Genomic DNA, 55,236 nt, shown 5'->3' with positions numbered 1-55,236 from the left:
CCGGGCAGCACCGGCACGTCCTCGAGCACGTCGACGAGCTCGGCGCGCAGCGCCTGCTCCATCGGCCGCCACCACAGGGGCCCCGCCTCCGCGACGCCGCCGGAGACGACGACGACCTCGGGGTCGAGCACCGTGACGACGGCGGCGATGCCCCGTCCGACGGCGGCAGCGGACTCACGCACGGCCTGCCGCGCGGTGCGGTCGCCCGCCGTCGCGAGGGCGACGACGCCGCGGGCGTCGAGCACCGAGCCGTCGCCGCTCAGCCACGCGTAGTGGCGGCGCATGCCGGCGCCCGACCCGAGCGCCTCGAGGTGGCCAGGACGGCCGCACGGGCAGCGCAGGTGGTCGGCGCCGCCGATGGGCAGGTGGCCAAGCTCGCCGGCGACGTGGTGCGCCCCGCGCAGCACGGTGCCGTCGAGCACCACGCCCGCGCCGATCCCGGTGCCCACCGCCACGACGAGCGCGCTGCGGGCACCGGCCGCGGCACCGCGCCACGACTCGCCGAGCGCGTGCGCGTCGACGTCGTTCTGCACGTGCACGGGCACGGGCCGCTCGAGCAGGTCCGTGGTGAGCGCGCGCACCTCCGCCCCGAGGTGCGTCCCCGCCCACCCGGTGAAGGTGTCGGTCGAGGACACGATGGTCCCGGCCTGCACGTCGACGACGCCGGCGGTGCCCACCCCGATCGCCCGCACCGACGTGCCGGGGTCCGCCGCACCCGGCCGGTCCGGCCAGCCGCCGCGCAGCACGTCCCGCAGCAGGCCACGGACCGCGCGCACGACGACGTCCGGCCCGTCCTTCGCGGGGGTCGGCACCGTGCTCACGGGGCCGACCTGCCCGCCCCGGTCGACGAGCGCGCCCGCGATCTTCGTCCCGCCGAGGTCGACGGCCAGCGCGAGCTCCATCAGCGCCCGAGCCCGGCGGCCGCGACGACGTCGGACACGCGCTGGGCGACGGCCCCCTCGAGGGCACGGATCGGCGCGGACATCGTGGTCGACGCCAGCAGGCCCTGCGCCGCCATGGCGGCCTTGAACGCCCCCACGCCCGCGGCGTCGCCGCTGCGGCCGACGGGTGCGAACACGATCTCGAAGAGCGCGTTGAGCCGCTCCTGCTCGGCGCGGGCCGCCGCCCAGTCGCCGCGCTGCGCGGCGTCCCAGAGGCGGACGTAGCCCGCGGCGTCGACGTTGGCGAGACCGGGCACGGCGCCGTCGGCGCCCGCGAGCAGCATCGCGTCGACCACGACCTCGTGCCCCGTCAGCAGGCGCAGCGGCGACCCCACGGCCGCGTTCTGCGCGATGAGGCGGCGGAAGCCGACGTCGTCACCCGACGAGTCCTTCACGCCCGCGAGCACGCCCTCGAGCGCGAGCTCGACGAGCAGGTCGGCCGGGAGCTTGGTGTGCGTCCGGACGGGCACGTCGTAGGCCCACAGCGGCACGTCGAGTCCCGCGGCGATGCGCCGGAAGTGGTCGGCCGTCTCCTGACGGTCCTGGATCGCGTAGATCGCCGGCGTCACGACGACCGCGTCGACGCCCGCGTCGACGAGCGGCCGGGCCGCGTCGAGCACGCGCGCCGCGGTGAGCTCGATCGCACCGGCGATCACGGGCACCCGCCCGGCCGCGGCGGACACGACGGTGCGCGCGACGGCGGCGCGCTCGGCGTTCGTGAGGTACGCCGTCTCGCCGGTCGACCCGAGCGCGAAGAGCCCGTGCACGCCGGCACCCACGAGGTGCTCGACGACCGCCTCGAGGCCGGCGTGGTCGACCGTCCCGTCGGGGTGCAGGGGCGTCACCACGGGAGGGACGACGCCGGCGAAGGTGGGGTGGGACGAGGTCACGACTGCTCCTGACGGGGTGGATCGGGGTGTGGTTCGAGACGCGGCCGTGCCGGCGACGGAATCGGGACGGGCGGCCATCAGCGCGGCGCCAGCAGGGAGGGGGCCGCGGCGAGCAGCGTGCGCGTGTACGGGTCCTGGGCATCGGCGAAGACCCGGTCCGTCGGTCCGGTCTCGACGACCTTCCCGCGGCTCATCACGGCGATGGTGTCGGAGACGTAGCGGACGGTCTGGATGTCGTGCGAGATGAAGACCATCCCGAGGCCCAGCTGGTCCTTGAGGTCCGTGAGCAGGTTGAGGATCTGCGCGCGGACGGACACGTCGAGGGCCGACGTCGGCTCGTCCGCCACGACGACCTGCGGCTCGAGCGCGAGCGCACGGGCGATGGCGACGCGCTGCCGCTGGCCGCCCGACAGCTGGCTCGGCAGCGCGTCGAGCGCCGACGCCGGCAGGCCGACGAGCCCGACGAGGTCGCGCACCCGCGCCTCGCGCTGGGCGCGCGTGCCGACGCCGTGGACCTCGAGCGGGTCCGTGAGCGCGTCGCGCACGACCATGCGCGCGTTGAGCGCCGTCGCCGGGTCCTGGAACACCACGGAGACGATGCGGCCGAGGCGCCGGCGCACCGGACGCGAGAAGCGGCGCACAGGCTCGCCCGCGAACCGCACCTCGCCCGACGTCGGCCGCTCGAGCCCGACGAGGACCTTGGCGGTCGTCGACTTGCCGGACCCCGACTCGCCGACGATCCCCAGCGTCTGCCCCCGCCGGACGGCGAGGGAGACGCCGTCGACGGCGTGCACGAGGTGCGGACGGAACAGCGTGGACGAGCGCGCCCGGTACGTGACGTGGACGTCGCGGAGCTCGACCACGGCGTCCTCGGGCAGGCCGTGCGCCGGCCGGGTGGTGGAGGTGGTCATCGCAGGACTCCGATCGGCTCGACCGGCGCGTCGTCCGGGTGCGCGGCGTAGAAGTGCTCGGTCCCCGGCACCTGCCGGCGCACCGGCGTGACCCCGGCGTGCCGGGCCGGGTCGGACGAGCGCGGCGCGAAGCGGTCGCCCGCCGGGAAGTCGCGCGGCGACGGGACGGTCCCCGGCACCTGGTGCAGACGACCCGAGCCCTGCTCGATCGACAGGACGGCGCCGAGCAGGCCGCGCGTGTACTCGTGCACGGGCTGGGTGAGGAGCTCGCTCGTCCGGCCCTGCTCGACCACCTGGCCCGCGTACATCACGGTCACGCGGTGGGCGAGCTCCGCGACCAGGGCGAGGTCGTGCGACACGAACAGCATCGCGAAGCCGAGCTCGGCGCGGAGCCGGTCGAGCAGCTCGACGACCTGCGCCTGGACGGTGACGTCGAGCGCCGTCGTCGGCTCGTCGGCGATCACAAGTCGCGGGTCGCGGGTCAGGGCCATCGCGATGAGCACGCGCTGGCGCTGGCCGCCCGAGAGCTCGTGCGGGTACGACGCGAGCGTGCGGCGGGGGTCGAGCCCGACGAGCTCGAGCAGCTCGTGCGCGGTGCGCGTCCCGCCACGGCGGGTCAGCTGGGCCATCTGCGACCGGACGAGCATCGCCGGGTTCAGCGAGCTGAGAGCGTCCTGGTAGATCATCGCGATGTCGTGACCGCGCAGCGCCGTGCGCTCCGCGGCGGGCATGGTGAGCAGGTCCTTGCCGTCGAAGAGGATGCGGCCACGGACGTCGGCCCGCGGGTCGAGCAGCCCCATGATCGCGAGCGACGTGATCGACTTGCCGCAGCCCGACTCGCCGACCAGGCCCATGGTCTCGCCGGGCCGCACGGTGAGGCTCACGCGGTCGACGACGTCGACGTCGCCGTGCCGCGGGAACGAGATCGACAGGTCCTGGACGTCGAGCAGCGGCGGCGCGTCGCCCGCGTACTCGTGCCGGTCGTCGCGCTCGAGCTCGCGCTCGCGCAGCGCTGCGAGGCGCGCGGCGAGCGGCACGCTCGGTGCGGCGGGCACGGCGTCGGGCACGGTGTCCGGGATCGCGCCGGGCGCACCCTCCACGGCCGTGTCGACGTCGGCGTCGAGGCCGGCCTCGGCGGCGACCTCGGCGTCGGGCGCGACGGGGGTCGCCCCGGCCGCGAGCGACCCGGCGACGGCACGCGCGCGGGGCGCGACCATCGCGTCCGTCATGCCCTCGGACAGCACGTTGAGCGCGAGCACCGTGAGCGTGATCATGAGACCGGGGAAGAACGTCGGCCACCAGTAGCCGGCCATCACGAGGTTCCGGCCTGCGGCGATGATATTGCCCCAGGACGGCTCGGGGTCGGGGATGCCGGCCTGGATGAAGGACAGCGACGCCTCGAACACGATCGCGTCGGCGACGAGGATGGTCGCGAAGACGAGCACCGGCCCCAGGCAGTTGCGGGCGACGTGCCGCACGACGATGCGCGGCGTCGAGGCACCCATGACCCGGGTCGCCGCGACGTAGTCCTCGCCGTACTGGTCGAGCACGTTGGCCCGGACGACGCGCGTCAGCTGCGGCACGTAGAGGAACGCGATCGTCAGGACGAGCACCGGCAGCGACTGCCCGAAGACCGTGACGAAGACGGCGGCGAGCGCGATGCCCGGGAAGGACATGACGACGTCGAGCACGCGCATGAGCGTCTCGGCGATCCAGCGCGGCGCCGTCGCGGCGACCGAGCCGAGCACGGCGGCGACGGCGAGCGCGATGCCGGTCGCCGCGAGGCCGATGACGAGCGAGTACCGGGCGCCGTAGGCGATCCGGGCGAAGATGTCGCGGCCCTGGCGGTCGGTGCCGAACCAGTGCTCGGCGTCGGGCGGCTGGACGGCCGGCCCCGAGGCCAGCGGGTCGAACTGCGCGACGAGCGGCGCGAGCAGCGCCATGAGCGCGACGAGCAGCACGAACCCGAGCGCGATGCGCGAGCCCACGGGCAGGGAGCGCAGGCGCAGACCCGGCCGGGAGAGGCGTTCTGTCAGCTGGCGTCGCATGTCACACCGACCTGATCCGGGGGTTGATGAGCACGTAGAGCAGGTCGACCACGATGTTGATGGTCACGAAGGCCAGGGCGACCGTGAGGGTCACCCCCTGCACCAGGTTGGGCTCGTTGTTGGTGACGCCGTTGAGGATGAGCGTGCCCATCCCCGGCAGGGCGAAGATGATCTCGATGACGACGGCGCCGCCGAGCAGGTAGCCGACGCGCAGGCCGAGCACGGTCACGGGCGTGATGAGCGCGTTGCGCAGCACGTTGCGCGCGACGACGACGGTCCGCGGGATGCCCGCGCCGAGGGCCGTGCGCACGTAGTCGCGGTCGAGCTCCTCGACCACGGCCGTGCGGACCACGCGGGACAGCTGCCCGATGACGGGGACGGCGAGCGCGACGGCGGGCAGCGCCATGCGACCGAGCCAGCCGCCCGGGTCCTCGGTCATCGCCGGCAGGGGGCCCGAGGACGGCAGCACGCCGAGGCCCAGGGTGACGCCCTGGATGAGCAGCACGGCGAGCCAGAACGACGGCGTCGACAGCGCGGTGACCGACAGCAGCCGCACGACCTGGTCGGGCCAGCGGTCGCGGAAGACCGCGGCGAGCACGCCGAGCACCAGGGCGCCCACGACGGCGATCGCGAGGCCGAGGAACGTCAGCTGGAGCGTGATCGGGAAGGCGCGCGCGACCTCGTCGACGACGGGCTGCTGCCGCGCCGAGAACGTGCCGAGGTCGCCCTGCACGAGCCCGCCCAGGAAGGACAGGTAGCGCGCGAGGAGGGGCCCTTCGAGGCCGTTGGCCTCGCGGTAGGCCTGGCGCGCCTCGACCGATGCGCTCTCGCCGAGCGCGATGAGCGCCGGGTCGACGTCGGAGAAGGACATGACGAAGAACACCAGGAAGGTGATCCCGAGGATCATGACCGGGAGCTGGAGGACCCTGCGGCCGATCAGGCGGAGCGCTGAGGACACCGCGCACCTGCTCTCTGAGTCGTGACGGGCGACGTCGCCCGTCCGTGGTACCGCCGGCGGGACCCAGGGGGTGGGGGGTCCCGCCGGCGGCGGTCTGTCACTCGGCGGCGACGCCGACGTCCAGGAAGGACAGGCCCGTCATGGCCACGGGTGCGAACCCGACCAGGCGCTCGTCGTCCCACGCCGTGGGGAGCTGGCGGTGCAGAATCGGGTAGAGGGGCACCTCCTCGCTCATGAGGTCGAACGCCTCGTTCCAGCGCGCCTGCTGCTCGTCGCCCTCGAGGCGGACGGCCTCGTCCAGCAGCGACGTGAGCTGCGTGAACTCCTCGGTGTCGCTCCAGCGGTAGCGGCTCTCCGACCACACGTTCGTGCCGAACCACCAGCGCATGAGCAGGTCGGGGTCGTTGCCGAACACCGACGGGTCACCCGGGGCCACCATGACGTCGAGCTCGCCGGCGTCGACCTTGGTGTACTGCCCGGCGGACTGGCCGATGTCGAGCGTCGTGCTGATGCCGACGGCGTCGAGCGACTCCTTGATGAGCGGGGCGACCTCCTTGACCCAGCCCGTGTCCGTCGTCATGAGCGTGATGGACAGGTCCTCGACGCCGGCCTCGGCGAGGAGCTCTTCGGCCCGCTCGGGGTCGTAGGCGTAGACGGTCGACGCCTCGTTGTAGTTGGGGTGCGTCTCGGGCAGGAACGACGTCGCCGGTGCGGCGTTGCCGAGGAGGCCCGTCTGGATGATCTTCTCGGTGTCGAGCGCGTAGAAGAACGCCTGGCGCACGCGCGGGTCGTCGAACGGCGCCTTGTCCGTGTTGAACATCGCGAAGAGCAGGCCGAACGACTGCGCCGACTCGACCGCGACCTGGCTCTCCAGGGTGGGGACGTCGATGTAGGGGACGTCCTCCATCGCGTGGATGGTGCCCGAGCTCATCGCGGTCACGCGCGCGGCGGCGTCGGACAGCAGGTTCCACTTCATGCCGGCCGCGAGCGCCGGGCGCGGGCCGGTGTAGCCGTCGAAGCGCTCGAACTCGAGCGAGTCGTCCGGCACCGCCGAGGTGATCCGGTACGGGCCGGTGCCGGTCGGCAGCGCGCCGAAGCCCTCGGGGTCCGCCTCGACGATCGCCTTCGGGACGATCTTGACGACCGAGAGGCGCTCGTTGACCAGCGAGAACGGGTAGTCGGTCGTGATCCGGACCGTGTCCTCGTCGACGGCCTCGACGCCCGCGATGAACTCGACGAAGCCCGCGAAGAAGCCGCCCGTGGTGGGGTCCATCACGCGCTCGAAGCTGAAGACGACGTCCTCGCTCGTGACCGGCGAGCCGTCGTGGAACACGGCACCCTCGCGAAGGTCCGCCTCGTACGTGACCTCGTCGACCTGGGTCGGCAGGTCGGCGGCGAGCGCCGCGTAGACCTCGCGCGTGACCGGGTCGAGCTCGACCAGGGCCTCCATGGTGTGCCAGTTGGCCGCCTGCGTCACGGCACCCGACGCGAGCATCGGGTCGAAGCTGCCGCCCAGCGCGTACGAGATGCCGGCCTCGATGATCGCGTCGGGGTCCACCTCGCGCGTGTCCTCGGTGGCCTCGGCGTCGGTGTCGGTCTCGTCGGTGCCCCCGTCGCCCGCGGGGGTGCAGGCGCTGAGGATCAGGGCGAACGCGGTCGCGCCGGCTGCGAGGGCGCCGAGGCGCCGTCCGCCGCGGCGGGAGATGCTCGTCATTGGGTCTCCACTTCATCGGACATCAGATGTCTGATGTAATATAGGCACACGACCGGTCGGGCACAATGCGACGCAGGTCACAGCTTGATGACGGGAGTCGACATGGCAGTCACCGCGTCCACGCGGTCCGGGCGCATGCGCCGGGCGACGACGGCCGACCAGATCCGCGAGCTCATCCTGGCTCAGGGTCTGCGGCCGGGAGACCCGCTGCCGACGGAGTCCGAGCTGTGCGAGGAGCTCGACGTGTCGCGCTCCTCCGTCCGCGAGGCCGTGCGCACGCTTTCGACGCTCGACATCGTCGAGGTGCGCCACGGGCACGGCACCTTCGTCGGTCGCATGTCGCTCGACCCGATGGTCCAGGCCCTCGTGTTCCGCGGCGTGCTCTCCCCCGGCGACAACCTCAAGGCACTCCGCGAGGTCGTCGAGGTGCGCATGGCCCTCGACCTCGCGATGGCGGAGAAGGTCGTCGGCGCGGTCGCGGGCACGGAGCACCCCGAGCTCGACGCCCTCGTCGCCGAGATGCTCGACCGCGCGGCGCGGGGCGAGGCCTTCCTCGAGGCCGACCGCGCCTTCCACACCGCGCTCCTGGCGACCATCGACAACCAGCTCGCCGGCCAGCTCGTCGGCGCGTTCTGGGACATCCACACCGCGGTGCTGCCGCGGCTCGGGCTCGCGCTCCCCGAGGACCTGCGTCAGACGTCCAAGGCCCACGGCGACATGCTCACCGCAGCCGTGACGGGCGACGTCGTCGGTTACCGCTGCGCCGTGATCGAGCACTACGAGCCGCTCCAGCGCGCGCTCGGCAAGGCGCGCTGAGGCGCGCGTGCCCGACGACATCCGACCCGCCGGCCCCGCGACACCCGACCACCTCAGCCCCGGCGCGCGCGCCTTCCTCGCGACGCGCGAGCCCTCCCTCGACTACCCCGCACCCGACGACGTCGCCGCCTGGCAGCGCCTCGCGGACCGCAGGGACGCGGAGATCCGGGAGCGCGCCCCGCAGCCCGGCGTGCCCGACGGCGTCGAGGTCCGCACGGTCGCGGGCGTCGCCACCTACGTCGCCGAGGCCGGCGTGCCGGAGGACGGATCGGCGCCGGTGAACCTCCACCTCCACGGCGGCGCACTCGTCTTCGGCGGCGGGGACCTCGTCGGCGCGACGGCGGCCGAGGTCGCCGGGGAGACCGGCCTCACCGCGTGGTGCCCCGACTACCGGATGCCGCCGAGCCACCCGTTCCCCGCAGGTCTCGACGACGCGCTCGCCGTCTACCGCGCGCTGCTCGAGACCCGCGCGCCGGGACGCGTCGTCGTCAGCGGGCTCTCGGCGGGCGGCAACCTCGCGGCGGCGCTGCTGGTCCGCGCGCGGGAGGAGGGCATGCCCATGCCGGCGGCGCTCGTGCTGGAGACCCCCGAGGTCGACCTCACGGAGTCGGGCGACACCTTCCGCACGCTCGACGGCGTCGACAACGTGCTCGAGAGCCTGCGGCCGATCAACGAGCTCTACGCGCAGGGCACCGACCTGGCGCACCCGCTCGTCTCGCCCCTCTTCGCCGATCTCACCGGCTTCCCGCCCACCCTGCTCCAGTCGGGGACGCGGGACCTGTTCCTGTCGAGCACCGTGCGGATGCACCGCCGGCTGCTCGCCGCGGGGGTGCCGGCCGAGCTCCACGTGTTCGAGGCCATGCCGCACGCCGGGTTCGGCGGCGGCACGCCCGAGGACGCCGAGGTGGCGGCGACGATCCGGGCGTTCGTCCGGCGGCACCTCGCCGCCTGACCCCCGAGGAGCCAGGCGGCGGTCGGTCACTCAGAGGCGCGCGGTCACCCGGACCGTGCTGCCCGCGGGCGCGTACGGCACCTCGTTGCCCTCGATCGCGACGCCGTCGACCTCGAGCGACGCGCGCGCGCCGTCGGCGCCCGAGTTCGTCACCGTGATCTCGTACGTCGCGCCGCGGGCGACCCGCGTGACGGTGAACTCCGGCACGTCGGGCCCGATCTGCGGGTCGACGACGAGGCCGTCGTAGTCGGTCCGCACGCCCAGCAGGTACTGGCTGACCGTGACGAAGTTCCACGCGGCCGTGCCCGTGAGCCACGAGTTCTTCGCCTCGCCGTGCCGCACGGCCTCCTTGCCCGCGATCATCTGCGCGTACACGTACGGCTCGAGCCGGTGCACCTCGCTGATGTCCTCGCGGTAGGCGGGCGTGATGCGCCGGTACAGGTCGAACGCACGCTCGCCGCGGCCCAGCACGGTCTCGCCGATGATGACCCACGGGTTGTTGTGGCAGAAGATGCCACCGTTCTCCTTGTACCCAGGCGGGTAGGTCGAGACCTCACCCATCTCGACGCGGTAGGTCGTGTACGCCGGGTGCTGCAGCACCATCCCGTGGTCGGTCGCCAGCATCTCGTTGACGGCGTCGAGCGCCTGGACCGCGGGCGACGACGCGTCCCGCGCCCCGTCGGGGGTCACGCCGATGCCTGCCATGACGGCGAAGCCCTGCGGCTCGATCCAGATCTTGCCCTCGGTGTCCTCGTCCGTGCCGATCTTGTTGCCGTAGTAGTCGTACGCGCGCAGGAACCAGCGGCCGTCCCAGCCGTGCTCGAGCACCGCCTCGCGCATCTCGGCGACGGCCTCGCGCGCCTTCGCGGCGACGTCGGGCAGGCCACGACGCTCCGCGAGCTCGGCGTACTCCGCGCCGTAGAGCACGAACTGGGCCGCGATGAAGACCGACTCCGCGACGCCGCCGGCCTGGTTCTCCGTCGTCTGGAAGGACTCACCCGGCGTCGTCGAGAAGCAGTTGAGGTTGAGGCAGTCGTTCCAGTCGGCGCGGCCGATGAGGGGCAGGCCGTGCGGCCCGCGGTGCTCGACCGTGAACTGGAACGAGCGCGTGAGGTGCTCGAAGAGCGGCACCTCGGAGCCCGGCTCGTTGTCGAAGGGCACGGGCTCGTCGAGGATCGCGACGTCGCCCGTCTCCTTGACGTAGGCCGCGACGCCCGCGACGAGCCACAGCGGGTCGTCGTTGAAGCCCGAGCCGATGTCGTCGTTCCCGCGCTTCGTCAGCGGCTGGTACTGGTGGTAGGCGGAGCCGTCCGGCAGCTGCGTCGCCGCGATGTCGAGGATCCGCTCGCGCGCCCGCTCGGGGATCAGGTGCACGAAGCCGAGCAGGTCCTGGTTCGAGTCACGGAAGCCCATGCCGCGCCCGATGCCCGTCTCGAAGAACGACGCCGAGCGGGACATGTTGAACGTGACCATGCACTGGTACTGGTTCCAGATGTTGACCATCCGGTCGAGCTTCTCGTCGGACGAGCGCACCGAGTAGGTCGACAGCAGGCCGGTCCAGTACTGCTGCAGCCGCTCGAACGCCGCGTCGGTCTGCTCGGTCGTCGCGAACCGCTCGAGCAGCGCGTGCGCAGGCTGCTTGTTCACGACCTGGTGGGCGGCGTCCGCCCACTTCTCCTCGTCCGCGTTCTCGACGTAGCCGAGCACGAAGGTGTGCGTCCGCGACTCACCCGGCTCGAGCTCGAGCACGAGGCTGTGGGAGCCGATCGGGTACCAGCCGCTCGCGACGGAGCCCGCGGACTCGCCGGCGCGCGGGACGGCCGCCTCGCCGAGCCCGTTCCAGGCGCCGACGAACGTGTCGCGGTCCGTGTCGAAGCCCGCCGCGCGCGCGTTGACGCCGTAGACGGCGTAGTGGTCGCGGCGCTCGCGGTACTCGGTGCGGTGGTAGATGGCGCTGCCGGTGGGCGCGTCCGGCTCGACCTCGACCTCGCCGATCGAGAGGTTGCGCTGGTAGTTCGTCTGGTCGTCCTGGGCGTTCCACAGGCAGAACTCGACGTACGAGAACAGGGTCACCCGCTTGACGACGTCGGACGTGTTCGTCACCGTGACGCGCTGGACCTCGGCGTTCTCGTCCACCGGGACGAAGAACAGCGTGTCCACGCGCAGCCCGTTCCGGGCGCCGCTGATCGAGGTGTAGCCGAGGCCGTGGCGCGTCTCGAAGTGGTCGAGGTCCGCCTTGACCGGGAGCCACGACGGCGACCACACGTCGCCGCCGTCGTTCACGTAGAACCAGCGGCCGCCCGCCTCGGACGGGGTCGTGTTGTAGCGGTAGCGCGTGAGGCGGCGCATCTTGGCGTCGCGGTAGAACGAGTACCCGCCTGCCTGGTGCGAGATGAGCGAGAAGAACTCCTGGGAGCCCAGGTAGTTGATCCAGGGGTACGGGGTGTGCGGCGTGGTGATGACGTACTCGCGGGTCTCGTCGTCGAAGTGCCCGTAACGCATGCCGATGTCGCCTCTCGTCGTACGGGCGGGAGCGCTCCCACCTCAGCAGCAGCATCTTAGGCGCAGGCCAGGCGCTCGCGGAAGGAGTACGCGCGGGATCGATGGCCTCGAAGCGGCTCGCTCGACTGAAAGCGCGGCCACCGGCCCGGTTGTGCGCCGGCGGTCACCGGGACGGTGGTCCTGTTCCCACCCCGGAACGCCGTGACTAGCCTGCTGACAAGGGCCGCTCCGACGAGGGGGAACCGTCATGGACCAGGCATCGACGCCGAGGATCCGCACCGTGGCCCTGGTCGGCCACAGCGGTGTGGGCAAGACGACGCTCGCGGAGGCGCTGCTCCACCGCGCCGGCGTGATCCCGCGCCAGGGGCGGGTCGAGGACGGGACCACCGTCTGCGACACCGAGCCCGAGGAGCACCGGCGGCACATCTCCCTGTCCCCGGCGGTGGCCCCCTTTCCCTGGACCGCGTCCGACGGCGAGACGTACAAGGTCAACCTCCTCGACTGCCCCGGGTACGCCGACTTCGCGGGCGGGGTCGACGCCGCGCTCGCCGTCGCGGACCTCGCCGTGGTGGTGGTGAGCGCCGTCGACGGGGTGGAGGTCGGGACCGAGACGGTCTGGCAGCAGTGCGCCGAGGCGGGGATCCCCCGCCTCGTCTTCGTCACGAAGGAGGACAAGCCGCGCGCGGACTTCCACCGGGTGCTCGACCAGCTGCGCGCGACGTTCGGGGCCGGGCTCGTGCCGCTCGAGCTCCCGCTCGGCGAGGAGGACCGCCTGCGCGGCGTGGCCGACGTCCTCTCGGACGAGGGCCTCGCGTACGACGCCGACGGTCGGCACCACACGGAGGCCCTGCCCGACGACGTCGCGGAGGAGGAGCACCGGCTGCACGACGAGGTGGCCGAGGAGATCGTCTCGGGCGACGACGAGCAGCTCGAGCGCTACCTGTCCGGCGAGGTGCCGACGGCGGCCGAGCTCGAGCGGGCCCTCGTGCACGAGGTCCGCGACGGTCTGGCGTTCCCGGTCCTGCTCGGCTCGGCCGTGACCGGCGTCGGCGTCGACCGGCTCGCGGACTACCTCTGCGAGCTCGGGCCGTCCCCGGCGGACCGGCCGGTGCCCGTCGTCGTCGGCGCGTCCGGCGCCAGCGGGGGGACTCGGGTCGACGTCGTCGCAGACCCGGGCGCCGACCCGCTGATGCACGTGTTCCGCACGGTCGCCGACCCGTTCGTGGGCCAGGTGTCCGTGTTCAAGGTGATCACCGGCACGGTGCGTGCCGAGGAGCGGCTGGTCAACGGGACGACCGGCGCCGAGGAGCGCCTGCACGGGCTGTTCTTCCTGCGCGGCAAGGAGCACGAGCCGACGGCGTCCGTCGTCGCCGGGGACATCGGCGCGGTGGCGAAGCTCGCCGGCAGCCCGACCGGCTCGACGCTCTCGCGCCGCGGCACCCCCGCGCGGGTCGCAGGCCCGCCGCCGCGGTCCACGCCGTACGCGCTCGCGCTGCGGCCCGTGACCCAGGCCGACGACGACAAGCTCTCGTCCGCGCTCCAGCGGCTCGTCGGCGAGGACCCGACGCTCGCGATCGACCGGAGCGGCGCGCAGACCGTGCTCCGCGGAGCGGGTGACACGCACCTCGCCGTCGCGCTCGAGCGGCTCGCGCGCAAGTTCGGCGTCAACGTCACGACCGAGCCGGTGCGGATCGCGTACCGGGAGACGATCGCGGCGCCCGCCGAGGCGGAGGGGAAGCTGAAGAAGCAGTCGGGCGGGCACGGGCAGTTCGCCGTCGTGCAGCTGCGGGTGAGCCCCGCAGGGCCGGGCGAGGGCACGTCGTTCGTCGACTCGGTGGTCGGCGGGGCGATCCCGCGCAACTACATCCCGGCCGTCGAGCGCGGCGTCACCGAGGCGATGGCCGCGGGCGGCCCGCACGGGTTCCCCGTCGTCGACGTGCGCGTCGAGTGCTACGACGGCAAGTACCACTCGGTCGACTCGTCCGACATGGCGTTCCGCACGGCCGCGGCGCACGGCCTGCGCGAGGCGCTCGCGAAGGCGGGGACCGTGGTGCTCGAGCCCGTGCAGCGCGTGCGCGTCGTCGTGCCCGGCGCCCTGCAGGGCGACGTGCTCGGCGACCTGTCCTCGCGCCGCGGCCGCATCGTCGGCACGACCGCGCTGCCGGACGGCCGGCACGAGATCGAGGCGATGGTCCCCGAGGGGGAGCTCACGCGGTACGTGCTCGACCTGCGGTCGCTCACCGGCGGCCGGGGCACGTTCACCGCAGAGCACGACCACTACGACGCCATCCCCGCGCACCTGCTCCAGCGGATCCTCGTCCCGGCGTAGCGGCCGGACGTCACTCGTCCGGGTCGAAGGCTGTGGACGGGCCCCACGGCGCCGCGCCGGGCGCTAGGTTCGGCGCGGCCGCACGGTGCGGCGGATGTGGGGGCCGGCGTGATCATCTTCGGGACGTACGTGCTGCACCGCGTGCTGGCGACGCTGGGCTTCGCGTGCCCGCACTGCCAGGGCATGGTCGAGGGCGAGGTGCGCCGCGGGCGCCGCTGGTTCCACATCTTCTGGATCCCGATCATCCCGCTCGGCGTGCAGCCGGAGCACGTGCGCTGCACGCGGTGCCGGTCGATGTGGGCGCTCGCCGTCCTCGGCCCGGCGGGTGACCAGTACCGCCGCATCCAGCCGGTCGCCCCGCTGCCCGCCGACGGGCTGCCGCCGGTGCCGCCGCCGCCCGCGACGTCGTACCTGCCGCCCGCTCCGTCCGGCTACCTGCCGCCCCCGCCCCCGCCGCCCGCCGACGGGTTCGCCGCACCGGCGCCGTCGGCCTGGGCGTCGCCGTCCTACGCCCCGCCCGCCGACGCCGTCCCGGTCGAGGACTCCGAGGAGTGGGCGCGGCGCAACGGCCTGACGCGCTGACGCCTCAGCGCGCGAGCGCTGCCGCAGCGCCTCGGGTCCGGATGCTCGGGGCACGCGCGCGTGGTTCGCTCAGACCATGCGCACTCTGGCGGCCCTGATCACGGGGCTGATCCTCCTCACGGGCTGCACCACCGCGCCCGAGGAGGTCGAGCTCGGCGACGGCATCGCGCCCACCGTCGACGACGACGACCAGCCGACCCCGCTGCCGGACGGCAGCGACGACGCGCAGGCGAGCCCGTCCGCGTCCGCCGTCGCGGGCGGCGGCGCGAGCCCCGCGCCCGGAGCGTGCGTCGACGTGCCCGCGAGCGAGGACGGCGTCTACACGGTCGCCGAGGCCGGCACGGTCACGGTGACCGCGTCCGAAGGGGCCCTGACGCTCGGCGCGGTCCAGCCGTTCGCGGGGTGGGCGTACGAGGTGTCGACCGAGGAGCCGACCGAGGTCGAGGTCGAGTTCAGCAAGGCGGTCGACCAGGTGGACCTCGAGGTCGAGATCGAGGACGGCGCGCCCGTGGTCCGGGTCTGCGCCGACGACTGACCCGCCGTTGGTGCCGCTCCCATGGTGGCGCCCCTCGCGCGGGCGCCCTTGCGCGCCGCCTCCCGAGAGCGCCAACCGCAACGCCCCTGTCGAACATGTGCGCAGATGACCGGGATCCCGATCCGGGTCATCTGCACGGATGTTCGTGGCGAGCGGACGAGCGAGCGGCGGGCGAGCGGGCGGCCGTGCGTAGCGGGTCGGAGCTCGAGGCCCGGCGTCACCCGCTCGCGCGCGGCTCGTTCCGGCGGCGCCGTCCCTGTGCCACCCTGACCCGGCACATCCCCTTCTGGAAGGACACCTGTGAGCGCTCAGACCCTGGTCGGTCTCGACCGGTTCGCCGTCAAGCAGCGGTACACGATGATGGTCAACCGCTACGAGATCCGCGCCCTCGGCCCGAACGGCGAGGAGGGCCCGATCCTCGCGATGGCGCAGCAGAAGCGCATGGCCTTCAAGGAGGAGGTCACCTTCTACGCCGACGAGCAGCGCACCGTCCCGGTGTTCTCGTTCAAGGCCCGCAAGCGCCTCGACCTCGCCGCCACGTACGACGTCTTCGACGCGCAGGGCACGCCGATCGGCCAGTTCCGCAAGGACTTCAAGGCGTCGCTGCTCAACTCGACGTACCACCTCGAGGCCGCGGGCGTCACGGCCACGGGCGCCGAGCGCAACATGGTCGTCGCGATCCTGCGCCGCGTGCAGGACACGATCCCCCTGGCCGTCCACTACGACTTCAAGGACCCGGCGGGCAACCTCGTCATGTCCTCGGAGCGCAAGTGGGGCCTGCGCGACTTCTACACGGTCAACGTCCCGGGTGCGCGCCTCGACGGCCGCGTCGCCGCCGCGATGGCCGTCGCGCTCGACGCGCTCCAGCAGCGCTGACGTGCTCCTGGGGAAGGTCGACGTCGTCCGACGACGTCGACCTTTCCCAGGACGCCGCGACCGTCGGCCGGCGGTGGACGCGGCTCCGCAGCGCGAGGACAGCGGGGAGCCGGCGGCACCGCTGCTCCCCTGCGGTGGCTTAGCCTCATGAGGTGACGGCACATGCGGCGACGGGTTCGCCGGTCCGGAAGATCCCTCTCGACCTGCGGCTGCGCCGCCTGGCGGTCCGGCGGGTCCTCGACCTCTCGCCGTCGATCCGGCGCGTCGCGCTCGGCGGCCCGGACCTGGCCGGCTTCGAGTGCCACGGCCCGAGCGACCACGCCAAGGTCTTCTTCCCGCCCGAGCCCGACGGCGACCTCGTCCTCCCGGAGCTCGCCGACTGGTCCGGGCGGCAGGACCCCCGCCACGTCGTGCGCGAGTACACGGTCCGCACCTACGTGCCGTCGTCGGACGAGCTCGTGCTCGACATGGCCGTCCACGCGCACGGTCCCGCCGGACGCTGGGCCGCCCAGGCCGACGTCGGGCGCGAGCTCGGCGTGCTCGGCCCCAAGACGTCCAAGGTCGGGCCGACCGACCGGGCCTGGTACCTCCTGGTCGCCGACGAGACCGGCCTGCCCGCGCTGACCAACTGGCTCGAGCGGCTGCCCGCCGGGCCGCGCGTGCACGCGTTCGTCGAGGTCGGCGGGCCGCAGGACGAGGTCAGGCTCCCGCAGCGCGCCGGCGTGGACGTCACCTGGCTGCACCGCGGCGACGCCGAGGCCGGCACGACGAGGCTGCTGGCGGACGCCGTCGCCGCCCTCCCCGTGCCCGACGGCGGCCCGGGCTGGGTGTGGGCGGGCGCCGAGGCCGGCGCGGTCCGCGCGGTCCGGCGCGACCTCACGGAGCGCGGCGTCGACCGCAAGTCCCTCTCGATGACCGGCTACTGGCGCCTGGGCGTGGCCAACTTCGACCACAAGTCCCCCGAGGCCAACGCCTGACGTGCCGCTCCGACCGGTTCTGGAACGGATGCGACGTCCGGGCGTCGCATCGGTTCCAGAACCGGGGCGTCGCCGGGGTCAGAGGGCGGGGACCGCGACCGGACGGCCGTCGAGGTGGTGCACCGCGAGCTCGAGGTCGTAGATCTCGGCGAGCACCTCGGTCCGCATGAGCGTCGACGGCGCCCCCTGGTGCACGACGACGCCGTCCCGCATCGCGACCACGTGGTCGCTGTAGGCGGCGGCGACGTTGACGTCGTGCAGCACGACGACGACCGTGCGGCCCAGCTCGTCCGCCGCGCGGCGCAGCAGCCGCATCATCGCGACCGCATGGCGCAGGTCGAGGTTGTTGAGCGGCTCGTCGAGCAGCACGTAGTCGGTCCCCTGGCACAGCACCATCGCGACGAACGCGCGCTGACGCTGGCCGCCCGAGAGCTCGTCGAGGTACCGGCCGGCGAACGGCTCGAGCTCGAGGAACGCCAGCGCCTCGGCGACCAGGCGGTCGTCGTCGGGCGTCGGGCGGCCCTTGCTCCACGGGTAGCGGCCGAACGCGACGAGGTCCCGGACCGTGAGGCGCGCCGTCAGGTGGTTGTCCTGGCGGAGCATCGACAGGCGCCGCGCGAGGACGTCGCTCGCGGTGCGGTGCACGTCGAGCCCGTCGACCGTCACGGTGCCGCCGTCGAGGTCGAGCAGGCGCGCGACGCAGCTCAGGAGCGTGGACTTGCCGGCCCCGTTGGGCCCGATGATCGACGTGATGCCGCCGGGCGCGAGCGCGAGGTCCACGCCGTCGACCACCCGGACGTCGCCGTACGCCTTGACGGCGCCGCTGACCTGGATCATCGCCGGCCCTCGCGGAGCAGCAGGGTGAGGAGCACGAGACCTCCGAGGAGCTCGACGACGACGCTCAGCGCGGTGTCCAGCCCGAGCACGTGCTCGAGCACCGCCTGACCGCCGATCAGGGTGATCGCCGCGAGGAGCGCGGCGGCGGGAAGGACGTGACGGTGCTGGTGGCTGCCCACCAGCTGGTAGGCGAGGTGCGCGACGAGCAGGCCGAAGAACGTCACCGGCCCGACCAGCGCGGTCGAGACGGAGACCAGCACGGCGACGACGACGAGCACCCGCGTGACGGTGCGCGCGTGGTCGACGCCCAGCACGGTCGCGGTCGGGTGGCCGAGGAGGAGCACATCGTACGCCCGGCGCTCGCGCCAGGCGACCACGGACGCGCCGGCCACGAGCAGCGCCGCGAGGCCGAGCAGCTCGGTGTCGACGGCGTTGAAGCTCGCGAACAGCGCGTCCTGGAGCACGGCGAACTCGTTGGGGTCGATGAGCCGCTGGAGGAACGACGAGACGCTCCGCAGCAGCACGCCGATGACGATCCCGGCGAGCAGCAGGAGGTGCAGGCTGCGCCGCGCGCCCGTGAAGAGCCAGCGGAACAGCAGCCCGGCGAGGCCCACCATGAGCAGCACCTCGACCGCGAACCGCAGGTGCGGGTCGACCGCCGCGAGCCGCGCGCTCCCGACGGCGAACACGAGGCCGGTCTGCAGGGCGACGTACAGCGCGTCGAACCCCATGATCGACGGCGTGAGGATCCGGTTCTCGGTGACCGTCTGGAACAGCACGGTGGAGACGGCGATCGCGTAGGCGACGAGCAGCAGCGCCACGACCTTGACTCCCCGGAAGGGCAGCACGAAGTCCCAGGCGCCGCGCGCGTCCACGGTGAGGAAGCCGACGACGCAGAGCGCGGCGACGAGGCCGAGCACGGCGAGGACGCGGGCGGGCCTGCGGTCGGCGGGCGCGGTGCTTGCCGACGCGCCGGCGGCCGGCGCGGGCACGACGTCGGCCGCTGTGCGCGACGTCGTCGTGGGCCGAGCGGCGGGTGCGTCAGGCGACACGCGCGTCCCTGCGCAGCAGCAGGTGCAGGAACAGCACGCTGCCCACGACGCCGACGACGACGCCGACCGGGATCTCGTACGGGTAGCGGACCACGCGCCCCACGAGGTCGCACACGAGCACGAGGCCCGCCCCGAGGAGCGCGACCCACGGCGCCGTGCGCCGCACGTCGTCGCCGAGCAGCCGCGAGACGACGTTCGGCACGACCAGCCCCAGGAACGGGACCATCCCCACGGTCACGACGACGACCGCGCTGACGAGCGAGACGATGACGAGGCCGAGGTTCATCACGGCGCGGTAGCTCAGGCCCAGCGTCGTCGCGACGTCCCGGCCCATGCCCGCGACGGTGAAGCGGTCGGCGGCGACGTAGGCGACGACGGTGAGCGCAAGGGTGAGCCAGAGCAGCTCGTACCGGCCGCGCAGCACGCCGGAGAAGTCGCCCGTCGTCCACGAGCCGAGGGACTGCAGCAGGTCCGTGCGGTAGGCGACGAACGTCGTGGCCGCGCTGATGACGCCGCCCAGCATGAGGCCGATGAGCGGCACGACGAGCACCGACCGCAGGGGGACGGCGCGCAGGATGCGGAGGAACAGGGCGGTGCCCGCGAGCGCGAACACCGCGGCGACCGCCATCTTCCCCATGAGCGGCACACCCGGCGCGACGATCGTCACCACGAGGATGCCGAGGACGGCCGACTCGACCGTGCCGGCCGTCGACGGCTCGACGAAGCGGTTGCGGACGAGCACCTGCATGAGCATCCCGGCGACGGCCATCCCGGCGCCCGCGAGCAGCACCGCGACCGTGCGCGGGACGCGCGAGACCAGCAGCAGCATCGCGCTGCGCTGCGTCTCGGCGTCGCCGGTCCCGGTCGCGGCCGCCGCGAGCGCGCGGACGAGGTGGGCGGGCGTGAGCTCCGAGACCCCCACGAACAGGCTGACGGCCGAGAGCACGACGACGCCCGCGGCGACCCCGGCGAACAGGCCCCGACGGCCACCCCGCGCGGCGTGTGCCGCGGGGGTGGCCGTCGCGACCGCGATCGCCGTCGGGCGAGGCGCTGCGAGCGTCACGTCAGCCCGCGAGCGCCGAGGTCACCTGGTCGACCATGCGCGACAGGGTGCCGAGGCCGCCGTTGACGATGTACCAGTCGATCGAGTCGACGTAGACGACCTGCTCCTGCGACCACGCCGTCGTCCCGGCGACGAGCTCGTTGTCGAGCACCTGCTCGGCGGCCGCGCCGCTCTCGCCGACGGCCGCGTCACGGTCGACGACGAACAACCAGTCGGGGTTCGTCTCGGCGAGGAACTCGAAGCTCACGGCCTCGCCGTGGGTCGCGGCCTCGACGTCCTCGACCGCGGGCGTCATGCCGAGCTCGTCGTGGAGGAAGCCGAAGCGCGAGCCGGGGCCGTAGGCCGTGACCTCGCCGCCCGACGTCATGACGATGAGACCGGTGCCCGCGTCGGCCGCGGCCTCCTTGGCCGCCTCGATGTCGGCGTCCAGGTCCGCGACGAGCTCGGCGACCTCGTCCTCCTTGTCGAAGATCTGGCCGAGGATCTCGGCGTTCGCCTCGACGCTCCCGCGGAAGTCCGCCCAGTCGTTGGAGAGGTCGATGGTCGGGGCGATCTTCGCGAGCTCGGGCAGCGCCTCCGCGGAACGGCCGGCGACGATGATGAGGTCCGGAGCCGCGGCGTTGACGGCCTCGTAGTCAGGCTCGAAGAGCGTGCCGATGTCGAGCACGTCGTCGGTGTCGAACTCCGCCAGGTGCCCCGGCAGGTTCGCCTTCGGCAGACCGTCCACGCCGACGCCGAGCTCGGAGAGCGTGTCGAGCGTCGCGAGGTCGAAGGTGAGCACCGTCTCCGGGTTCACGGGCACCGTCGTCTCGCCCTGGGCGTGCGTGACGGTCAGCTCCGTGGGCGCCTCCGGCTCGGCGGACACGGCCGCGTCGTCGGCAGGCTCGACGTCCTCGGCCTGGGTGGCGCACGCGCTCAGGACGAGGGCGGACAGTGCGACGACGGCGAGTCCGATGCGGCGCGAGGGCCGGGACGCGAGGCGGTGCGAGGTCATGAGGCTCCGTTCGAGCTGGGTAAGGGTGTCCTCACTCGGGACGAAGTGAGGCTAGCCTAACCTTCGTACGCCTTCGCAACCCGCTCGGACGGAGCACCCATGACCGCCGCACCGACTGCCCCTGGGACCACCGCGCCATCCGCGCTCGCCGAGCGGCCGGCCGACGTCGTCCGCCGCGTGCCGCTGCCGCTCGCAGCGCGACGCCTCACCGTCCAGCGGGTGGAGGAGCTGAGCCCGACCATGCGTCGGGTCGCGCTGGGCGGCCCCGACCTCGACGGCTTCGAGGCGCACGGGCCGGCCGACCACGTGAAGGTGTTCTTCCCCGAGGAGCCGGGCAGCGAGCTGACGATGCCCGTGCTGACCGAGGGCCGCTGGGTCAACCGGGACGACGCCACCCTCGTGTACCGCGACTACACCGTGCGGACCGTGGCAGCTGGCAGCGATGAGCTGCTGATCGACATGGTGGTGCACGAGCACGGACCGGCGGGTCGTTGGGCGGCGCAGGCGGAGCCTGGTCAGGTGCTCGGGACGCTCGGACCGCGCGGGTCGGCGATCATGCCGCTCGACCGCGACACCTACCTGCTGGCGGCCGACGAGACCGGCGTTCCGGCGCTGCTCAACTGGTTCGACCGCCTGCCCGAGGAGGCGTACGTCCGGGCGTTCGTCGAGGTGGGCGAGCCGGGGCACGAGGTGGACCTGCCCGGCGGTGTGCGGGCCGAGGTGACGTGGCTGTACCGCAACGGAACGCCGGCGGGCGGCACCACGCTGCTGCAGGACGCCGTCGGCGCCGCGCTCGTGCAGCCGCCGACGGGGTCGCTGTGGGCCTGGGCGGCCGGCGAGGCGTCGGCGGTCCGCGCGATCCGCGCACACCTCGCCGCGGCGGGGATGGGCCGGGACTCGTACGCGATGACCGGCTACTGGCGGCGCGGCGTCGCCAACTTCGACCACCACTCCCCCGACGCCTGAGGGTCGAGCTCCACCGTCCTGCCCCGACGGGCTTCGTCAGCCGAGCCGTTGCACGATCTCACGGAGATCGCCGTCGATGGTCAGCGTCGCCAGCGCTCCGTTGACCAACGGCAGGTGGGGTGGGACATGACCGATCTCCATGTCGAAGACGATCGGGATCTCCAGACGACCGAGGGCGTCGAGGACGGCCTCTCGCTGCGACAGGTCGGGATGGTCTGGCGCGGACGTCCTACCGACCAGGACCGCCCGTGCGTGGTCGAACCAGCCGGCGAGGCGAAGGCCGTGGAGGTTGCGGCAGATCGTCGCCGCGTCGTGACCGGCCACCTCGACGTAGACGATGAGCCCGTCCTCCGCGTGCGCACGACCGAACGCGGCGACGTCGCCGTACGGCGTGCCTGCGAGGTTGCACACCGTCTCCACGCAGCCGCCGATGAGCCGACCTGTGACGTGCAGCGAGTCGGACCCGTGCAGCGCCCACTGCCCCTCCCCGGCGGTCTTCCACCGCGTTGCGCGTGGATCTTCCTCGAACCGCCACCAGTCGGTGATCAAGCCGGAGTCCCGCTGTCGGTGCGGACCGGTGCCGGCGACCACCTCGAGCCAGCTCAGCAGCCCCTCCGGCTGCTCGTACGGGGTGTCGGCGAGGTTGTCCCCGTGCACCGTCGCCCAGCCCAGCCGGGTCGTGAGCGGGAGCAGCAGCGTCGAGAGGTCGGAGAACCCCACGAGCCAGGTCGGCTCAGCGACGGCGAGAGCGTCCCAGTCGAGCAGGTCGACCATGTCGATGGCCGTCTCCCCGCCCCACGGGGGGATGACGCACCGGATCGTCGGGTCGCACAGCATCGCCGTCAGCTCGGCGGCGCGGTCTGCTGCCGGCCCGGATGTGATGCCGGTGCCGTCCATGAGCTCTCCGACCACGACGTCGAACCCGGCCTCGCGCAGCCACCTGATGCAGAAGTCGATGCGCGCCGCCGCTGGGCCCGTGACCCCGGCCGATGGAGATGTGACGCCGATGCGATCGCCGCGCCTGACGGGAGCCGGGAACTGGAGCATGCGCAGCATCGTGCCAGCACGTCCCTCTCCGCTATGCCGGCAACGGCGCAGGCGTTCCTGTCGTACGGTCGGGCACATGCGACAGCCGACGCGGTGGGAAGCCAGGGTCGAGGCGGACCCGCAGCACTCGCACTGGTACGTGCAGCGGTTCCGGACGATGGCGGCCGAGGGCGCCGACCTCCACGGCGAGGCGCGGCTGGTCGACGCCATGGTGGGGCGCGGCTCGCGCGTTCTGGACGCGGGGTGCGGCCCCGGCCGCGTCGGCGGTGAGCTGGCGCGCCGCGGGCACACGGTGGTGGGCGTCGACGTCGACCCGGTCCTGATCGACGCCGCGCGCGAGGACCATCCCGACGCGACGTGGCTGGTCGGCGACCTGGCCGAGCTCGACGTCGGTACGCACGGCATCACCGAGCCGTTCGACGTCGCCGTGTGCGCGGGCAACGTCATGACCTTCGTCGCGCCGGGCACCGAGGTGGAGGTCCTGCGGCGACTGGGCGCCGCGGTCGCGCCGGCAGGCCGGGTCGTCGTCGGTTTCGGCGCCGGACGCGGCTACCCGTTCCCGCAGTTCTTCGACGACGCGCGCGCCGCGGGCCTGCGGGTCGACGTCGCGCTGTCGACCTGGGACCTGCGCCCGCTCGAGCCGGACTCCGACTTCCTGGTGGCGGTGCTCAGCCCGGGCGGCGACCGCGGACGGTGACGTCCACGGCCGTGGCCGCGAGCGCGCCGACGGCGTAGGCGGCGAGGTCCGTCGCCACGAAGGTGCTCCCGAGCACGTAGGCGAGCGGCGGCGCCTGCTCGACGAGGGTGCGCGGCACGTCGGTGAGCTGAAGTAGCTCGACGGCCGCGCTGAGCCCGAAGGCGGCGAGCCCGACGACCCGGGAGCGGGCGCGCGGGGCGAGGACGGCCACGAGGACGTACAGCAGCGCGGTGTACAGGGCACCACCCACGAGGTCTGCCGCGAGGCCGTCGGCGCGTGACACCGCAAGTCCCGCCGCGACGACGGTGACCGCCGCCGCGGCGAGCACGAGCCGACGGCGCGCTTGGGAGCCCCGCTGTCCGTCCGCTTCGGGGCCCGAGGGCTCTGTGGTCAGGGCTGCGCTCCGGCGACGAGGCGGGCTCGCGCCTCCTCGACCGTCGCCGGGAAGGGCGGCGAGGTGGTCTGGGCGGTGCCGTCGACGACGAGCCACGGGCCGGCGCCGTCGACCTGGTACTCCCCGGTCCACGTCGTCGTGAGCTGCACGGAGTACGAGCCCGGCCGCGCGTAGGGGTGCCCGACGGTGTGGTCCGGCCACGGCCGGCCAGGGTCCGACGTGACGAAGGGAGCCGACCCGTCGCCGAAGTCCCAGCTGAACTGCGCCGGCGTCGCCCGGACCGTCACCGGCACACCGAGCACCGACGTCGTGAGCACCTGCGGCGCGGGGTCGGTGAACGCGATCAGGTCCATGTTCACCAGCCCGCGACCGTCGCCCGGCTGGAACGACGGCACCGACGCCGTCAGAGGCAACCGCCGGAACTCCTCCGCGCTCAGCACGATCGTCGGCGCCACGTCCTCCGGGCAACCACCGTCGTCCACCTGCACCCACGGACCGACGCCCTCGCCGGTGACCGGGTCGACGTCCCGCCGGTACAGCGGGTCGAGGGACTCAGCGCCGTCCGCGCACACCACGTCGACCACACCGGATGCCGTGTCGTCGACGCAAGCTCTCCCCGGGGTGGCCGAAGCATCGCCGGTACCGCAGAAGGCGCGGGGAATGCGCTCATAGACATGAGGTTCAGGACTGGGCCTCGTGCTGATCGGTTGAACTACCGGATCGTCCGACCTCTTACCGCCGACGACGACGGATTCCTCGCCGGCGACGGCGTCGTACCACTGCCCTCCTCCGTCGGCCGCTGCGGCACTGCTGTTGACGGCGACGAGCAAGCCGACGAGACAACCGACCGTCGTGCGCCTCACGATCCGCCGCTTCCCTCGACGAGGATCCAGCCGCGCGACGAGGGGGTCACATCCAGAACCGCAGTCCCGGCTTCGGCATCGATCTCCTCAACGACGCCACCGTCCGCGTCCCGCCGCGCTCCGGCGGCGAACTGGTACTCCACCTCGACGGCGTAGGTGTTGATCGCAGCGTCATGCCCGAGAACGGCGGCATCGCCGGTGGTCAGCGCGCCGCCGTCGATGACGTGACCCGCGCCGTAGACCTCGGTCGCTCGCGCCTTGGCGTTGGCGCAGAAGTCACAGCTCTGTCCGCTCACCGTGTCCCACTCCACGGCGTCGCCGGAACGGAGGAGGTAGCCGAACAGCTCCATGAAATAGCGAGCGGCTGCAACCGCTCCGGCTTCGTCTACCAGATCCATCTCCGCCGGCCGCTCCGGCGGACTCAGCGCCTCGGCCGTCGGGCTGGGAGTCGGCGTCGGGCTCGCGGTCGTCACGTCCGGCGACGGCGTCGGGTCTGGGTCCGACGGCGTGCAGCCGCCGACGGCCACGACCCCCACCAGGACCAGACCCGCCAGACGCGCGCGGAAACGGCGCACATCACCGCGAATCGCCCGCCCGTCCATGGTCACGGGACCCTAGCAACGGGCACCAGGCGCGCGGTACGGCCGTACGAGCGCCTGTGGACGACCGCCGTCGTGCACGTCGCCCGGCCGGGGCACCGGCGGTAGCGTGACCGCGTCGACCGAGGAGGCACCGTGGCGCGCTACTTCGACGTCCATCCCCAGAACCCGCAACCTCGCAGCATCGCCCAGCTCACCGCGCTCCTGCGGGACCAGGACGCGCTCATCGCCTACCCGACGGACTCCTGCTACGCGCTCGGCGCGCGCCTCGACAGCCCGACCGGCGGCGACCGCATCAAGCGCATCCGCGGCCTGGGCGACCGCCACCACTTCACGCTCATGTGCGCCGACTTCGCGCAGCTCGGGCAGTTCGTCATCCTCGACAACTCGGCGTTCCGCGCCATCAAGGCGGCCACGCCGGGTCCGTACACATTCATCCTCCCGGCGACCAAGGAGGTGCCGCGGCGGCTCGCGCACCCCAAGAAGAAGACGGTGGGCGTGCGCATCCCGGACCATCCCGTGGCCATGGCGCTCGTGCGCGAGCTGGGCACGCCGATGCTGTCGAGCACCCTGCTGCTCCCGGACCACGAGGAGCCGCTCACCGAGGGCTGGCCCATCAAGGAGGAGCTCGACCACGTGGTCGACGCCGTCGTGGACGCGGGCGACTGCGGGACCGTGCCGACCACGGTCGTCGACTGGTCCGAGGGCTACCCGGAGGTCGTCCGCGAGGGAGCCGGCGACCCGGGGCGCTTCTGAACCGTCCACCCGTCGGGATGCGGGAATGCTGCCGATTCGTCCTGATGTTGCGCCGTCATGACCACTCTCGCCGACGCCGCCCCGGCACGACAGCGCGTGAGCGCGGGCTTCGTCCTCCTCGTCTCGTCGCTGACGGCGATCGGCCCTCTCACGATCGACCTGTACCTGGCCGCGTTCCCCGAGATCACGACCGAGCTCCGCACGACGGCGGCGAGCGTCCAGCTGACCATCACGGCGACGCTCGCGGGCCTGGCACTTGGGCAGCTGCTCATCGGCTCGGTGTCCGACGCGTTCGGGCGTCGCCCGCCGCTCATCGCCGCGCTGGCCGTCTACGTCGTCGCGTCGGCGGCGATCATGGCGACCCCGTCGGTTGAGGTCCTGGCAGCGCTCCGCTTCGTGCAGGGCTTCGCGGCGTCGGCCGGGATGGTCGTGTCGATGGCGATCGTGCGGGACCGCTACGAGGGCGTGGCCATGGGCAAGGTGATGGCGAGGCTCATGCTCGTCGTCGGCCTCGCCCCGATCCTCGCGCCGACCATCGGTGCGCAGCTGCTGCGGCTGGGCTCGTGGCGGTTGATGTTCGGCGTGCTCGCGGGCTTCGGCGTGCTGCTGCTGGCCCTCGTGCTGTTCGTGCTGAAGGAGTCGCTGCCCGCTGACCGCCGACGCACCGGCGGCACGCGCGCCGCGCTGCACTCGTACTGGGGCCTCGTCACGGACCGCCCGTTCATGGGCCTCGCGCTCCTGTCCGGCTTCTACATCGCCGCCCTGTTCACCTACGTCAGCTCCTCGACGTTCGTGTTCCAGGAGGGCTTCGACCTGAACCCCCAGGAGTTCGGGTTCATCTTCGGCGCCGGGTCGCTGGCGATCACCATCGGCAGCCAGGTCAACGGCTTCCTCGTCGGACGTGTCTCGGCGGAGCGGATCCTCACGGTCACCGTCGCCGTGGGCGTCGTGCTCTCCGCGGCGCTCGTCGCCGTCGCCCTGGCCGACGGCGGCCTCGTGCCGCTCGTCGCGCTGCTCGTGCCGATCCTCGGGACGGCCGGGTTCGTGTTCCCGTCGGTGCCGGCGATCGCCCTCGCGGCGAACGGGCACCGGGCCGGGAGCGCCGCGGCACTGCTCGGGTCGATGCAGTTCGGTATCGGTGCCCTGATCGCGCCGATCACCGGCCTCTTCGGCCAGACCGCGCTCGCGATGGCGGTCGTCATGTTCGGCGTCATCGTCACCGGCGCGCTCCTCCTCGTCGGGGTCTCGCGCACGTGGCGACGGGACACGGCGGTCCGGGCGGCCGCTCCGGCGGACCTCGAGGTGCCCGGCCCGGCGCTGGTCTCCGCCGACTGACGCGTCGCACGGCCCGAGATGTGCGGCGCTTGTGACGGATGAGGCGCACGTCGCCCCGACCGGCGGCTCATCAGTCGCGCCCGCCTCACCAGCACCATGCGCCGCACATCCTGGAGGGGGTTCCCCGCGGGCGGGCGGACGTCAGCCGCTGCTGGCCGCGCCTGCCGCAGTGGCAGCGGTGATCGCGGCCATCGACGCGGCCTGCACGGCCTCGATGGCCTTGCGCACTGCGACACCGGCGGTGTCGTCGGGCCGCACGGCCTTGGCGCGTCGACGCAGCTCGCGCTTGGGCAGGCCGACGTCGCCCACCACAGCCGGGACGCAGTCGAGCGCCTGCAGCAGGCAGATGAGCGACGCCTCGCGGTCCGTCGGGGTGCGCCCGTGCACGAGCACGGACCGGATGCCCTCGAGGAACGGGTTGGCGCCGTGCGCGTGGGTCGCCGGCCACGAGTGCGTCGGGAAGATGCCGAGCGTGCGCCCCTCGACGTGCTGCACGAGGCCCGCGGTTACGAGCCGGTCGAGCACCGCACCCTTCAGCCCCTTCGCGACCTTGGGCAGCACGTCCTGCGGCTTGCGCCCCTCCCGCTCGCCGAAGATCCGCATCGCCTCGTCGAGCAGCGGGTCGCCCGTGGGGGTCGCGTCGAACACGATGACCCGGCCGGCCTTGACGCGCTCCCCGGCGTCCGCGACCCCGACGCGTTCGAGCAGCGCGAGGTCGAGCATCACGGCACCCGCGAGACCCAGGCCGAGCTTGGTGCTGTCAGGCCGCGGGCGGCCTGCCGGGTCAAGCAGCAGAAGCATCAGGTCTTCGGCGATCAGCATGGGTCCACGCTAGGCAGCCCGGGCCGACCTGGCACCGGTCGAGCGACGGAATCTCTCGGCGCTCGGCATCCGCCGCGCGACGGAGCAGGTCAGGGCTGAGCCCCAGGCGGCCTCGCCCGCTCGGAATGCGCACGACGTCGGACGTGGTTGGCTGAAGCATGCCTCTGACCGGTGAGTACGCACCCTCCACGTCCGACTGGGCCCGCAAGCAGGCCGAGACCTTCGAGGCCTCGAACGGCGAGAAGGCCAACACGCTGCGCGGCGTTCCGATCATCGTCATGACGTCGGTCGGCGCGAAGTCCGGCAAGCTCCGCAAGACGCCGCTCATGCGCGTCGAGCACGACGGCGAGTACGCCGTCGTCGCGTCCAAGGGTGGCGCTCCCGAGCACCCGACCTGGTACCACAACCTCGTCGCGAACCCGCACGTCGAGCTGCAGGACGGGGCGGTCAAGAAGGACTACCAGGCGCACGAGGCGTCGGGCGAGGAGCGCGACGCCTGGTGGGCCCGTGCTGTCGAGGTGTGGCCCGACTACGCCGAGTACCAGACCAAGACCGACCGACTCATCCCGGTGTTCGTGCTGACGCCGATGGAGTCGCAGGCCTGAGCGAGTGCTCCAGCCGGTCGGCGGCGCTCACGTCTCGTCACTGCCGCGACCTGCCGTGAAGATCGCCTCCAGCACCGCCTTGCCGTCTGGTCGCTGGAAGCACTCCCGACCGAACGAGGTCGCATTTGCGAGGACCGTCCGCGCATGGTTGTCGACGGGCGTCCACATGTCGTCCTGCTCGACCACACGGTGAGGGTCGTCGACGGCGACCGGTGTGACTGCGCCGGCGAAGAGTGTTCCCCAGCCGAGTTCCACGAGGCCTGCCTCGGTCATCGCGATGACGGCCTCCCCCGCCGCCCGCCGCCGCTCCTCGGGCGCGACGTCGGGGAACGTGCAGTTCATGTCCCACAAGATCTGCCAGAGCGGGGCGTCCTCCTCGACGCTGTTGAGGAGAACGAGCTCCCACACGTCGTGAGGTGTCATGAGTCGCCCGCCGGATCCCCCGCGGGCGGCGTCGGGGGTACCGGCGCGAGACCGCGCGCGGGCATCGGGAAGCCGCCGTTGCGCTCCATGGCAGCACGCACGCGCGTCGCCGCATCGACGACGCCTTCCCACCGCGGGTCAGCGATGTACACGGCGCTCTCGACCATGCCGACGTCCTCGACCACAGGAATGAGATGTGCCGCGAGCGCGGTCATGGGCAAGACCTCGTCGGGGAAGACCACCTGAAGGCGCATCGCGGGGTACGCCACGTCCTTCATCGTGCGCTCCTGTGCATCGTGGTCGTCCCCGTGCATCGTGGTCGTCGCCGGGCGTCACGGCTGCGCCGGGGGCAGCGGCGCGAGCCCACGCGCCGGCATCGGGAAGCCGCCGTTCTTTTCGAGCAACTCGCGCATCCGGGCGGCAGCAGCGACGACACCGGGCCAGCGCGGATCGTTCAGGTAGGCCTCGTCGGGAGCCGCGCCCAGGTCCTCGATGATCGGTGCCAACTGCGCCGCGAGGGCGGACATGGGCAACACCTCCTCGGCGAACAGCATGGAGCCGACAAGTGTCTCCGGTTCACCGAGCGCCGGGGTTTCCTCGCAGAGCCACTGAATGGTTCGCTCGACGTTGTCGTAATACTCCTCGACCGGCCACTCCTTGCCAACCCATACCCGCTGCTGATACTCGAGGTCCGACAGTGACGCGACCGCGGTGGCGATCTCCAGGCGCATCATCGGGAAAGCAACGGCTCTCACGGCGTTCCCCAATCGGACCAGGTCATCCACTCGGATAGGGGGATGTGGCTTCGCTCGGCTTCCACGGCGACGCTCGAGGTCAAAGGTAGTCCGTCGCGCCCCAAGACGGCTCCGTCCTTCCGGACAACTACGTGGTGGATCTGCTGGGTCGGGAACGGACTCGATGGATGCCCCTCGTCGACGCGAACTCCGTGTGACTGGTAGTCCGGGGAGTACCACCGAAATCCGATGCCCTTCTTGTTCGGGGCACCAACACCCCATTCCTCGGGGATGCGTCGCGCCGCGTCAGCGAGCCATTCGGGTACGGGCCACCCCTCGGGCGTCATCCATCCTGGCGAACGCTGCCCTGCTGCGTCGTGGCCTGCCGCAGTCGCGCGCGCGAGTGTGCCGCGGGGGCCGGGCCTCGCGAGGTCCTTCGCTGACACGGCGGACGCCCGCCCTGCCGCCTCCGCGGACCGCGCGACCCGAGCACCAGCCGCCGCTGCCGTGCCGGTGCCGGCCGTCGCCGCGCTCACGATGATGTCCGGGACCTGACGGCCGAGCGCCCGCAGCGGGTCGGTGCGCCAGGTGTCCCAGTCCGCCATGTCCTTGGCGAGCCCGACGGGGTCCTCACGCAGGCCGGCCCACAGCGCCTGACTCATCGCCTGCTGCTCTGCCGCCTGGCCGGCCGGGTCCGTGATCTGGCGGAACAGCTGGACCTGCCAGGAGTTCTCGACCATGGCGCCGAGCGTGTCGCCGATCCCGCCCCAGTACCGCTCGCGGGCGAAGCGCATCAGGTCCCACACGTCCGGCATGCGCTCGATGCCGTCCGCGATCGCGTCGAGCGCGGCCGCCGCCGAGCGCGCTGACCGGTCGACCACGGTCCGCAGGTCGTCGAGCAGCTCGTCCGCATCGGCGGCGCTCGTGGGCACCGCCGCCGCCAGTCGCTCGTCTGCCCATTCGACCACCGCGGCGTGCCGGTCCATGGCCGAGGCGGCGCCGAGGGCGTCGTCGGCGGCACGGAGGAAGTTCCGCGCCGCGTCAGCCATGGCCTCGGCGCACGCGTCGGCGGCCTCACCGGTCCACGAGCCGACGTCGGTCCCGCGCACCGCCCGCGCCAGGCGCTCGGCCGCGTCCGCACGACGGCGCAGCCGGTCGACATCGGCACGCAGAGCGGTCGCGCTGCCGAAGGCGCGCACCTGCGTGGCCGTCACCTCAGGTACATCTCGACACGGTTCACCGCTGCTCCGGCGTCGGCGTCGCTGTAGTTCCGCGCCGAGTCGCGCAGGCCGTCGCCCAGCCCCTCCAGGGCGCGGCCGAGCCGGAGCTGCTGGTGCCCGAGCGCCTCGGTCAGCCCGCGCGCCGACGCCGCGAGCACGGCGTGCCCGTACGAGCCGGCACCGGAGAGGCCGGCGGTGAGCGTCGGCACGTCGTCGGCCACGCGCAGCAGGCGGCTGCCCGCCGCGCCCAGCACGTCCCAGTCGACCTCGAACCCGTGCCCCATGACTCCCCCTCGCGATGCGTCGGGACTGTCTACCGGCTACCGGCGACACCCCGCCGGGAGCGCTCGGCGATCTGTGGATAACCTCAGGACGAGAGGGAGGCAGACATGGCGTACGTCGCGATCAGCGGTCCTGGGTCGGCGACGGACGCGGAACGCGACGCCGCCCGTGCGGCCGGGCGATGGGCGGCCGACCACCGGCACGTCGTCGTCGGCGGCGGGCTCGGCGGCGTCATGGAGGCCGCCGCCCTGGGGGCGTCGGAGTCCGGCGGCGTCGTCGTCGGCCTGCTGCCCGGGGGCGACCGCGCCGCCGCCAACCCCTACGTCACCGTCGCGATCCCGACCGGCATGGGCGAGATGCGCAACGCCCTCCTCGTGCGGGCCGCCGACGTCGTGCTGTGCATCGGTGGCAGCTGGGGCACGCTCAGCGAGCTCGCGCTCGCGGTCCGCACGGGCGTCCCCGTCGTCACGCTGGGCACGTGGCCGCTCACCGATCCCCTGCCGCCGGGCATGCCGGAGGCGCCGAACCTCACGACGGCGAGCACCCTCGAGGACGCCCTCGACGCGGTGGCCGCGGCCCTGCGCTGAGCCGCGGCGCCCGGTCCCGGATCAGGTGCGTCGGCTCAGCCGCCGCTCCCACCACGGGAAGACGGCGGCCGACAGCGCGACGACAGCCACGATGACCAGCACGTTCGTCTCGCTGCCCGTCACCGCACCACCGCTCACACCGGCGGCATCGAGGAGCGCGATGACCGCCGCGGACCCGACGGCGGCCGTGCCGAGGGTCAGCAGGACGGCGGGGATCCGACTGCCCCGCGGGAAGTAGCGCCGCGCGCCGATCACCAGGCCGACCACCCAGCTGACGATCGCCGTGACCACGCCGGCCAGCACACCGACGACGACGGCCGCCAGGCCGGCCCAGCCGTTCGTCGCCTCGTCCGAGACGAGCGCGTTCATGGCAAGCGTCACCAGGACGCCCACCGCGATCCCGAGCAGGACGGCGACGAGCACGCACCCGAGCGCCCAGCCGAGCACGCGCCCGGTGCGGGGGCGGGTGGTGGCATCCGTCGGGTCCATGCGCGCCACCGTAGCGGCGGGCTCCGACGCGCCCGGCGAACCGTGCCCCGCGGTCGATCATGTCGGTGGGCCCTGGCAGGCTGGGCAGCATGGTGACAAATGAGGCCCGACGGCACGTCCCCGCGGACCGCTCGCGAGGGATGGCCGCCCGATGAGCTCGCTCCGCACGGTCCCCTGGGCCGACGGCCGGTGGACGACCGCGCCGGTCTCGGCCGTCGATGAGGGTGACGACCTGCTGGTGGAGGCCGCGGAGTCCAGCGACGCGTGGCGCCACACGGCCTACGGGTTCGTGCACGAGGACGAGCACGCGCTCCTCGCCCCGCTCGCGCCCGGCACGGCGGTCGAGGTCACCTTCGTCGCGGACTTCACGGAGCAGTTCGACCAGGCCGGGGTCTTCGTCCGGGCCGACGTCGAGACCTGGATCAAGGCCGGCGTCGAGCACGCCGACGGGACGCCCCAGCTGGGAGCGGTGGTGACGATCGGGCGGTCCGACTGGTCCGTCGGTCCTGTCCCCGACTGGGCGGGGCGCGAGGTCACCGTCCGCGCGAGCCGGAGCGGCGACGCCGTCACGATCCGCGCACGCGTCGCCGACGAGCCGTTCCGCCTCGTGCGCGTCGCGCCGTTCCCGCCCGACGCCGACGTGGCCGCGGGGCCCTTCTGCTGCGCGCCGACGCGGTCCGGCCTCGTCGTGCGCTTCCGGCGGTGGGCCGTCGGCGAGGCCGACGCCGCGCTGCACTGACCCTCGTGCGCACGGCCGGCGCACAGGCCACGCGCGGGCCGACGTAGCCTGGCCGACGTGCGTCGCGTCCCCACCGCCCTGATCGCCGCAGCGACCCTGGTCCTCGGCTTCGCCGTCGCCCAGCTCAGCGGGGTCCGCGTCGCCGGGGCGGCGGTCCTGCTGCTGGGGGTCGCGTGGTGCGTCGCGCGCGAGGCGCGCAGGGCGGCGCCCTGGCGCCTGGTCGTCGTCGTGCTGGCCGGCGGGCTGTGCTTCGCGGCATCGCACCTGCTCGCCGACGTGCTGGGGCCCTGGCCGTCCGTGCTCCTCGTGGCCGCCGCCCTCGCCGCCGTCACCGCGGGGCTGGTCGACCGGCCGCGCCGGCGCGTCGCCGCCTGAGCCTCCGGAGCGAGACCCAGCGGTTCCCCCTGGGGAGCGTCCTGGCCGGTCAGCCGATCCCGGCGACACCGATCTCTGCGGCGAGCATCGCCGCGTCGCTCGGACGCGCCGCGGCGGTGTTCGCACGCCGGACGGCGTCGGCCGCGATGTGCCCCTGCGCCACGGCTGCGGCGCGCGAACGCACCTGGGCCCCGGGCACACCGAGGTCGCCGAGCACGTTCTGGACCCGGTTCACCGCGTGCAGGAGGGCGACGACGCCCGCCTCGCGCGGGTCCGGCTCCTGACCGTCGGCCAGCACGGCGCGGAGGCGCTCGCGCAGATGCGTCTCGTGCGTCGCGTCCTCCGCGGGCCAGGACGTGCGCGGGAAGAGGCCGAGGACCGTGCCGTTCTCCTCCCGGAGCACGCCCCGGTCGACGAGGCGCGCACGCACCCCCTCGAGCAGGCCGGGACGCAGGTGGGCGAGGAGGGTGTGCGGCGCCTTGGGGGTCCCGTTCGCGACCCGTCGGAGCGCCTCGTCCAGCAGGGGGTCGCCCACCGGCTCCGCGCTCTGCACGACGACGCGGCCGGCACGCACGGATTCCCCCGGCCCGGTCACCCGCAGGCGACCGAGCGCGAGCAGCTCGGCGAGGACGCCGCCCGCCACCACGTTCTCGAGCCGGACGCCCTTCTCAGCCGGGCGCCCCGAGGTGTCGTCGGTGAGCAGCAGCAGGACGTCGTCGGCGAGGATCATGCGCCCACGGTAGACGCGTGCGGCGCCCGACCGCGCCGCGACCCGTGCCTCAGACGCGCGTGCGGTTGGGGTTGCTGACGCTCGTCCAGACCTCGCGCTCGACGGCGACGTCGTGGGTCGTCTCGTTCTCGTTCATGGGATGCCCCTTCCCTCGTGACAACGATCTCTCGATGTCAAGACATCTTGGGCCGCGCAGCCTCCGAGCGCACCCCCTCCCGGGTGAAATCTGCGTGACATCGGTGTGTCGTCGATCACGTCGGCCTCCGGCCTTGTAGCGGCGCCGCGGCGGCGGGCCCGTCGCACGGGGAGGTGTCGAGTGAAGACGTTCACCTCCAGGGGTTGTCGACGATGGGTTGCCGATATATCGTGAGCGTGTCGAACGAAAGGACACTCCCATGAGGAACCACTCCCATCACCCCCAGCGCTCGCGCCGCGACGGCGGCGAGCTCCGCTTCCGCTTCGAGCCCCCCGCTTTCGAGGAGGGCTTCGGCGGTCACCGCGGCGGCCCGCACGGCCACGGCCATCGCGGCCCCGGCCGCGGTCCCGGCCCGGGCTTCGGTCCCGGCTTCGGACCGGGCTTCGGTCCGCCCTTCGGCGGACGCCGCGGCCGCGGACCCCGCGCCCGCGGTGACGTCCGCGCCGCGATCCTGCTGCTGCTCGACGAGCAGCCGCGGCACGGCTACGAGCTCATCCAGGAGATCGCCGAGCGCAGCTCGGGCTCCTGGACCCCGAGCCCCGGCTCGGTCTACCCGACGCTCCAGGCCCTCGAGGACGAGGGCCTCGTGACCATCGAGCGGGTCGAGGGCCGCCGCACGGCATCCCTCACCGCGCAGGGCACGGCGTACGTCGACGAGAACCGGGCGAGCCTCGGCACCCCGTGGACGACGGCGGGCTTCGACCCGGCCTCGGCGCTCGCGCTGCGGCAGGAGATCATGGCGCTCAAGGACGCCGTCGCGCAGGTGGCGAAGGTCGGCACGCCGGCCCAGCACACCGCGGCGAGCGAGCTGCTCACCCGGACGCGCAAGGAGCTGTACCGGCTGCTCGCCGACGACTCCGCCACGGAGTCGTGACCGCCGGCGCCAGCACCGACGACGAGGGCCCCTGGACCACCGGTCCGGGGGCCTTCGTCGTACCCGCACGAGATCTGCACGACCACCATCCCTCCGGCCCCTGACCCGGCGGGCACCGACGCCCTACGCTCACCACCGTGAGCGACCTCGAGGTGGACTACGCCGACATGAGCAAGACCGCGGACGCGTTCCGCGCCGTGGCCACGGATCTCGGCCCCGCTCGGCTGAGCGGCCTGCCGAAGGGCGCCGGCAGCTACGGCTACGCGTACCTCGCAGGCGCCGTCGACCAGGTCGTGAGCGCGTTCAACGAGCGCCACGACGCCGTCGTCGAGGGCACGAAGGGCGTCGGGACGACCATCGACTCCTGCCGCCTCGCCTACCAGGCCGCCGACGCGATCGCCGAGGCGAACCTCGGCAAGCTCCTCGGCCGCCTCTTCGGGGTGGGGCCGCGATGAACGGCAGCCCGGGCCAGGTCCGCGCCGCGGCCACCATCCTCACGACCGCCGGCGAGATCGGCATGACGTCCTCCGATGCGATCGACGGCCTCGACGTCGAGACGTGGGAGGGCTCGGCGGCCGACGGGTTCCGCGACCGTCGCCAGAAGCTCTCCGCCGAGGTGGACCACCACGGCACCGACCTCATGCGGGCCGGCCTGACCCTCGAGCGCTACGCGGGCGAGATGGAGGCGTGCGACACCGAGATCGCAGCCGCACGCACGGCCGTCGTGCAGGGCTGGGACGCGTGGCGGGCCAACCCGATCGACGTCACCGCGCTGACCCTGATCGCCAAGTCGATGAACGACCTGTCCGTCGCGGCGCACAAGCGCGAGCAGTTCGCGATCCACGCGGCCGACCAGCTCTACGCCCTGATCGCGTCCGACTCGACGAACCTGCCGGGGCTCACGTGGCCGCCCGCGGGATGGCCGCCGGCCCCGTCGCTGCCCACCGTCCCGATCCCCGGCGGCCTCGACGGGACGTCGCCCTACGACCCCCTGGACGTGTCGCAGGGCAGCATCGGCGACTGCTACCTGCTCGCATCGCTCATGGCGCTCATGCAGACCGACGAGGGCGACCAGCTGCTGCGCGACAACCTGCGCTGGGATCCCGACCGCGGCGGCTACTGGGTCACGCTCCACGTCGACGGCAAGGAGGTCGTCTACTTCGTCGACCGCGCCCAGCAGAACGGCGCGCTCGAGAACGGCGACCCAGGCATCGTCTCGATCTTCGAGAACGCCGTGAACCAGCACCTCCAGTTCAACGACCTGAACGACGGCGGCTGGCCCGCCGACGCCCTCGAGCTCCTCACGGGCAAGGACACGAAGGTCTACGAGGACCGCACGCTCCTCGGTTGGGACTGGGACGACATCCGCGACGACGTCAGGGACGGCGACCAGCTCGTGGCCGCCACGCGCGAGGGCAAGAAGGAAGGCATGTGGCCGGTCGAGGCGCAGCGCCCAGGACCGGACGGGACCATGCAGACCGTCAACGTCGACATCGTCGGCTCGCACGCCTACACGATCGTGAGCGTCGAGAAGAACGGTGACGTCGTGCTGATGAACCCCTGGGGCAGGGACAACGGCGCCGACGGCGGCGGCCCGATCCGCATCTCCGAGGACGACTTCACGCGGATCTTCCACCAGATCGCGAGCACGGGGGACGGCAAGTGAGCGACCGGATCGTCCTCGAGGCGGGGACGCAGCACCTCCAGGGCGAGGTCCGCCTCGCCGTCACCGACGCCGGCACGGACGACGCCGGCCCCTACGCCGCGGTCCGCATCGGGTCCTTCCCCGCGACGACGGACGTCCGGCTGCGCACCGGCGTCCCGCACCAGCTGCCGGACGGCAGGATGCTGCACCTGGCGGGCGTCGGCCCGGTCGGCCGACGTCGCCCGTCCGTCGCGCTCGAGATCACGGCGGCTCCGTGAGGAACGCCCGCAAGGCGGCCCCGTGGATCGCCGTCGCGGTCGTCGTCGCGATGGTCCTCATCGGCATGGCGGGCGCCCTGAGCGGGATGGGCTGACCCCTGGCGCAGGCCGCCGGCGGCATGACGCCCGAGCGCGCGCGGGCATGGGGCGCCGAGATGCGCGAGGTGCACCGGCGTCTGCGTGACGCGCTCGACCTGGCGCGGGAGGCGATCGAGGACGAGCACGCGCCGCCGTCGGCCGCGACGGACCCGCTGCTCTACTGCTGGGGCTTCTGCGCGGCGCTCAGCGGGCACCACCGCGCCGAGGACGTCGCCCTCTTCCCGCGGATCACGGACGCGCACCCCGAGCTCGCTCCCGTGGTGGCCCAGCTGGTGCAGGACCACAGCATGATCGAGCACCTCATCCGCGGGCTCCAGAAGGCAGCCGACGTCCCCACGGACGAGAAGCTCCGCCACCTCGACGGCATCGAGGCCGTGATGCTCACGCATTTCCGCTACGAGGAGCGCCGCCTCCTCGACGTGCTGGACGGGCTCACCGACGACGACGTCCCGAGCCAGGAGCTCTACGGCCCGCTCGCCTGAGTGGCGCCGCCTGGCCTGCCGCCACGTCGTCGTCAGGCGACGAAGATGCAGAACGGGTGGCCGGCCGGGTCGGCGTAGACGCGGAAGCCCGGCTCCTGCCACGGCAGACGGCGGGCCCCGAGCGCGAGCACCTGCTCCTCGGCCCGCTCGATGTCCTCGACCTCGATGTCGAGGTGGACCTGCTGCGGCACCGCCGGGTCCGGCCAGGTCGGCGGCACGTGGTCGGGCGCGTGCTGGAACGACAGCACGCGCCCGTCCGGGCCTGATCCCGCGGGTCCGATGTCGATCCAGCCGCCGTCCTCACGGACGATCTCCATGCCGAGCACGGCGGCGTAGAACTCGGCGGCCGCACGCGTGTCCGCGCAGTCCAGGACGACGGTCTCGAGGCGTCCGATCATGCGCCCATCGTGGCCGGGTGACCCGCCACGCGCCACCGGGTGGACAGGTCCTGGCACGTCGCGGCGCCCGCGACGGGGCCGGTGCGGCGATGTCGGCCGCATGGGGTTGGATGTCCGGGTGCTGACGATCGCGACCATCAACGTCAACGGCCTGCGGGCCGCCTTCCGTCGAGGCATGGACGCGTGGCTCGAGGCGCGGCGCCCTGACGTCGTGCTGCTGCAGGAGGTCCGCGCCCCCCAGGAGACGGTGGGCGAGTTCCTGCCGCTGCCGGAGTGGCACGTGGCCCACGCGGAGTCGGAGGCCAGGGGGCGGTCGGGCGTCGCGGTCGCGTCGCGGCTGCCGATGAGCGCCGTGCGGATCGGCCTCGACCAGGGCGTCGCGAGCAACACGGGCCGGTGGGTCGAGGCCGACCTCGAGCTCCCGGGCGGCGGCTCGCTCACGGTGGTGTCGACGTACATCCACTCGGGCACGCTCGGGACGCCGTCGATGGACGAGAAGTACATGTTCCTCGACCTCGTCACGGCTCGGCTCGCCGAGCTCGCCGCGGGCGGGCGGCAGGCGGTCGTCGCGGGGGACGTCAACATCGCGCACCGCAACGAGGACCTCAAGAACTGGAAGGGCAACCTCAAGGCCGCGGGCTGCCTGCCCGAGGAGCGCGCCTACCTCGACCGCTGGTTCGACACGGGGTGGGTCGACCTCGGGCGACGCCTCGCGGGCGACGGGCCCGGGCCGTACACGTGGTGGTCGTGGCGCGGCAAGGCGTTCGACAACGACGCCGGCTGGCGCATCGACTACCAGATCGCGTCGCCGGGCCTCGCCCCGCACGCGCTCCAGGCCGAGGTGGACCGGGCACCGTCGTACGCGGAGCGGTTCAGCGACCACGCGCCGCTCGTCGTCACGTACGACCTGTAGGCGACCTGTAGGCGACCTGGAGGCGACCCCGAGGCGACCCGCGGGGCCACGCAGCCCTCAGGGCGCCACGGGATCCGGCACGGGCAGCTCGCGCATCCGGATCAACGGCGACAGCACGACGGGCAGCGCGGCGACCGCGGTCACCCCGACCGCCACCCAGTAGGTGGGCAGCACGCCGAGCGCCGCGCCCAGCGCCCCGCCGAGCAGGCCGCCGAGCGGCAGCGTGCCCCACACGATGAACCGCACCGACGCGTTCATCCGACCGAGCAGCGCGGGCGGGCACAGGCGCTGCCGGAAGCTGACCTGGGCGACGTTGTAGACGACGACGGCGAGGCTGAGCAGCGCCCCGCCGACGACGAGCGGGACGGCCGCGGGGACGCCCGCGTCCGCGAGCGGCGCCGCGAGCGGCGTGAGGGCGAGCGCCGGGACGGCGAGCAGCGCGCCCACCGGGATGATCCGCGCCTCGCCCACCCAGCGCGAGAGGGGTGCCGTGACGACGGCGCCGACGAGGCCGCCGATCGCGCCGCCGGACAGGACGAGCCCGAGCGCCGCCTCGTCGAGCCCGAGGTGCCGCAGCACGTAGATGACGAGCAGCGCGTTGCCGATGCCGCTCGCGAAGTTGCTCAGCGACGTGCAGGCGACGATGCGCCGCAGGTACGGCTGGCGCACGACGAACTGCAGGCCCTCGGCGATCTCGACCCGTAGCGGACGGCGGTCCTCGACGCGCGGCAGCACCTCCTGTTGGCGGATGCGCCCGACGGCGGCCGCCGACAGCAGGTACGTGACCACCGTGGCGAGGACGAGCACGGGTGCCGCGACGACGCGCAGGAGCACACCACCGAGCGCCGGCGCGGCGACCATCGCGACCGAGGCCGTCGCCTGGAGCTTGGAGTTGCCCTCGACGACCCGGTCGAGCCCGACGAGGCCCGGGACGTAGCTCTGGTGCGCGACGTCGAAGAAGACGGTCGCGGCGCTGATCACGAGGCCGCACGCGTAGAGCAGCGGCATGGACCCGTGGCCGGTGAGCGCCGCCAGCACGACGACGGCGAGGACCGCCGCGCGCACGAGGTCCGCGGCGATGAGCGTGCGGCGCTTGCGCATCCGGTCCACCCAGGCGCCCGCGGGGAGCCCGATGACGAGGAAGGCCGCGGTCTCGGCCGCCGTGAGCAGGCCCATCTGCCACTCGGTCGCCCCGAGGTGCGCGACGGCGTAGACCGGCAGGGCCACGTAGGTGACCTGCGCGCCGAGCTGCCCGAGCGCGTCGCCGACCCACAGGCGCCGGAAGTCCGCGTGGTGCACGAGCGAGCGAGGTCGCGGCGGCGTCGTCGCGGCAGCGGGCGGGGCGGTCACGCGCTCAGCATGGGTCACTGATTGGGAAGAGTCAATCACTGGCTAGGATGGGCGGGTGACGTCCCCGCGAGCGCACCCCCCGGCCGCGACGGAGCCCGAGACCGGGCCCCAGGTCGAGCCCGAGGTCGAGCCCCAGGTCGAGCCCCAGGCCGAGCCCCAGGCCGAGCCCGAGGCCGAGCCCGAGGTGGCGGACCCGCTCGACGCCGAGACCGAGGCCGACGCCCGCGCGCTCGCCTCCGTCGTCCGGATGCGCATCCTCCGGCTCTGCCTCGACGAGCCGAGCACCAACAAGGAGATCGCCGAGCGGCTCGGCAAGGACCCGGCGACCGTGCTGCATCACGTCCGCACGCTCGTCGACCGCGGCTTCCTCGCGGCCCAGCCGGTGCGGCGGGGGACCCGCGGGTCCCGCGAGATCCCGTACCTCGCGACCCGCAAGTCCTGGCGGGCCACCCACGTGCCCGTGCAGGCGAGGGTCCTCGTCGACGCGTTCCTCGAGGAGCTGGCCGAGGCGGACCCCGAGTCGGTCGAGATGGTCCGGCTCGGCCTCCGGCTCGGACCGGAGCAGCGGTCCGAGCTCGAGGAGCGGATGCTGGCGGTCCTGCGCGAGTTCGCCGACCGCGAGCCGGAGCCCGGCGGGACGCCGTACTCGGTGTTCCTCACGATCCACGAGGACGCCGGCCGCCGCGGCCGTGACGCGGCGCGGCGCGGCACCGACGCCCGGCCCGGTGGCTGACCGTCAGGTGCCCCCGCGCAGCGCCGCGATCGGCTCGATCCCCGCCGCCTTGAGCGCCGGGTAGGTCCCCGCGCCGAGCCCGATGACGCCGCCGAGCAGGGCGGCGCCGATCACGACCATGGTGTCGAGGATCGGCGTCCACTCCTTCGTCAGCGACACGAGGACGACGACGAAGACCCCGAGCGCGGCGCCGATGAGGCCGCCGAGCAGACCGATGACCACGGACTCGACCAGGAACTGGCTCCCGATGTCCCGCTTGCTCGCCCCGAGGGCGCGGCGCAGACCGATCTCGCCGATCCGCTCGCGGACCGACAGGAGCGTGATGTTGGCGATGCCCAGTCCACCCACGAGCAGCGCCACCGCCCCCAGCGCGAGGAAGATCGCGTTGATGTCCGCCTGGACGTTCTCGCGGACGGCGGACGACGACGGCGGCACCTGCACGGCCATCGACTCGGGGTCGTTGGGCGACAGCGCGATCGGTGCCTGCTCGGCGAGCACGGGCCCCGCGCCGACGGCGATCGTCACGTGCGCCTCCTCCAGAGCGCCGAGCTCGAGCTCGGCGCGGGCCGTGCCGATCGGCATGATCACCGCGTCGAGCAGGTCGGACCGACGCGCGAGGTCGTCCACGATGCCGATGACCGTGTACGACTCCTCGCCGATGAAGATCGACGGCTGCCGGTCGACGCGGTGCACCCCGAGCCGCGTCGCGGCCCGCGCGCCGAGGACGACGACGCGGTCGGCCCGCTCGTCGTGCCCCGCGTCGAAGTAGCGGCCCGTCACCACGCGGCCGCGGACGGCGTCGAGGAGGCCGGGCGTCGTCGCCACCACCTGCGGCGCCGCGAGCGAGGGCGCCGACGGGTCGTTGACGGGGACCGCGGTGATCGTCGCCTCGCCGATGCTCACGGGCGCGATCGCCCCGGCCGCCTCGACGCCGGCGATCCGGATGAGCCGGTCCTCGACGTCCCAGGGGAGGCTCCCGGTCGCGCGCTCGCCCCCCTGCGTCCGTGCGGTGGCCGGCTCCACGATCGCCTGCGTCGCCGCCACGGCGTCGAACTGCCGGGCGATCTGACCCGCGGCGGTCTGCGCGAGCCCCACGGTCACCACGAGCGAGCCGACGCCCAGGACGGTGCCGACGATCGTCAGCACGAGCCGCCCGGGACGCGCGCCGATGCCGTGCGCCGCCTCGGTGATCAGGTCGCGGAGACGGAACCGGTCGCGCGCGGAGCCCCGGGCGACCACGGTCGGGGTGCGACGCCGGAACCGCCGCCGCAGCGGCCCCCCGACGTCGGCGACGCGCGCGCGGAGCCGAGCGGCGCGTCCCGCGCCGGTGTGGTCGGCCGAACCCGTCCCCGGAGCCGTCGTCAGGTCAGCAGGCCCGCCCGTCGGGGCCTCACCGTCGGTGGCCACCGGCGATGAGACGGGCGGTGCTGTCGGCGGGACGGTCATCAGGCCACCTCCGTCAGCAGGCCGTCGGCGATCCGGATCCGGCGCTGCGCGCGGGCCGAGACCGTCGGGTCGTGCGTGATGACCACCAGGGTCAGGCCGTCGCGGTGCAGCTCGTCGAACAGGTCGAGCACCCCCGCGGAGTTCTCGGAGTCGAGGTTGCCCGTCGGCTCGTCGGCCAGCAGCACGTGCGGCGAGGCGACGACCGCACGCGCGACCGCGACACGCTGCCGCTCGCCGCCGGACATCACCGTCGGCAGGAAGTCGAGCCGGTGGCTCAGCCCGACGCGGTCGAGCGCGGCGAGCGCACGGTCGTGGCGCTCGGCCCGCGGGACGCCGCTGTAGAGCGTCGCGAGCAGCACGTTGTCCAGCACCGAGCGGTGGGGGAGCAGGTGGAAGGACTGGAAGACGAAGCCGATGCGGCCACCGCGCAGGATCGCGCGGTCCTCGTCGGACGCCTGCCCGGTCGCCACGCCGTCGAGGTAGTAGTCGCCCGCCGTCGGCCGGTCGAGCAGGCCGAGGATGTGCAGCAGCGTCGACTTCCCCGAGCCGGACGGGCCCACGATCGAGACGTAGTCGCCCCGGTCCACCCGCAGCTCGACACCGCGCAGCGCCTCGACCGGCGGCGTCCCCGGGAACGTCCGGCTCAGCGTCCGCAGCTCGATGACAGGGGCCTCGGCGGCCGCAGCTGCCGCCGTAGCGGGCATGGTCCCGGGCGACGTGCCGCCCTCGCCGCCGCCCGGCTCGAACAGCTCGACGACGCTCACGAGTCGGCGCTCTCGTCGGAGGACTCCTCGTCGGACGCCTCGTCCTCTGCGTCCTCGTCGGCTCCGCCACCCGTCACGCCGACGACCACGCGGTCGCCCTCGGCGAGGGTGCCGTCGACGGCCGTGACCTCGACGAAGCCGTCCGCCGCGAGCCCTGTCTCGACCGTCACGAGCGTCGACTCGCCGTCCGCGTCGAGCACCTCCACCCGCGCCTCACCACCGGGGCCGGCCGTCAGGGCCGCCGTCGGGACGGCCAGCACCTCGCCCTCGGTCGCGCTCACGGGAATGGTCAGCCGCACGTTGGCGCCCTGGAGCTGCGCCCGCTGCTCCTCGGTCAGCGCGTCGGGCACCACGACGACGCGCATGCGGCCCTCGGCGCCCGCACCGGACCCGCTGCCCCCGCCGTCGCCCGAGCCGCCGTCGCCCGAGCCGGGGGTCTCCTCGTCCGGTGCACCCACGGACTGCACCGTGCCGGGTGCCTCGGTGCCGTCGGGCATCGCGATCGTCACCGGAGCGCCCGCCGTGACCAGCGCCGCGTCCTCGGCCGAGACCATGCCGGCGATCTGCAGCGTCGCGCCCGAGACGCTCATCACCGGTGTGCCGGACACGGAGGCGCCGCGCTTGACCGGGACGGCGTCGACGCGCCGCGGCAGGCCCGCGAGGTACACGACCTCGCTCGCCGGCAGCGGCGTGATGACGTCCTCCTGGGCGTCCGCGAGCTGGTCACGTGCGTCCTCGAGCGCACGCTGGGCGGACGCCAGGGCCGCCTGCTCCTCGGCCGTCTCGGGTGCCGCGAGCCGCTCGGCGCGCGCCGCGACGGCGCCGTTATAGGCGCCCTCTGCTCGCGCGAGTTCGACGGGGTTGCAGGACGTCTCACCGGTCTCCGGGTTCGGGGGAGCAGCGCACCTACCACGTTCCTGCTCCAGTGCCAGCTGTGCAGCGGTGACCTCGGTGTCGAGGCTGATCCGCTCGGACTGCGGCAGGCCCTTGCGCGCGGCGCTGAGCGCCCGCTGCGCGCTACCCACCTGCTCCTCCGCGGCGCGGACGCCGTCGCGCGCCGAGCTCACCATCTCGTCGGCGTCCTCGCCGGCGGTCGGGGCCTCGTAGCCCACCCGCGAGTACAGCGCCTCGACGGCGGCGGCCGTCGCCGCGTCGTACGACGACGACGCCGCGTCGCCCGGGTTCAGCCCGAGCGCCACGAGCGCCGCCTTGAGCTGCAGCACGTCGGGACCCGACACGCCGACCCGCAGCGTCCGGTAGACCGGGAGCTCCCCGGGCAGCACGATCACCGGTCGTCCGGCGACCTCGAGCGCGACGGCACCGGCCTCGAGCGTCGCGCCGACCTCGGGCACGTGCCCGGTGACCACCGCCGGGCCGCCGATGTCCGCCGTCTCGACGACGACGTCGGCCGGGTCCTCGTAGACGGCGTCGCCGCGCAGGACGACGTCGTTGGCGAGCGCCTTGGTCTCGACCGGGACCGTGATCGGCCCGGCGGCCGGCGGCGCCGCGTTCGCGGCCGCGTCCGCCGGCGACACGATCAGCCGGCTCAGACCCAGGCCGGCGGCGAGGCTGATCACCGCCGTGAGCGCCATGATCCAGATGGTCCGGGTGGACCCGCTCATCCGCGGTGCCTTCATCGCTTCGACTCCCTCTCGGCGCTCCGGCGCCGTCCGACCTGCCCCTGCGTTGCGTGCCCCGGACGTGGTGGGGCGCCGGGGAGCGGTGCCCGGCTCAGGGCCGTGCACCGCTCCCCGGTCCACGGCGGACCGACCCGAGGGCCGGCCCGCCGGCGGCGTCACCCCTGCGCCGCGAGCGCCTCGCGCCAGGCCTCGAGCTCGGCCTCGTGCGCGTCGTAGAAGTCCTGCTGGTACTCGACCCCGACCTCGGCCGTCGTGCGGGTGAGGTCGACCTCGTCACGGCACGTGTAGTCGGCCACGGCGGTCTCGATCTCCTCCTCCGTGATCGCCGCGAGCTGGTCCTGGATGCCGGCCTCGACGGCCGCCCAGTCCTCCTCGGTGGCGTTCTCGTCGAAGTTCTCCTCGGCGTACGCCTCCTCGTAGATCGCGTTCGTCTTGTCGAAGATCGAGTTCTCGGCGTCCGTGGGGGCCGCGAAGCCGTCGTACCCGGCGTCGGCCATGCAGGACGCCCACTCGCCGTGGACCTCCGCGATGCGCGGGTCGTCCTGGATGGACTGCCACATGGTGTCCATCTCCTCCTGGAGGGCGGTGAAGGACTCCTCGTCCATGCCCGTGCCGACCTCGTACACCTCGTGCTGGGCCTTGCCCGAGCACCCGGCGGTCTCCCAGTTGTACTCCGTCATCTCCTCGCCCTCGCCCTCCACCGGAGGTCCGTAGAGCGCCTCGTAGTAGGCCGCCTGCTCGGTCTCCGACATGGCCTCGACCACGGCCTGGTTCGGGTCCACGAACTCGGACTCCTCGCCGGTGTTCTCGGTCGGGTCGCCGTACGGGTTCGTCGTGGCGCCGTAGCCCCACTTCTTGGCGAACTCGAGCGTGCCCCACTCCTCCTCGGGCTCCTCGCCCGGGCCCATGCCGCCCTGCTGCGACCAGTCCACCGGCGTGTACTCGAAGCCCTGCTCGGCCATGCAGGCGGCGGTGAGCTCCTCGACCTCGACCATCTGCTGGTCCATCTGCTCGTTGTCCTCGCTGCCGTACATCTCCTCGAACATCTCGTCGAGGGGACCCTTCGGCAGGTCGTCGGACGAGGAGCCGCCCGAGCCCTGGCCGCCGCCGCTGCAGGCGCTGAGGGTCACGAGCAGGACGGCGCCGGTGGAGGCCGCGGCCGTGCGGAGCAGGATGGACGTCATCTGAAGGCCTCTCGAGGTGCGATCGTGGCGGTGCGGTGCGAACCTATCGAGGGCTGCGCGCGCCGCAGATCGTCCTGCGGGATGACCTTCGGCGGATCGCCTAGGACCGATGGATGAGCGTCCTCACCGACGCACGTGCCCCCTGGGGAGATTGACGCACGGGCGCAGCGAATCGTTGGGGTGCCACGCGAGACCGGTGGGCGCTTCGTCCGCCTACGTCCTCAGGACCGCCCGGCCGGCCCGGCCGCCGTCGCGACGAGGAACCGCGGCTCCGCGAGGCCCTCGCGTGCGAAGGCGCCGGCGACCGCACCGGCCACCGCATCGACGTCGTCCCGGAGGACCAGGGCGATGGCCGAGCCGCCGAAACCGCCGCCGATCATCCGCCCGCCGAGCGCACCGGCCGCGGTCGCGGCGTCGACCGCGACGTCGAGCTCACGGCAGCTCACCTCGTAGTCGTCCCGCAGGGACGCGTGCGCCGCGGTGAGCACGGGTCCGACGGCCTCCACGTCGCCCGCGTCGAGCAGCCGCTCGACCTCGCGGACGCGCGCGTTGTCGGTCACGACGTGCCGCACCCGGCGGCCGACGACCTCGGCGTCGGGCAGGGTGGCGAGCGCGGCCAGGGCCGCGTCGAGCTCGGTGACCTCCCGCAGCGTCGCGACGCCGAGGTGCGCCGCCGCCCGCTCGCAGGCCGCTCGGCGCGACGCGTACTGGCCGTCCGCGAGCTGGTGCTCCGCGCGCGTGTCGATCACGAGGAGGGCGAGCCCGTGCGACTCGAGGTCGAGCGGGATGTGCCGCGTCGACCCGTCCCGGCAGTCGAGCAGGAGCGCGTGGCCCTCGCGGCAGCGCAGCGAGGCGGCCTGGTCCATGCCGCCGGTCGCGGCGCCCGCGACGCCGTTCTCGGCGCGGATGCAGGCCTCGGCCAGCACCGCGCGGCCCGCGTCGTCGCCGAGGCCCAGCCCGTGCACCTCGTCGAGCGCGACCGCGACCGAGCACTCGAGCGCGGCCGAGGAGGACAGCCCGGCACCGTACGGGACGCACGAGTCGACGACGGCGTCGAAGCCCGCGACGTCGTGCCCCGCCTCGCGCAGCGCCCACGCGACGCCGACGACGTACGCGGTCCAGCCCCCGGGGCGCCCCGGGCCGACGTCGGCCAGGTCGACGGTCACGACGTCGCCGCCCGCCTCCTGGGCCGACGCGAGGCGCACCGCGGAGCGCGGCAGCCCGTCGTCGGCGGAGCGCGTGCGCAGCGCGACGTAGGTGCGGTGGGGCAGCGCCGCGGGCATGCAGAGGCCGCCGTTGTAGTCCGTGTGCTCGCCGATGACGTTGATCCGGCCGGGGGCCGACCAGACGCCGTCCGGCGCCCCGCCGAAGTGCTCGGCGAACGCGGCGGTCACGCGGGCGGTGCCGTCGGCGGGCGCCCAGGCGGCGACCCAGGAGGTCTCCGTCATCGCGCGACCTCCTGCAGGCGTGCGGCGATCCGCTCGGGCGTCGTGTCGCTGATCCACGCGCCGACGCCCGACTCGACGCCGGCGAGGTACTTGAGCTTGCCGGGCGCGCGCAGCACCGAGAACACCTGCAGGTGGAGGCGGCCGAGCTCGCGGCCCTCGCCGACGACGGCCTGGTGCCACCCGGCGATGTACGGCAGGGGGATGGGGCGGCCGGGCTCGCCGTCGGGCGCGTCGGGCTCGACGAAGAACCGGTCGAGGCGGCGCAGCAGCTCGAGGTAGGTGCGTGCGAGGTCGTCGCGCTCGGCGTCGTCGAGGCCGGGCAGGTCGAGCACGTCGCGCTTCGGCGCCAGGTGGACCTCGACGGGCCAGCGCGCGGCCGCGGGGACGTACGCGACCCAGTGCTCCGACTCGAGCACGACGCGTGTGCCCGCGCGGCGCTCGGCCTCGACGACGTCGTGCAGCAGGTGGCCACCCGTGCGCTCGCGGTAGGCCGCGGCCTGGCGCAGCATCGCCTGCGTCCGCGGCGCGACGAACGGGAAGGCGTAGATCTGCCCGTGCGGGTGGGGGAGCGTGACGCCGATCTCGCGGCCGCGGTTCTCGAACGCGAAGACCTGCTGGATGCCCGGGAGGCGTCCGAGCTCGGCGGTGCGGTCCGCCCACGCCTCGACGATCGTGCGGACGCGGCGCGGCGTGAGGTCGGCGAAGGAGCTCGTGTGGTCCGCGCTGAAGCACACGACCTCGCACCGGCCGGCGGCGGGGCGCGCAGCCCACAGCGGCTCGTCGTCGACGTCCCAGCCGTCCTCGAGCGTGATGCCGGGGACCTGCATGAGCGCGGGGAAACGGTTCTCGAACACGACGACGTCGTAGTCGGTCGCCGGGATCTCGCCGTCCGAGTAGCCCGAGCCGGCCGTCTCGGTGCGCGCAGGGCACAGCGGGCACGCGTCGGCGGCAGGCAGGAACGTGCGGTTCATGCGGTGCGACGCCATCGGGATCCACTCGCCCGTGAGCGGGTCCAGCCGCATCTCCGGGCCTGTGACGGGGCGCGTCGATCCGTCGGGCTCGGTGAGGACGAAGCGGTCGCCGAGCGGTCGCGGGTCGTCGAGGCGGCGGGTCGCGCCGCCCGAGACGAAGGGCTCGCTGTCGTCGAAGTAGATGAGCTCGCGCCCGTCCGCCATCGTCGTGGGCGTGCGCCGCACGTGCGGGCCGGTGGACGTCGCGTCGGCGGGCGTTCCCGGTGAGGTCACGGTTCTCCTTGGGTGGTCGCCGGCTGGGGCGTCCGGGCGTCGGGCGTGGGTACCAGGATCAGGCTGCCGACGTGGTCGCGCAGGTCCGCGGCGGCCTCGGTCGGCAGGGCGTCGTCCGTGACGAGCACGGCGACGTCGGACAGGTCGGCGATCCGGCTGAGGCCGACGGTGCCCCACTTGGAGCTGTCGGCCAGCACCACCGTGCGCGCGGCGATCCGGACGAGCGTGCGGTCGGTCTCGGCCTCGAGCAGGTTGGGCGTGGTGAGCCCGGCGTGCGTGTCGATCCCGTGCACGCCGAGGAAGGTGACGTCGACGCGCAGCGCCTCGAGCGAGCGGAGCGCGACCGGTCCCACGAGCGCGTCCGACGGCGTGCGCGTGCCGCCCGTGAGCACCACCGCGAGACCGTGGTCGCCCGGGCGGTGCAGCGCCTCGGCCGCGGGCAGGGAGTTCGTGACCACCGTCAGGGGGCGCAGGTGCGGCGAGGCCGCGACGAGCTGGGCGAGGTGGTGCGTCGTCGTCCCGGCGGAGAGCGCGATGGCGCTGCCCGGCTCGACCTGCGCGAGCGCGGCCTCCGCGATCGCGGCCTTCTGGGCCGCGGCGAGCTCCCGCTTGGCGAGGAAGGCGGGCTCGTGCGCCGCCTGGTGCGCGTCGACGGCGCCGCCGTGGACGCGGTGCACGAGCCCGCGGCGAGCGAGCTCGGCGATGTCGCGGCGGACCGTCATGTCCGAGACGTCGAGGCTCGTGACGAGGTCCGCGACCCGTACCGCGCCGGTGCTCCGGACGCGGGACAGGATCAGCTCCTGCCGCTGCTGCGCAAGCATGCGAACAGTGTCCACCAGAACCAAACACAAGACAACACGCGCCGCCGCGTCGCCTGCGTCCGTCCGGCGGCCCAGTCCGCCCACACTGCGCGCGCGCACGCACGCACGCTCGAACGCGACCTCGTGGACACCTGGAGGGGTTGGTACCGCCGCCACGTGCACGGACGTTCGAGTGCGAGCTGGTGGACACGTGGAAAGGGCCGCCGCCTCCGAGTGCACGGATGTTCGAACGCGAGCTTGTGTGCACATGAGGGGTTGGGGACGCCTCCACGTGCACGGATGTTCGCGTGCGAGCGTCTGGACGGCCCGGTGGAGCGCCGGCTGCGGGCGGACGTGGGCGTCCGGCCCTCGCGTCAGCGGGTGACGGGGGTGAGACCCAGCGAGCGGCCGGCGAGGCCGCGCGAGCGGTGCGCGAGCGTCGCCGCGATCTCGCGGAGCACGACGGCGCCCGGGGAGTCCGGCGCGGCGAGGGTCACGGGCGTGCCCGCGTCCCCGGCCGCGCGCAGCTCGAGGTCGAGCGGCACCTGGCCGAGCAGCCGGACGGGCGCACCGGTCGCGCGCGAGAGGTTGTCGGCCACGGCCTGGCCGCCGCCCGAGCCGAAGACCTCGATGCGCGTGCCGTCGGGGTTCTCCAACCAGGACATGTTCTCGACGACGCCGACGAGCTGCTGACGCGTCTGCAGCGCGATGGACCCGGCGCGCTCGGCCACCTCGGCAGCCGCCGGCTGGGGCGTGGTGACCACGAGCAGCTCGCTGGTGGGCAGCATCTGGGCGACCGAGATGGCGATGTCGCCCGTCCCGGGCGGCAGGTCGAGGAGCAGCACGTCGAGGTCGCCCCAGAACACGTCGGCGAGGAACTGCTGCAGCGCGCGGTGCAGCATCGGCCCGCGCCACACGACCGGCTGCCCGGCCGGGACGAACATGCCGATCGAGATCACCTTCACGCCGTGCGCCACGGGCGGCAGGATCATGTCGTCGACCTTGGTCGGGCTCTGCGTCACGCCGAGCATCTTCGGGATCGAGAACCCGTAGACGTCCGCGTCGACGACACCGACCTTGAGGCCCTGCTGCGCCATGGCGACGGCGAGGTTCGCGGTCACGGAGGACTTGCCGACGCCGCCCTTGCCGGACGCGACGGCGTAGACCCGCGTGAGGCTGTCGGGCTGCGCGAAGGGGATGACCGGCTCGGCTGCGCCGCCGCGCAGCATCGACCGCAGCTCGGACCGCTGCTCGGCCGTCATGACGCCGAGGTCGACGGCGACCGACGTGACGCCCTCGAGCCCCTGGACCGTCGCGGTGACCTCGCGCGTGATGGTGTCGCGCATCGGGCAGCCCGCCGTCGTGAGGTCGACGCCGACCGTGACGGCCGCACCCTCCGGCGTGGGCGCCACCTCGACCGATCGGACCATGCCGAGCTCGGTGATGGGGCGGCGGATCTCGGGGTCGATGACGCCCGCGAGCGCTGCGGTGACGGACTCGACGGTGGGGGCGGACATGCGTCCATCGTAGGTCGACCGCGCGGAGCCCCCGGACGGCTGCCGAGGCGGTGCGCCGAGTCCGTGCCGGGCCGGCGGCCTGATCGTCCGGTCTGCCGCCGTGTCGGCGGCCGGCCCTACTCTCGGCCCATGACCGACACCAGCCGTCCGGCGCGTGCCCCGCTGGACCACGCGCAGTACGTCGACGTCGTGCGCGAGGAGTTCGAGCGCTTCCTCACCGCGCTGCAGGGCGTGGACCTGGCGTCGCCGGTCCCCTCGTGCGAGGGCTGGACCGCGGGCGACCTGCTGTGGCACCTCACCGAGGTGCAGCACGCCTGGGCCGAGGTCGTCGCGACCGGTCGTCCGATGGACGAGCTGCCGGTGCCCGAGCGCCCCGCGGACGTCGAGCTGCTCGCCGCGGCGCCCGCGTCGGGCACGGCCCTCGTGCTGGCGCTCGCGGAGCGCTCGCCCGAGCAGCCGTGCTGGTCGTGGCACGACGACGGCGGCACGGTGGGCTGGGTGGCGCGGCGGCAGGCGCACGAGGCGCTGATCCACCGGGTCGACGCCGAGCTCACGGCCGGGCTCGCCGTCGCACCGCCGACGGTCGCGCTCGCGCTCGACGGCGTCGACGAGCTGCTCCGCGTCATGGTCGACGGCGTCCCCGAGTGGGGCACCTTCACGCCCGACGGGGTGCGGGTGCGCCTCGCGTGCACGAACGCCGACGCCGCATGGGACCTCGCGCTCGGCCGCTTCACGGGCACCGGGCCGGAGTCCGGGAAGGCCTACGACCTCGACGCGGCGGCGGTGCACGACGTCGTCGCAGGGAGCCGGGACGCGGGCGCCGACCTCGTGGTGAGCGCGAGCGCCTGGGAGCTCGACCGCTGGCTGTGGGGGCGCGGCGACTCCTCCGCGCTCGAGGTCACGGGAGAGCCCGCACTCCTCGACAGGCTGCGTGCGCTGGTCACCGACGCGACGCAGTAGCCGGGCGCGTCGGACGCACGTCAGACGCGCTCGTCGGCCTGCCGCCGGGCCGGCTCCCCGTCCTCGGCGGACCGGTCCGCCTGCATCTCCTCGAGCAGGTTGCGCAGCTCCGAGCGCACGAAGTCGCGCGTCGCGACGTCGCCGAGCGCGATCCGGAGGCCGGCCATCTCGCGCGCGAGGTACTCGGTGTCCGCGAGCGACCGCTCGGCGCGCTGGCGGTCCTGCTCGAGCGCCACGCGGTCCCGGTCGTCCTGGCGGTTCTGCGCCAGCAGGATGAGCGGCGCCGCGTAGGACGCCTGCACCGAGAAGAAGAGGTTGAGCAGGATGAAGGGGTACGGGTCCCAGCGCAGGCCCCACAGCGCGAGCACGTTGAGCGTGACCCACACGATGACGAACGCGGTCATGTAGAGCAGGAACCGGCCGGTCCCCATGAACCGCGCGAACGCCTCGGCGCCGCGGCCGACGAGGTCGGGGTCCCACGTCGGGCGCAGCGACCGCCGGGAGACCTTGGGGGTGTCGAACCGCTCAGCCACGCCCCGCCTCCATCTGCTCGGTCATCGCCCGGTCGGTCTCCTCGGTGTCGTTCTCGCGCCAGTCCTGCGGGAGCAGGTGGTCCAGCACGTCGTCGACGCTGACCGCACCCAGGAGCCGGCGCTCGTCGTCGACCACCGGGAGCGCGAGCAGGTTGTAGGTCGCGAGGAGCCGCGTGAGCTGGCTCAACGGCGCGTCCGCCACGACGCGTTCGATCTCGGTGTCGAGGAGACCGCCGATGAGGTCGTGCGGCGCCTCGCGGAGCAGCCGCTGGAAGTGCACGACGCCCAGGAACCGTCCCGTCGGCGTCTCGACCGGCGGCCGGACCACGAACACCATCGACGCCAGCGCGGGCGTGAGGTCCTGGCGGCGCACGTGCGCCAGCGCGGCGGCGATCGTCGTCTCGGGCCCCAGGATCACGGGCTCGGTCGTCATGAGACCACCCGCCGTGTTGTCCTCGTACGCGAGCAGGCGCCGGACGTCGCGCGCCTCCTCGGGCTCCATGAGCTCGAGCAGCTCGGTCGCCTGCTCGACCGGCAGCTCGCTCAGCAGGTCCGCCGCGTCGTCGGGCTGCATGACGTCGAGCACGTCGGCCGCCCGGTTGAGGCTCAGCCCCGAGAGGATCGCGACCTGGTCGTCCTCGGGCAGCTCCTCGAGCACGTCGGCGAGGCGCTCGTTGTCGAGCGCCCGGGCGACCTCGAGCCGCCGGGTGGTCCCCAGCTCGTGCAGCACGTCGGCGAGGTCGGCGGGCTTGAGGTCCTCGTACGACGCGAGAAGCAGGTCGGCGCGCTGCACGCCCGCCGACGCGAGCGACCGCACGTCCGCGACGTCGACCAGCAGCGTCTCGCCGCGCCGGCGGATGAGACCGCCCTTGCCAGGCGGCTGACGCCGCACGAAGAGCTTGCTCACGTACCAGTCGCGAGAGCGCTGCTGCTCGATGGCGACGTCGACGATGGTCGCCGTGCCGGAGCCGTCCACGAGGTCGACCTGGCGGTCGAGGAGCTCGCCGATCGCGAGCGTCTCGAACGGGCGCTGCTCGAACCGGCGCAGGTTGAGCAGCCCGGTGCTGATCACCTGACCGCTGTCGATGCTGGTCACGCGCGTGAGGGGCAGGAACACGCGCCGGCGCCCGGGCACCTCGACGACGAGGCCCACGGCACGCGGGGCGCCCTTGGACGCGAGCAGCACGACGACGTCGCGCACCCGCCCCACCTGGTCCCCGATCGGGTCGAACACGGTGGTCCCGGCGAGGCGCGCGACGAAGACACGGGATCCGGCGCTGCTCACGCGGTCAGCGTAGTGCTCTGACCTGCGCACCCACGGGCGGTTCCGGGCGACCGGCCCAGGACTGTGGCCTCAGTCGACCATGTGGGCGAGAATCGCCCTCATGACGATGAACCGGACGGCCCGGGTGCCCGGCGTGCCGACCCTGCCGCAGGGCGAGCAGGTCGCCCGGTACCCCACGTACCTCGAGGCCCAGCGCGCCGTCGACCACCTCTCCGACAAGGAGTTCCCGGTCCAGCACGTGACGATCGTCGGCACCGACCTGCAGATGGTCGAGCGGGTCACGGGCCGGCTCACCTACCCGCGGGTCGCGCTCGCCGGACTCGCGTCGGGCGCCTGGTTCGGCCTCTTCGTCGGCCTCCTGCTCTCGTTCTTCGCGAGCCCGGACGGCGCGGTGCTGCCGATCTTCCCGGCCATCGCGATCGGCGCCGCGTTCGGCATGCTCTTCTCGGTGATCTCGTACGCGCTCGCGGGCGGCAAGCGGGACTTCACCTCGTCGAGCCAGATCGTGGCCTCGCAGTACGCGCTGCTGTGCGCCGGCGAGCACGCGCACCGGGCGCGCGGGCTTCTCGCCGAGGTCGGTGGGGTGGCGAACGGTCGCCCGACGCCGTCCCAGCAGCCGTACCCGCACACGACCGCCCAGCCGCACGTCCCCACGCCTGCCCAGCCGCACGTGCCGTCGGCGAACCAGCCGCACGTGCCGTCGGGCGGCCACCCGCCGGTGCCGCCGCACCCGCCGCAGGACGTGCCGCCGCAGCCGGGCGAGCCGACCTACCCGCCGCAGCAGCCGCCGACGGTCCCGCCGCAGCC

At 73.6% G+C, this 55,236-nt stretch carries 59 protein-coding genes (1 of these 59 only partly in view); 24 read left to right on the top strand and 35 right to left on the bottom strand.

The genetic code is table 11. The annotated features are described in order from the left end of the window. From ICW40_RS04405 to ICW40_RS04380, 6 genes are all read right to left on the bottom strand, one after another. Nucleotides 1-902 carry the 5' portion of an ROK family protein gene (locus ICW40_RS04405; RefSeq protein ID WP_221652616.1) on the bottom strand. It extends 70 nt beyond the left edge of the window, so 902 of the gene's 972 nt are visible here — the first part of the coding sequence; the start codon lies at nt 900-902; the stop codon falls past the left edge of the window. After that, nucleotides 902-1,831, bottom strand: a complete 930-nt coding sequence (locus ICW40_RS04400; protein WP_308121625.1) for a dihydrodipicolinate synthase family protein — start codon at nt 1,829-1,831, stop codon at nt 902-904. The genes ICW40_RS04405 and ICW40_RS04400 overlap by 1 nt, the downstream gene beginning before the upstream one ends. A 77-nt stretch (nt 1,832-1,908) precedes the next feature. Next, a complete protein-coding gene (locus tag ICW40_RS04395) occupies nt 1,909-2,742 on the bottom strand; it encodes an ABC transporter ATP-binding protein (RefSeq protein WP_221652614.1) in 834 nt (277 codons plus the stop codon). Further along, nucleotides 2,739-4,790: a dipeptide/oligopeptide/nickel ABC transporter permease/ATP-binding protein gene (locus ICW40_RS04390; protein WP_221652613.1), complete on the bottom strand. Its 2,052-nt coding sequence runs from the start codon at nt 4,788-4,790 to the stop codon at nt 2,739-2,741. The genes ICW40_RS04395 and ICW40_RS04390 overlap by 4 nt, the downstream gene beginning before the upstream one ends. A gap of 1 nt (nt 4,791) precedes the next feature. Beyond that, complete coding sequence (locus tag ICW40_RS04385; protein WP_221652612.1) at nt 4,792-5,748, bottom strand: ABC transporter permease; 957 nt, start codon at nt 5,746-5,748, stop codon at nt 4,792-4,794. Nucleotides 5,749-5,845: 97 nt separating this feature from the next. Then, nucleotides 5,846-7,462 (bottom strand): ABC transporter substrate-binding protein, encoded by a 1,617-nt coding sequence (locus ICW40_RS04380; protein WP_221652611.1) that lies wholly within the window; start codon nt 7,460-7,462, stop codon nt 5,846-5,848. A 102-nt stretch (nt 7,463-7,564) separates the two neighbouring features. Between ICW40_RS04380 and ICW40_RS04375 the strand changes: the two genes are divergently transcribed. After that, entirely contained in the window at nt 7,565-8,278 is a 714-nt protein-coding gene (locus tag ICW40_RS04375; RefSeq protein WP_260458764.1) for a FadR/GntR family transcriptional regulator, read from the top strand. A gap of 7 nt (nt 8,279-8,285) precedes the next feature. Next, nucleotides 8,286-9,230 (top strand): alpha/beta hydrolase, encoded by a 945-nt coding sequence (locus tag ICW40_RS04370; protein WP_221652610.1) that lies wholly within the window; start codon nt 8,286-8,288, stop codon nt 9,228-9,230. A gap of 30 nt (nt 9,231-9,260) precedes the next feature. Here the strand turns inward: ICW40_RS04370 and ICW40_RS04365 are convergent, their stop codons facing one another. After that, nucleotides 9,261-11,732, bottom strand: a complete 2,472-nt coding sequence (locus ICW40_RS04365) for a GH36-type glycosyl hydrolase domain-containing protein (RefSeq protein ID WP_221652609.1) — start codon at nt 11,730-11,732, stop codon at nt 9,261-9,263. A 247-nt stretch (nt 11,733-11,979) separates the two neighbouring features. Between ICW40_RS04365 and ICW40_RS04360 the strand changes: the two genes are divergently transcribed. The 5 genes from ICW40_RS04360 (at nt 11,980) to ICW40_RS04340 (ending at nt 17,031) form a co-directional block, all read left to right on the top strand. Further along, nucleotides 11,980-14,061, top strand: coding sequence for an elongation factor G (locus ICW40_RS04360; protein WP_221652608.1), 2,082 nt, complete (start codon nt 11,980-11,982; stop codon nt 14,059-14,061). 108 nt (nt 14,062-14,169) lie between these two features. Further along, nucleotides 14,170-14,643, top strand: coding sequence for a zinc-ribbon domain-containing protein (locus ICW40_RS21420; RefSeq protein WP_221652607.1), 474 nt, complete (start codon nt 14,170-14,172; stop codon nt 14,641-14,643). Nucleotides 14,644-14,719: 76 nt separating this feature from the next. Further along, nucleotides 14,720-15,178 (top strand): hypothetical protein, encoded by a 459-nt coding sequence (locus ICW40_RS04350; protein ID WP_221652606.1) that lies wholly within the window; start codon nt 14,720-14,722, stop codon nt 15,176-15,178. A 300-nt stretch (nt 15,179-15,478) separates the two neighbouring features. After that, on the top strand, nt 15,479-16,054 hold the full coding sequence (locus tag ICW40_RS04345) for a hypothetical protein (protein ID WP_221652605.1): 576 nt from the start codon (nt 15,479-15,481) through the stop codon (nt 16,052-16,054). Nucleotides 16,055-16,206: 152 nt separating this feature from the next. Beyond that, entirely contained in the window at nt 16,207-17,031 is an 825-nt protein-coding gene (locus tag ICW40_RS04340; protein ID WP_221652604.1) for a siderophore-interacting protein, read from the top strand. A 78-nt stretch (nt 17,032-17,109) separates the two neighbouring features. Here ICW40_RS04340 and ICW40_RS04335 read toward each other — a convergent pair whose 3' ends face one another. The 4 genes from ICW40_RS04335 to ICW40_RS04320 are packed head-to-tail and all read right to left on the bottom strand — an operon-like array spanning nt 17,110 to nt 20,977. Then, nucleotides 17,110-17,868, bottom strand: coding sequence for an iron ABC transporter ATP-binding protein (locus ICW40_RS04335; protein WP_221652603.1), 759 nt, complete (start codon nt 17,866-17,868; stop codon nt 17,110-17,112). Continuing rightward, nucleotides 17,865-18,920, bottom strand: a complete 1,056-nt coding sequence (locus ICW40_RS04330) for an iron chelate uptake ABC transporter family permease subunit (protein ID WP_308121623.1) — start codon at nt 18,918-18,920, stop codon at nt 17,865-17,867. The genes ICW40_RS04335 and ICW40_RS04330 overlap by 4 nt, the downstream gene beginning before the upstream one ends. Next, nucleotides 18,910-19,983 (bottom strand): ABC transporter permease, encoded by a 1,074-nt coding sequence (locus tag ICW40_RS04325; protein WP_308121622.1) that lies wholly within the window; start codon nt 19,981-19,983, stop codon nt 18,910-18,912. Before ICW40_RS04325 ends, ICW40_RS04330 begins: the two co-directional genes overlap by 11 nt. A 1-nt stretch (nt 19,984) precedes the next feature. Continuing rightward, nucleotides 19,985-20,977: a siderophore ABC transporter substrate-binding protein gene (locus tag ICW40_RS04320; protein ID WP_221652602.1), complete on the bottom strand. Its 993-nt coding sequence runs from the start codon at nt 20,975-20,977 to the stop codon at nt 19,985-19,987. A gap of 99 nt (nt 20,978-21,076) precedes the next feature. Here ICW40_RS04320 and ICW40_RS04315 point away from each other — a divergent pair, with 99 nt between their 5' ends. After that, nucleotides 21,077-21,943: a siderophore-interacting protein gene (locus ICW40_RS04315; protein ID WP_221652601.1), complete on the top strand. Its 867-nt coding sequence runs from the start codon at nt 21,077-21,079 to the stop codon at nt 21,941-21,943. A gap of 36 nt (nt 21,944-21,979) precedes the next feature. On the opposite strand, the gene ICW40_RS04310 is transcribed toward ICW40_RS04315, so the two are convergent. Beyond that, the gene (locus tag ICW40_RS04310; RefSeq protein WP_221652600.1) at nt 21,980-22,990 is read right to left on the bottom strand and encodes a S66 family peptidase; all 1,011 of its coding nucleotides are present in this window, start codon (nt 22,988-22,990) and stop codon (nt 21,980-21,982) included. A gap of 76 nt (nt 22,991-23,066) precedes the next feature. Between ICW40_RS04310 and ICW40_RS04305 the strand changes: the two genes are divergently transcribed. After that, nucleotides 23,067-23,687 carry a class I SAM-dependent methyltransferase gene (locus ICW40_RS04305; RefSeq protein ID WP_221652599.1) on the top strand — a complete coding sequence of 207 codons (621 nt, stop codon included), beginning with the start codon at nt 23,067-23,069 and terminating at the stop codon, nt 23,685-23,687. Here the strand turns inward: ICW40_RS04305 and ICW40_RS04300 are convergent. The 3 genes from ICW40_RS04300 to ICW40_RS04290 form a co-directional block, all read right to left on the bottom strand. Beyond that, a complete protein-coding gene (locus ICW40_RS04300; RefSeq protein ID WP_221652598.1) occupies nt 23,659-23,970 on the bottom strand; it encodes a ribosomal maturation YjgA family protein in 312 nt (103 codons plus the stop codon). The two genes, ICW40_RS04305 and ICW40_RS04300, sit on opposite strands and share 29 nt — an antisense overlap. A 107-nt stretch (nt 23,971-24,077) precedes the next feature. Further along, the gene (locus ICW40_RS21415; protein ID WP_221652597.1) at nt 24,078-24,665 is read right to left on the bottom strand and encodes a PKD domain-containing protein; all 588 of its coding nucleotides are present in this window, start codon (nt 24,663-24,665) and stop codon (nt 24,078-24,080) included. Between the two features lie 275 nt (nt 24,666-24,940). Continuing rightward, nucleotides 24,941-25,546, bottom strand: coding sequence for a DUF6318 family protein (locus tag ICW40_RS04290; protein ID WP_260458768.1), 606 nt, complete (start codon nt 25,544-25,546; stop codon nt 24,941-24,943). Between the two features lie 132 nt (nt 25,547-25,678). On the opposite strand from ICW40_RS04290, the gene ICW40_RS04285 reads away from it, so the two are divergent. Next, nucleotides 25,679-26,299, top strand: a complete 621-nt coding sequence (locus tag ICW40_RS04285) for an L-threonylcarbamoyladenylate synthase (protein ID WP_221652595.1) — start codon at nt 25,679-25,681, stop codon at nt 26,297-26,299. Nucleotides 26,300-26,356: 57 nt separating this feature from the next. Further along, on the top strand, nt 26,357-27,634 hold the full coding sequence (locus ICW40_RS04280) for a multidrug effflux MFS transporter (protein WP_221652594.1): 1,278 nt from the start codon (nt 26,357-26,359) through the stop codon (nt 27,632-27,634). Between the two features lie 141 nt (nt 27,635-27,775). On the opposite strand, the gene ICW40_RS04275 is transcribed toward ICW40_RS04280, so the two are convergent. Continuing rightward, nucleotides 27,776-28,456, bottom strand: a complete 681-nt coding sequence (locus tag ICW40_RS04275; protein ID WP_221652593.1) for a GOLPH3/VPS74 family protein — start codon at nt 28,454-28,456, stop codon at nt 27,776-27,778. A 158-nt stretch (nt 28,457-28,614) separates the two neighbouring features. On the opposite strand from ICW40_RS04275, the gene ICW40_RS04270 reads away from it, so the two are divergent. Continuing rightward, nucleotides 28,615-29,061 (top strand): nitroreductase family deazaflavin-dependent oxidoreductase, encoded by a 447-nt coding sequence (locus tag ICW40_RS04270; protein WP_221652592.1) that lies wholly within the window; start codon nt 28,615-28,617, stop codon nt 29,059-29,061. 27 nt (nt 29,062-29,088) lie between these two features. On the opposite strand, the gene ICW40_RS04265 is transcribed toward ICW40_RS04270, so the two are convergent. Genes ICW40_RS04265 through ICW40_RS04245 form a run of 5 tightly spaced genes read right to left on the bottom strand, consistent with a single transcriptional unit; the run spans nt 29,089 to nt 31,722 of the window. Continuing rightward, a complete protein-coding gene (locus tag ICW40_RS04265) occupies nt 29,089-29,484 on the bottom strand; it encodes a hypothetical protein (protein WP_221652591.1) in 396 nt (131 codons plus the stop codon). After that, nucleotides 29,481-29,762: a hypothetical protein gene (locus ICW40_RS04260; RefSeq protein ID WP_221652590.1), complete on the bottom strand. Its 282-nt coding sequence runs from the start codon at nt 29,760-29,762 to the stop codon at nt 29,481-29,483. Before ICW40_RS04260 ends, ICW40_RS04265 begins: the two co-directional genes overlap by 4 nt. 54 nt (nt 29,763-29,816) lie before the next feature. Further along, nucleotides 29,817-30,218: an SCO4402 family protein gene (locus ICW40_RS04255; protein ID WP_221652589.1), complete on the bottom strand. Its 402-nt coding sequence runs from the start codon at nt 30,216-30,218 to the stop codon at nt 29,817-29,819. A 17-nt stretch (nt 30,219-30,235) separates the two neighbouring features. Next, nucleotides 30,236-31,417 carry a putative T7SS-secreted protein gene (locus ICW40_RS04250; RefSeq protein WP_374199128.1) on the bottom strand — a complete coding sequence of 394 codons (1,182 nt, stop codon included), beginning with the start codon at nt 31,415-31,417 and terminating at the stop codon, nt 30,236-30,238. A gap of 11 nt (nt 31,418-31,428) precedes the next feature. Continuing rightward, complete coding sequence (locus tag ICW40_RS04245; RefSeq protein ID WP_221652587.1) at nt 31,429-31,722, bottom strand: hypothetical protein; 294 nt, start codon at nt 31,720-31,722, stop codon at nt 31,429-31,431. Between the two features lie 105 nt (nt 31,723-31,827). Between ICW40_RS04245 and ICW40_RS04240 the strand changes: the two genes are divergently transcribed. After that, nucleotides 31,828-32,307 (top strand): TIGR00725 family protein, encoded by a 480-nt coding sequence (locus tag ICW40_RS04240; RefSeq protein ID WP_221652586.1) that lies wholly within the window; start codon nt 31,828-31,830, stop codon nt 32,305-32,307. Nucleotides 32,308-32,328: 21 nt separating this feature from the next. Here ICW40_RS04240 and ICW40_RS04235 read toward each other — a convergent pair whose 3' ends face one another. Next, nucleotides 32,329-32,796: a hypothetical protein gene (locus ICW40_RS04235; RefSeq protein WP_221652585.1), complete on the bottom strand. Its 468-nt coding sequence runs from the start codon at nt 32,794-32,796 to the stop codon at nt 32,329-32,331. Nucleotides 32,797-32,947: 151 nt separating this feature from the next. Here ICW40_RS04235 and ICW40_RS04230 point away from each other — a divergent pair, with 151 nt between their 5' ends. Together ICW40_RS04230 and ICW40_RS04225 are read left to right on the top strand one after the other, a co-directional pair. After that, complete coding sequence (locus ICW40_RS04230; protein WP_221652584.1) at nt 32,948-33,535, top strand: DUF1349 domain-containing protein; 588 nt, start codon at nt 32,948-32,950, stop codon at nt 33,533-33,535. Between the two features lie 57 nt (nt 33,536-33,592). Next, a complete protein-coding gene (locus ICW40_RS04225) occupies nt 33,593-33,910 on the top strand; it encodes a hypothetical protein (protein ID WP_221652583.1) in 318 nt (105 codons plus the stop codon). Nucleotides 33,911-33,959: 49 nt separating this feature from the next. On the opposite strand, the gene ICW40_RS04220 is transcribed toward ICW40_RS04225, so the two are convergent. Further along, nucleotides 33,960-34,640 carry a GOLPH3/VPS74 family protein gene (locus tag ICW40_RS04220; RefSeq protein WP_221652582.1) on the bottom strand — a complete coding sequence of 227 codons (681 nt, stop codon included), beginning with the start codon at nt 34,638-34,640 and terminating at the stop codon, nt 33,960-33,962. 395 nt (nt 34,641-35,035) lie between these two features. Here ICW40_RS04220 and ICW40_RS04215 point away from each other — a divergent pair, with 395 nt between their 5' ends. The 5 genes from ICW40_RS04215 to ICW40_RS04195 all read left to right on the top strand — a co-directional run bounded on the left by ICW40_RS04215 (nt 35,036) and on the right by ICW40_RS04195 (nt 38,214). Continuing rightward, on the top strand, nt 35,036-35,710 hold the full coding sequence (locus ICW40_RS04215; RefSeq protein WP_221652581.1) for a PadR family transcriptional regulator: 675 nt from the start codon (nt 35,036-35,038) through the stop codon (nt 35,708-35,710). A 137-nt stretch (nt 35,711-35,847) separates the two neighbouring features. Beyond that, nucleotides 35,848-36,165, top strand: coding sequence for a hypothetical protein (locus ICW40_RS04210; protein ID WP_221652580.1), 318 nt, complete (start codon nt 35,848-35,850; stop codon nt 36,163-36,165). After that, entirely contained in the window at nt 36,162-37,376 is a 1,215-nt protein-coding gene (locus ICW40_RS04205; RefSeq protein WP_221652579.1) for a C2 family cysteine protease, read from the top strand. The genes ICW40_RS04210 and ICW40_RS04205 overlap by 4 nt, the downstream gene beginning before the upstream one ends. Then, nucleotides 37,373-37,633: a hypothetical protein gene (locus tag ICW40_RS04200; protein ID WP_221652578.1), complete on the top strand. Its 261-nt coding sequence runs from the start codon at nt 37,373-37,375 to the stop codon at nt 37,631-37,633. The genes ICW40_RS04205 and ICW40_RS04200 overlap by 4 nt, the downstream gene beginning before the upstream one ends. Nucleotides 37,634-37,752: 119 nt before the next feature. Further along, entirely contained in the window at nt 37,753-38,214 is a 462-nt protein-coding gene (locus tag ICW40_RS04195) for a hemerythrin domain-containing protein (protein ID WP_221652577.1), read from the top strand. Between the two features lie 32 nt (nt 38,215-38,246). Here ICW40_RS04195 and ICW40_RS04190 read toward each other — a convergent pair whose 3' ends face one another. Next, complete coding sequence (locus tag ICW40_RS04190; RefSeq protein WP_221652576.1) at nt 38,247-38,612, bottom strand: VOC family protein; 366 nt, start codon at nt 38,610-38,612, stop codon at nt 38,247-38,249. Nucleotides 38,613-38,730: 118 nt separating this feature from the next. On the opposite strand from ICW40_RS04190, the gene ICW40_RS04185 reads away from it, so the two are divergent. Then, complete coding sequence (locus ICW40_RS04185; RefSeq protein WP_308121621.1) at nt 38,731-39,525, top strand: exodeoxyribonuclease III; 795 nt, start codon at nt 38,731-38,733, stop codon at nt 39,523-39,525. Between the two features lie 57 nt (nt 39,526-39,582). On the opposite strand, the gene ICW40_RS04180 is transcribed toward ICW40_RS04185, so the two are convergent. Continuing rightward, nucleotides 39,583-40,875 (bottom strand): MFS transporter, encoded by a 1,293-nt coding sequence (locus tag ICW40_RS04180; protein ID WP_221652574.1) that lies wholly within the window; start codon nt 40,873-40,875, stop codon nt 39,583-39,585. A 55-nt stretch (nt 40,876-40,930) separates the two neighbouring features. On the opposite strand from ICW40_RS04180, the gene ICW40_RS04175 reads away from it, so the two are divergent. Then, nucleotides 40,931-41,608: a helix-turn-helix domain-containing protein gene (locus ICW40_RS04175; protein ID WP_308121620.1), complete on the top strand. Its 678-nt coding sequence runs from the start codon at nt 40,931-40,933 to the stop codon at nt 41,606-41,608. Between the two features lie 3 nt (nt 41,609-41,611). Here the strand turns inward: ICW40_RS04175 and ICW40_RS04170 are convergent, their stop codons facing one another. From ICW40_RS04170 to ICW40_RS04135, 8 genes are all read right to left on the bottom strand, one after another. After that, complete coding sequence (locus tag ICW40_RS04170) at nt 41,612-43,054, bottom strand: ABC transporter permease (protein ID WP_221652573.1); 1,443 nt, start codon at nt 43,052-43,054, stop codon at nt 41,612-41,614. Then, nucleotides 43,054-43,758, bottom strand: a complete 705-nt coding sequence (locus ICW40_RS04165) for an ABC transporter ATP-binding protein (RefSeq protein ID WP_221652623.1) — start codon at nt 43,756-43,758, stop codon at nt 43,054-43,056. The genes ICW40_RS04170 and ICW40_RS04165 overlap by 1 nt, the downstream gene beginning before the upstream one ends. A gap of 56 nt (nt 43,759-43,814) precedes the next feature. After that, nucleotides 43,815-45,455, bottom strand: a complete 1,641-nt coding sequence (locus ICW40_RS04160) for a hypothetical protein (protein ID WP_221652572.1) — start codon at nt 45,453-45,455, stop codon at nt 43,815-43,817. Between the two features lie 158 nt (nt 45,456-45,613). Further along, nucleotides 45,614-46,642, bottom strand: coding sequence for a hypothetical protein (locus tag ICW40_RS04155; protein WP_221652571.1), 1,029 nt, complete (start codon nt 46,640-46,642; stop codon nt 45,614-45,616). Nucleotides 46,643-46,863: 221 nt separating this feature from the next. After that, nucleotides 46,864-48,090 (bottom strand): galactokinase, encoded by a 1,227-nt coding sequence (gene galK / locus ICW40_RS04150; RefSeq protein WP_221652570.1) that lies wholly within the window; start codon nt 48,088-48,090, stop codon nt 46,864-46,866. Then, on the bottom strand, nt 48,087-49,265 hold the full coding sequence (galT, locus tag ICW40_RS04145; RefSeq protein WP_221652622.1) for a galactose-1-phosphate uridylyltransferase: 1,179 nt from the start codon (nt 49,263-49,265) through the stop codon (nt 48,087-48,089). Before galT ends, galK begins: the two co-directional genes overlap by 4 nt. Before the next feature lie 65 nt (nt 49,266-49,330). Then, nucleotides 49,331-50,155, bottom strand: a complete 825-nt coding sequence (locus tag ICW40_RS04140) for a DeoR/GlpR family DNA-binding transcription regulator (protein WP_221652569.1) — start codon at nt 50,153-50,155, stop codon at nt 49,331-49,333. A 353-nt stretch (nt 50,156-50,508) separates the two neighbouring features. Further along, nucleotides 50,509-51,651, bottom strand: coding sequence for an Mrp/NBP35 family ATP-binding protein (locus tag ICW40_RS04135; RefSeq protein WP_221652568.1), 1,143 nt, complete (start codon nt 51,649-51,651; stop codon nt 50,509-50,511). Nucleotides 51,652-51,780: 129 nt separating this feature from the next. Here ICW40_RS04135 and ICW40_RS04130 point away from each other — a divergent pair, with 129 nt between their 5' ends. Then, entirely contained in the window at nt 51,781-52,611 is an 831-nt protein-coding gene (locus tag ICW40_RS04130) for a DinB family protein (RefSeq protein ID WP_221652567.1), read from the top strand. 20 nt (nt 52,612-52,631) lie between these two features. Here ICW40_RS04130 and ICW40_RS04125 read toward each other — a convergent pair whose 3' ends face one another. Next, nucleotides 52,632-53,144 carry a DUF1003 domain-containing protein gene (locus tag ICW40_RS04125; protein ID WP_221652566.1) on the bottom strand — a complete coding sequence of 171 codons (513 nt, stop codon included), beginning with the start codon at nt 53,142-53,144 and terminating at the stop codon, nt 52,632-52,634. Further along, nucleotides 53,137-54,429, bottom strand: coding sequence for a magnesium transporter MgtE N-terminal domain-containing protein (locus ICW40_RS04120; RefSeq protein ID WP_221652565.1), 1,293 nt, complete (start codon nt 54,427-54,429; stop codon nt 53,137-53,139). The genes ICW40_RS04125 and ICW40_RS04120 overlap by 8 nt, the downstream gene beginning before the upstream one ends. Before the next feature lie 100 nt (nt 54,430-54,529). Between ICW40_RS04120 and ICW40_RS04115 the strand changes: the two genes are divergently transcribed. Continuing rightward, a partial coding sequence (locus ICW40_RS04115; RefSeq protein WP_221652564.1) for a general stress protein occupies nt 54,530-55,236 on the top strand: 707 nt, incomplete at its 3' end.

The organism is Actinotalea ferrariae, assembly GCF_019733465.1.
GTDB lineage: Bacteria > Actinomycetota > Actinomycetes > Actinomycetales > Cellulomonadaceae > Actinotalea > Actinotalea ferrariae_A.
This window is presented reverse-complemented; position numbering and strand designations above follow the sequence as displayed.

Coding starts and splice junctions, on each gene's coding strand:
- ICW40_RS04155 (WP_221652571.1), bottom strand. CDS start 46,642: ATGACGTCCATCCTGCTCCGCACGGCCGCGGCCTCCACCGGCGCCGTC.
- ICW40_RS04305 (WP_221652599.1), top strand. CDS start 23,067: ATGCGACAGCCGACGCGGTGGGAAGCCAGGGTCGAGGCGGACCCGCAG.
- ICW40_RS04130 (WP_221652567.1), top strand. CDS start 51,781: ATGACCGACACCAGCCGTCCGGCGCGTGCCCCGCTGGACCACGCGCAG.
- galT (WP_221652622.1), bottom strand. CDS start 49,265: ATGGCGGACGGGCGCGAGCTCATCTACTTCGACGACAGCGAGCCCTTC.
- ICW40_RS04220 (WP_221652582.1), bottom strand. CDS start 34,640: ATGATCCTCGCCGACGACGTCCTGCTGCTGCTCACCGACGACACCTCG.
- ICW40_RS04380 (WP_221652611.1), bottom strand. CDS start 7,462: ATGACGAGCATCTCCCGCCGCGGCGGACGGCGCCTCGGCGCCCTCGCA.
- ICW40_RS04315 (WP_221652601.1), top strand. CDS start 21,077: ATGACCGCCGCACCGACTGCCCCTGGGACCACCGCGCCATCCGCGCTC.
- ICW40_RS04165 (WP_221652623.1), bottom strand. CDS start 43,758: ATGCCCGCTACGGCGGCAGCTGCGGCCGCCGAGGCCCCTGTCATCGAG.
- ICW40_RS04310 (WP_221652600.1), bottom strand. CDS start 22,990: ATGCTCCAGTTCCCGGCTCCCGTCAGGCGCGGCGATCGCATCGGCGTC.
- ICW40_RS04135 (WP_221652568.1), bottom strand. CDS start 51,651: ATGTCCGCCCCCACCGTCGAGTCCGTCACCGCAGCGCTCGCGGGCGTC.
- ICW40_RS04240 (WP_221652586.1), top strand. CDS start 31,828: ATGGCGTACGTCGCGATCAGCGGTCCTGGGTCGGCGACGGACGCGGAA.
- ICW40_RS04280 (WP_221652594.1), top strand. CDS start 26,357: ATGACCACTCTCGCCGACGCCGCCCCGGCACGACAGCGCGTGAGCGCG.
- ICW40_RS04235 (WP_221652585.1), bottom strand. CDS start 32,796: ATGGACCCGACGGATGCCACCACCCGCCCCCGCACCGGGCGCGTGCTC.
- ICW40_RS04275 (WP_221652593.1), bottom strand. CDS start 28,456: ATGCTGATCGCCGAAGACCTGATGCTTCTGCTGCTTGACCCGGCAGGC.
- ICW40_RS04360 (WP_221652608.1), top strand. CDS start 11,980: ATGGACCAGGCATCGACGCCGAGGATCCGCACCGTGGCCCTGGTCGGC.
- ICW40_RS04335 (WP_221652603.1), bottom strand. CDS start 17,868: ATGATCCAGGTCAGCGGCGCCGTCAAGGCGTACGGCGACGTCCGGGTG.
- ICW40_RS04230 (WP_221652584.1), top strand. CDS start 32,948: ATGAGCTCGCTCCGCACGGTCCCCTGGGCCGACGGCCGGTGGACGACC.
- ICW40_RS04260 (WP_221652590.1), bottom strand. CDS start 29,762: ATGAAGGACGTGGCGTACCCCGCGATGCGCCTTCAGGTGGTCTTCCCC.
- ICW40_RS04290 (WP_260458768.1), bottom strand. CDS start 25,546: ATGGACGGGCGGGCGATTCGCGGTGATGTGCGCCGTTTCCGCGCGCGT.
- ICW40_RS04190 (WP_221652576.1), bottom strand. CDS start 38,612: ATGATCGGACGCCTCGAGACCGTCGTCCTGGACTGCGCGGACACGCGT.
- ICW40_RS04255 (WP_221652589.1), bottom strand. CDS start 30,218: ATGATGCGCCTGGAGATCGCCACCGCGGTCGCGTCACTGTCGGACCTC.
- ICW40_RS04215 (WP_221652581.1), top strand. CDS start 35,036: ATGAGGAACCACTCCCATCACCCCCAGCGCTCGCGCCGCGACGGCGGC.
- ICW40_RS04390 (WP_221652613.1), bottom strand. CDS start 4,790: ATGCGACGCCAGCTGACAGAACGCCTCTCCCGGCCGGGTCTGCGCCTG.
- ICW40_RS04375 (WP_260458764.1), top strand. CDS start 7,565: ATGGCAGTCACCGCGTCCACGCGGTCCGGGCGCATGCGCCGGGCGACG.
- ICW40_RS04320 (WP_221652602.1), bottom strand. CDS start 20,977: ATGACCTCGCACCGCCTCGCGTCCCGGCCCTCGCGCCGCATCGGACTC.
- ICW40_RS04365 (WP_221652609.1), bottom strand. CDS start 11,732: ATGCGTTACGGGCACTTCGACGACGAGACCCGCGAGTACGTCATCACC.
- ICW40_RS04195 (WP_221652577.1), top strand. CDS start 37,753: ATGACGCCCGAGCGCGCGCGGGCATGGGGCGCCGAGATGCGCGAGGTG.
- ICW40_RS04160 (WP_221652572.1), bottom strand. CDS start 45,455: ATGAAGGCACCGCGGATGAGCGGGTCCACCCGGACCATCTGGATCATG.
- ICW40_RS04265 (WP_221652591.1), bottom strand. CDS start 29,484: ATGACACCTCACGACGTGTGGGAGCTCGTTCTCCTCAACAGCGTCGAG.
- ICW40_RS04395 (WP_221652614.1), bottom strand. CDS start 2,742: ATGACCACCTCCACCACCCGGCCGGCGCACGGCCTGCCCGAGGACGCC.
- ICW40_RS04170 (WP_221652573.1), bottom strand. CDS start 43,054: ATGACCGTCCCGCCGACAGCACCGCCCGTCTCATCGCCGGTGGCCACC.
- galK (WP_221652570.1), bottom strand. CDS start 48,090: ATGACGGAGACCTCCTGGGTCGCCGCCTGGGCGCCCGCCGACGGCACC.
- ICW40_RS04140 (WP_221652569.1), bottom strand. CDS start 50,155: ATGCTTGCGCAGCAGCGGCAGGAGCTGATCCTGTCCCGCGTCCGGAGC.
- ICW40_RS04350 (WP_221652606.1), top strand. CDS start 14,720: ATGCGCACTCTGGCGGCCCTGATCACGGGGCTGATCCTCCTCACGGGC.
- ICW40_RS04205 (WP_221652579.1), top strand. CDS start 36,162: ATGAACGGCAGCCCGGGCCAGGTCCGCGCCGCGGCCACCATCCTCACG.
- ICW40_RS04270 (WP_221652592.1), top strand. CDS start 28,615: ATGCCTCTGACCGGTGAGTACGCACCCTCCACGTCCGACTGGGCCCGC.
- ICW40_RS04245 (WP_221652587.1), bottom strand. CDS start 31,722: ATGGGGCACGGGTTCGAGGTCGACTGGGACGTGCTGGGCGCGGCGGGC.